The 57,671-nt window shown below is 61.3% G+C and carries 53 protein-coding genes (1 of these 53 running past the window's edge); 37 read left to right on the top strand and 16 right to left on the bottom strand.

Translation table 11 applies throughout. The features are described 5' to 3' along the window. From aceF to yacL, 4 genes are all read left to right on the top strand, one after another. A protein-coding gene (aceF, locus tag ACP39K_RS21285; RefSeq protein ID WP_004937497.1) for a pyruvate dehydrogenase complex dihydrolipoyllysine-residue acetyltransferase crosses the window boundary here: on the top strand, window positions 1–460 show its end. 1,424 nt of this gene lie to the left of the window's left edge; 460 of the gene's 1,884 nt are visible here — the last part of the coding sequence; its start codon lies beyond the left edge, outside the window; the stop codon is at window positions 458–460. Window positions 461–693: 233 nt separating this feature from the next. Beyond that, window positions 694–2,118, top strand: a complete 1,425-nt coding sequence (gene lpdA / locus ACP39K_RS21280) for a dihydrolipoyl dehydrogenase (protein ID WP_004937500.1) — start codon at window positions 694–696, stop codon at window positions 2,116–2,118. A gap of 513 nt (window positions 2,119–2,631) precedes the next feature. Further along, complete coding sequence (gene acnB, locus ACP39K_RS21275; RefSeq protein ID WP_004937504.1) at window positions 2,632–5,229, top strand: bifunctional aconitate hydratase 2/2-methylisocitrate dehydratase; 2,598 nt, start codon at window positions 2,632–2,634, stop codon at window positions 5,227–5,229. A 139-nt stretch (window positions 5,230–5,368) separates the two neighbouring features. Then, window positions 5,369–5,731 carry a protein YacL gene (yacL, locus tag ACP39K_RS21270; RefSeq protein WP_016930072.1) on the top strand — a complete coding sequence of 121 codons (363 nt, stop codon included), beginning with the start codon at window positions 5,369–5,371 and terminating at the stop codon, window positions 5,729–5,731. A gap of 32 nt (window positions 5,732–5,763) precedes the next feature. On the opposite strand, the gene speD is transcribed toward yacL, so the two are convergent. The 3 genes from speD to ACP39K_RS21255 form a co-directional block, all read right to left on the bottom strand. Next, entirely contained in the window at window positions 5,764–6,558 is a 795-nt protein-coding gene (gene speD, locus ACP39K_RS21265) for an adenosylmethionine decarboxylase (protein WP_497008816.1), read from the bottom strand. A gap of 27 nt (window positions 6,559–6,585) precedes the next feature. Beyond that, on the bottom strand, window positions 6,586–7,449 hold the full coding sequence (gene speE / locus ACP39K_RS21260; RefSeq protein ID WP_016930071.1) for a polyamine aminopropyltransferase: 864 nt from the start codon (window positions 7,447–7,449) through the stop codon (window positions 6,586–6,588). Between the two features lie 125 nt (window positions 7,450–7,574). Continuing rightward, a complete protein-coding gene (locus ACP39K_RS21255) occupies window positions 7,575–7,922 on the bottom strand; it encodes a YacC family pilotin-like protein (protein WP_033634347.1) in 348 nt (115 codons plus the stop codon). A 216-nt stretch (window positions 7,923–8,138) separates the two neighbouring features. Between ACP39K_RS21255 and cueO the strand changes: the two genes are divergently transcribed. Then, window positions 8,139–9,782, top strand: a complete 1,644-nt coding sequence (gene cueO, locus ACP39K_RS21250) for a multicopper oxidase CueO (RefSeq protein ID WP_115116490.1) — start codon at window positions 8,139–8,141, stop codon at window positions 9,780–9,782. A gap of 98 nt (window positions 9,783–9,880) precedes the next feature. Further along, window positions 9,881–10,417: a hypoxanthine phosphoribosyltransferase gene (hpt, locus tag ACP39K_RS21245; RefSeq protein WP_048234659.1), complete on the top strand. Its 537-nt coding sequence runs from the start codon at window positions 9,881–9,883 to the stop codon at window positions 10,415–10,417. A 38-nt stretch (window positions 10,418–10,455) separates the two neighbouring features. Here hpt and can read toward each other — a convergent pair whose 3' ends face one another. After that, window positions 10,456–11,112, bottom strand: coding sequence for a carbonate dehydratase (gene can, locus ACP39K_RS21240; protein ID WP_016930066.1), 657 nt, complete (start codon window positions 11,110–11,112; stop codon window positions 10,456–10,458). A 210-nt stretch (window positions 11,113–11,322) separates the two neighbouring features. Between can and ACP39K_RS21235 the strand changes: the two genes are divergently transcribed. From ACP39K_RS21235 to ACP39K_RS21225, 3 genes are all read left to right on the top strand, one after another. Then, the gene (locus ACP39K_RS21235) at window positions 11,323–12,246 is read left to right on the top strand and encodes an ABC transporter ATP-binding protein (RefSeq protein ID WP_015379030.1); all 924 of its coding nucleotides are present in this window, start codon (window positions 11,323–11,325) and stop codon (window positions 12,244–12,246) included. Beyond that, window positions 12,243–13,013 (top strand): ABC transporter permease, encoded by a 771-nt coding sequence (locus ACP39K_RS21230; protein WP_004937535.1) that lies wholly within the window; start codon window positions 12,243–12,245, stop codon window positions 13,011–13,013. Before ACP39K_RS21235 ends, ACP39K_RS21230 begins: the two co-directional genes overlap by 4 nt. Window positions 13,014–13,190: 177 nt before the next feature. Beyond that, a complete protein-coding gene (locus tag ACP39K_RS21225; RefSeq protein WP_028127378.1) occupies window positions 13,191–14,471 on the top strand; it encodes a polysaccharide deacetylase family protein in 1,281 nt (426 codons plus the stop codon). Between the two features lie 34 nt (window positions 14,472–14,505). Here ACP39K_RS21225 and panD read toward each other — a convergent pair whose 3' ends face one another. From panD to panB, 3 genes are all read right to left on the bottom strand, one after another. Next, entirely contained in the window at window positions 14,506–14,886 is a 381-nt protein-coding gene (gene panD, locus ACP39K_RS21220) for an aspartate 1-decarboxylase (protein WP_004937544.1), read from the bottom strand. A 145-nt stretch (window positions 14,887–15,031) separates the two neighbouring features. Continuing rightward, window positions 15,032–15,886, bottom strand: a complete 855-nt coding sequence (gene panC, locus ACP39K_RS21215; protein WP_033639404.1) for a pantoate--beta-alanine ligase — start codon at window positions 15,884–15,886, stop codon at window positions 15,032–15,034. Between the two features lie 23 nt (window positions 15,887–15,909). After that, a complete protein-coding gene (gene panB / locus ACP39K_RS21210) occupies window positions 15,910–16,704 on the bottom strand; it encodes a 3-methyl-2-oxobutanoate hydroxymethyltransferase (protein ID WP_004937548.1) in 795 nt (264 codons plus the stop codon). 165 nt (window positions 16,705–16,869) lie between these two features. Here panB and qseB point away from each other — a divergent pair, with 165 nt between their 5' ends. Beyond that, window positions 16,870–17,532 carry a quorum sensing response regulator transcription factor QseB gene (qseB, locus tag ACP39K_RS21205; RefSeq protein ID WP_033639407.1) on the top strand — a complete coding sequence of 221 codons (663 nt, stop codon included), beginning with the start codon at window positions 16,870–16,872 and terminating at the stop codon, window positions 17,530–17,532. After that, the gene (gene qseC, locus ACP39K_RS21200; RefSeq protein ID WP_033639409.1) at window positions 17,529–18,887 is read left to right on the top strand and encodes a quorum sensing histidine kinase QseC; all 1,359 of its coding nucleotides are present in this window, start codon (window positions 17,529–17,531) and stop codon (window positions 18,885–18,887) included. Before qseB ends, qseC begins: the two co-directional genes overlap by 4 nt. 5 nt (window positions 18,888–18,892) lie before the next feature. Here the strand turns inward: qseC and folK are convergent, their stop codons facing one another. From folK to thpR, 6 genes are all read right to left on the bottom strand, one after another. Continuing rightward, entirely contained in the window at window positions 18,893–19,393 is a 501-nt protein-coding gene (folK, locus tag ACP39K_RS21195) for a 2-amino-4-hydroxy-6-hydroxymethyldihydropteridine diphosphokinase (protein ID WP_060445100.1), read from the bottom strand. Further along, a complete protein-coding gene (gene pcnB, locus ACP39K_RS21190; RefSeq protein WP_071605354.1) occupies window positions 19,393–20,940 on the bottom strand; it encodes a polynucleotide adenylyltransferase PcnB in 1,548 nt (515 codons plus the stop codon). The genes folK and pcnB overlap by 1 nt, the downstream gene beginning before the upstream one ends. Before the next feature lie 61 nt (window positions 20,941–21,001). Continuing rightward, window positions 21,002–21,913, bottom strand: coding sequence for a tRNA glutamyl-Q(34) synthetase GluQRS (gene gluQRS, locus ACP39K_RS21185; protein ID WP_016930059.1), 912 nt, complete (start codon window positions 21,911–21,913; stop codon window positions 21,002–21,004). A 195-nt stretch (window positions 21,914–22,108) separates the two neighbouring features. Beyond that, entirely contained in the window at window positions 22,109–22,564 is a 456-nt protein-coding gene (dksA, locus tag ACP39K_RS21180; protein WP_004937569.1) for an RNA polymerase-binding protein DksA, read from the bottom strand. 183 nt (window positions 22,565–22,747) lie between these two features. Next, window positions 22,748–23,455: a DNA/RNA nuclease SfsA gene (gene sfsA / locus ACP39K_RS21175; RefSeq protein ID WP_004937572.1), complete on the bottom strand. Its 708-nt coding sequence runs from the start codon at window positions 23,453–23,455 to the stop codon at window positions 22,748–22,750. Then, a complete protein-coding gene (gene thpR, locus ACP39K_RS21170; protein WP_016930058.1) occupies window positions 23,452–23,994 on the bottom strand; it encodes an RNA 2',3'-cyclic phosphodiesterase in 543 nt (180 codons plus the stop codon). Before thpR ends, sfsA begins: the two co-directional genes overlap by 4 nt. Before the next feature lie 190 nt (window positions 23,995–24,184). Here thpR and hrpB point away from each other — a divergent pair, with 190 nt between their 5' ends. The 7 genes from hrpB (at window position 24,185) to ACP39K_RS21135 (ending at window position 35,883) form a co-directional block, all read left to right on the top strand. Next, the gene (hrpB, locus tag ACP39K_RS21165; protein WP_170913144.1) at window positions 24,185–26,623 is read left to right on the top strand and encodes an ATP-dependent helicase HrpB; all 2,439 of its coding nucleotides are present in this window, start codon (window positions 24,185–24,187) and stop codon (window positions 26,621–26,623) included. Window positions 26,624–26,741: 118 nt separating this feature from the next. Then, window positions 26,742–29,243, top strand: a complete 2,502-nt coding sequence (gene mrcB / locus ACP39K_RS21160) for a bifunctional glycosyl transferase/transpeptidase (protein ID WP_016930056.1) — start codon at window positions 26,742–26,744, stop codon at window positions 29,241–29,243. 251 nt (window positions 29,244–29,494) lie between these two features. Beyond that, a complete protein-coding gene (fhuA, locus tag ACP39K_RS21155; protein ID WP_048796843.1) occupies window positions 29,495–31,687 on the top strand; it encodes a ferrichrome porin FhuA in 2,193 nt (730 codons plus the stop codon). 47 nt (window positions 31,688–31,734) lie between these two features. Further along, on the top strand, window positions 31,735–32,532 hold the full coding sequence (gene fhuC, locus ACP39K_RS21150) for a Fe3+-hydroxamate ABC transporter ATP-binding protein FhuC (protein ID WP_016930054.1): 798 nt from the start codon (window positions 31,735–31,737) through the stop codon (window positions 32,530–32,532). Beyond that, on the top strand, window positions 32,532–33,440 hold the full coding sequence (gene fhuD / locus ACP39K_RS21145; protein WP_033639413.1) for a Fe(3+)-hydroxamate ABC transporter substrate-binding protein FhuD: 909 nt from the start codon (window positions 32,532–32,534) through the stop codon (window positions 33,438–33,440). The genes fhuC and fhuD overlap by 1 nt, the downstream gene beginning before the upstream one ends. Next, complete coding sequence (gene fhuB / locus ACP39K_RS21140; protein WP_497008815.1) at window positions 33,437–35,425, top strand: Fe(3+)-hydroxamate ABC transporter permease FhuB; 1,989 nt, start codon at window positions 33,437–33,439, stop codon at window positions 35,423–35,425. Before fhuD ends, fhuB begins: the two co-directional genes overlap by 4 nt. 305 nt (window positions 35,426–35,730) lie before the next feature. Then, window positions 35,731–35,883: a Hok/Gef family protein gene (locus ACP39K_RS21135; RefSeq protein ID WP_004937610.1), complete on the top strand. Its 153-nt coding sequence runs from the start codon at window positions 35,731–35,733 to the stop codon at window positions 35,881–35,883. A gap of 123 nt (window positions 35,884–36,006) precedes the next feature. Here the strand turns inward: ACP39K_RS21135 and metK are convergent, their stop codons facing one another. Next, window positions 36,007–37,161 (bottom strand): methionine adenosyltransferase, encoded by a 1,155-nt coding sequence (gene metK, locus ACP39K_RS21130; RefSeq protein ID WP_016926681.1) that lies wholly within the window; start codon window positions 37,159–37,161, stop codon window positions 36,007–36,009. A gap of 532 nt (window positions 37,162–37,693) precedes the next feature. Between metK and yqgG the strand changes: the two genes are divergently transcribed. From yqgG to ACP39K_RS21110, 4 genes are all read left to right on the top strand, one after another. Next, a complete protein-coding gene (yqgG, locus tag ACP39K_RS21125) occupies window positions 37,694–37,837 on the top strand; it encodes a small protein YqgG (RefSeq protein ID WP_464017219.1) in 144 nt (47 codons plus the stop codon). A 234-nt stretch (window positions 37,838–38,071) separates the two neighbouring features. Next, window positions 38,072–40,048, top strand: a complete 1,977-nt coding sequence (speA, locus tag ACP39K_RS21120) for a biosynthetic arginine decarboxylase (protein WP_028127388.1) — start codon at window positions 38,072–38,074, stop codon at window positions 40,046–40,048. Window positions 40,049–40,243: 195 nt separating this feature from the next. Next, window positions 40,244–41,164: an agmatinase gene (speB, locus tag ACP39K_RS21115; RefSeq protein WP_004937606.1), complete on the top strand. Its 921-nt coding sequence runs from the start codon at window positions 40,244–40,246 to the stop codon at window positions 41,162–41,164. A 334-nt stretch (window positions 41,165–41,498) separates the two neighbouring features. Continuing rightward, the gene (locus tag ACP39K_RS21110; RefSeq protein ID WP_004937610.1) at window positions 41,499–41,651 is read left to right on the top strand and encodes a Hok/Gef family protein; all 153 of its coding nucleotides are present in this window, start codon (window positions 41,499–41,501) and stop codon (window positions 41,649–41,651) included. A gap of 110 nt (window positions 41,652–41,761) precedes the next feature. Here the strand turns inward: ACP39K_RS21110 and ACP39K_RS21105 are convergent, their stop codons facing one another. Further along, entirely contained in the window at window positions 41,762–43,003 is a 1,242-nt protein-coding gene (locus ACP39K_RS21105) for an MFS transporter (RefSeq protein ID WP_089185016.1), read from the bottom strand. 397 nt (window positions 43,004–43,400) lie between these two features. On the opposite strand from ACP39K_RS21105, the gene ACP39K_RS21100 reads away from it, so the two are divergent. The 14 genes from ACP39K_RS21100 (at window position 43,401) to ACP39K_RS21035 (ending at window position 56,507) form a co-directional block, all read left to right on the top strand. Continuing rightward, a complete protein-coding gene (locus tag ACP39K_RS21100) occupies window positions 43,401–43,718 on the top strand; it encodes a non-heme iron oxygenase ferredoxin subunit (protein ID WP_004937614.1) in 318 nt (105 codons plus the stop codon). Window positions 43,719–43,720: 2 nt separating this feature from the next. Then, on the top strand, window positions 43,721–44,029 hold the full coding sequence (locus ACP39K_RS21095) for a recombinase-like helix-turn-helix domain-containing protein (protein WP_004937617.1): 309 nt from the start codon (window positions 43,721–43,723) through the stop codon (window positions 44,027–44,029). A gap of 20 nt (window positions 44,030–44,049) precedes the next feature. Then, window positions 44,050–45,093 carry a Rieske 2Fe-2S domain-containing protein gene (locus ACP39K_RS21090; RefSeq protein ID WP_028127706.1) on the top strand — a complete coding sequence of 348 codons (1,044 nt, stop codon included), beginning with the start codon at window positions 44,050–44,052 and terminating at the stop codon, window positions 45,091–45,093. Next, on the top strand, window positions 45,090–45,845 hold the full coding sequence (locus tag ACP39K_RS21085; RefSeq protein ID WP_048796839.1) for an SDR family oxidoreductase: 756 nt from the start codon (window positions 45,090–45,092) through the stop codon (window positions 45,843–45,845). Before ACP39K_RS21090 ends, ACP39K_RS21085 begins: the two co-directional genes overlap by 4 nt. Before the next feature lie 37 nt (window positions 45,846–45,882). After that, the gene (locus ACP39K_RS21080) at window positions 45,883–46,677 is read left to right on the top strand and encodes an IclR family transcriptional regulator (RefSeq protein WP_004937625.1); all 795 of its coding nucleotides are present in this window, start codon (window positions 45,883–45,885) and stop codon (window positions 46,675–46,677) included. Window positions 46,678–46,786: 109 nt separating this feature from the next. Next, window positions 46,787–47,728, top strand: coding sequence for a VOC family protein (locus ACP39K_RS21075; protein ID WP_033639419.1), 942 nt, complete (start codon window positions 46,787–46,789; stop codon window positions 47,726–47,728). Continuing rightward, on the top strand, window positions 47,725–48,936 hold the full coding sequence (locus ACP39K_RS21070; protein ID WP_497008814.1) for an NAD(P)/FAD-dependent oxidoreductase: 1,212 nt from the start codon (window positions 47,725–47,727) through the stop codon (window positions 48,934–48,936). The genes ACP39K_RS21075 and ACP39K_RS21070 overlap by 4 nt, the downstream gene beginning before the upstream one ends. 23 nt (window positions 48,937–48,959) lie before the next feature. Then, window positions 48,960–50,216 carry an MFS transporter gene (locus tag ACP39K_RS21065; protein WP_016930045.1) on the top strand — a complete coding sequence of 419 codons (1,257 nt, stop codon included), beginning with the start codon at window positions 48,960–48,962 and terminating at the stop codon, window positions 50,214–50,216. A 168-nt stretch (window positions 50,217–50,384) separates the two neighbouring features. Continuing rightward, the gene (locus tag ACP39K_RS21060) at window positions 50,385–50,909 is read left to right on the top strand and encodes a cupin domain-containing protein (protein WP_004937634.1); all 525 of its coding nucleotides are present in this window, start codon (window positions 50,385–50,387) and stop codon (window positions 50,907–50,909) included. Then, window positions 50,909–51,727: an alpha/beta fold hydrolase gene (locus tag ACP39K_RS21055; RefSeq protein WP_060445107.1), complete on the top strand. Its 819-nt coding sequence runs from the start codon at window positions 50,909–50,911 to the stop codon at window positions 51,725–51,727. The genes ACP39K_RS21060 and ACP39K_RS21055 overlap by 1 nt, the downstream gene beginning before the upstream one ends. Then, complete coding sequence (locus ACP39K_RS21050) at window positions 51,724–52,518, top strand: SDR family oxidoreductase (RefSeq protein WP_048325319.1); 795 nt, start codon at window positions 51,724–51,726, stop codon at window positions 52,516–52,518. Before ACP39K_RS21055 ends, ACP39K_RS21050 begins: the two co-directional genes overlap by 4 nt. 15 nt (window positions 52,519–52,533) lie before the next feature. Then, window positions 52,534–53,328, top strand: coding sequence for an aspartate dehydrogenase (locus ACP39K_RS21045; protein WP_033639423.1), 795 nt, complete (start codon window positions 52,534–52,536; stop codon window positions 53,326–53,328). Between the two features lie 16 nt (window positions 53,329–53,344). After that, entirely contained in the window at window positions 53,345–54,814 is a 1,470-nt protein-coding gene (locus ACP39K_RS21040) for an aldehyde dehydrogenase (protein WP_016930041.1), read from the top strand. Window positions 54,815–54,866: 52 nt separating this feature from the next. Then, window positions 54,867–56,507, top strand: coding sequence for a thiamine pyrophosphate-binding protein (locus ACP39K_RS21035; protein ID WP_413713145.1), 1,641 nt, complete (start codon window positions 54,867–54,869; stop codon window positions 56,505–56,507). Window positions 56,508–56,548: 41 nt separating this feature from the next. On the opposite strand, the gene loiP is transcribed toward ACP39K_RS21035, so the two are convergent. Continuing rightward, window positions 56,549–57,301, bottom strand: coding sequence for a metalloprotease LoiP (gene loiP / locus ACP39K_RS21030; RefSeq protein ID WP_016930039.1), 753 nt, complete (start codon window positions 57,299–57,301; stop codon window positions 56,549–56,551). 238 nt (window positions 57,302–57,539) lie between these two features. Here loiP and ACP39K_RS21025 point away from each other — a divergent pair. Beyond that, on the top strand, window positions 57,540–57,671 hold a 132-nt coding region (locus tag ACP39K_RS21025), incomplete at its 3' end, for a thiamine pyrophosphate-binding protein (protein WP_139159286.1).

Here is a 57,671-nt window from a genome sequence, read left to right as displayed (position 1 = left end):
CAGCTCGCTGTCCGAAGATGGCCAGAAGCTGACGCTGAAGAAATACATCAACATCGGCGTGGCGGTAGATACCCCGAACGGCCTGGTGGTTCCGGTGTTCAAGGACGTGAACAAGAAGAGCATCACCGAGTTGTCTCGCGAGCTGATGACCATCTCCAAGAAAGCGCGCGACGGCAAGCTGACCGCGGGCGAGATGCAGGGCGGCTGCTTCACCATCTCCAGCCTGGGCGGCATCGGGACGACTCACTTCGCGCCGATCGTCAACGCGCCGGAAGTGGCTATCCTGGGCGTCTCCAAGTCTGCGATGGAGCCGGTCTGGAACGGTAAAGAGTTCATGCCGCGCCTGATGATGCCGATGTCGCTGTCCTTCGACCACCGCGTTATCGACGGTGCCGATGGTGCGCGCTTCATCACCATCATCAACAACATGTTGTCCGACATTCGCCGTCTGGTGATGTAATGCAAAAGGGGCGCAGCATGCTGCGCCCCTGACGATTCTGTAGCAGTTTTGTCGGATTTTGCATAACTCGACAAAATTGTTGAGACACGGGTCACTCGAACACGCTTTGCAGATTATTAACAATTCTGTAAACTGCTCGCGGTGTAAGCGTCCCGGTGGATGAAGGGCGTTATGAGATCGATTAGCAATAAAAATGACGTCTGACCCGCCGGACAATCAATTAAGAGGTCATGATGAGTACTGAAATTAAAACTCAGGTCGTGGTACTTGGGGCGGGCCCGGCAGGTTACTCTGCAGCCTTTCGTTGCGCTGACTTAGGTCTTGAAACCGTTCTGGTTGAACGTTATTCCACTCTGGGCGGGGTTTGCCTGAACGTGGGATGTATCCCTTCCAAAGCACTGCTGCACGTTGCCAAAGTGATCGAAGAAGCCAAAGCGCTGGCCGAACACGGCATCGTTTTCGGTGAGCCGAAAACCGACATCGACAAAGTGCGCGTCTGGAAAGAAAAAGTCATCACTCAGCTGACCGGCGGTCTGGCTGGCATGGCGAAAGGCCGTAAAGTGAAAGTGGTCAACGGCCTGGGCAAGTTCACCGGCGCTAACACCCTGGTTGTGGAAGGCGAAAACGGCCCAACCACCATCAACTTCGACAACGCCATCATCGCTGCAGGCTCTCGTCCGATCCAACTGCCATTCATTCCTCATGAAGATCCACGCGTGTGGGATTCCACCGATGCGCTGGAGCTGAAAACCGTCCCAGAGCGTCTGCTGGTTATGGGCGGCGGCATCATCGGCCTGGAAATGGGCACCGTATACCATGCGCTGGGTTCACAGATCGACGTCGTTGAAATGTTCGATCAGGTTATCCCGGCGGCAGATAAAGACGTGGTGAAAGTCTTCACCAAACGTATCAGCAAGCAGTTCAACCTGATGCTGGAAACCAAAGTGACCGCGGTAGAAGCCAAAGAAGACGGCATCTACGTCACGATGGAAGGTAAAAAAGCGCCGGCAGAACCACAGCGTTACGACGCGGTGCTGGTGGCGATCGGCCGCGTGCCGAACGGCAAACTGCTGGATGCCGGCAAAGCCGGTGTGGAAGTTGACGAGCGTGGCTTCATCAACGTCGACAAACAGCTGCGCACCAACGTGCCGCACATCTTCGCCATCGGCGACATCGTCGGGCAGCCGATGCTGGCGCACAAAGGCGTGCACGAAGGCCACGTTGCCGCAGAAGTTATCGCCGGCATGAAGCACTACTTCGATCCGAAAGTGATCCCATCCATCGCTTACACCGAGCCGGAAGTGGCGTGGGTGGGTCTGACCGAGAAAGAAGCGAAAGAGAAAGGCATCAGCTACGAAACCTCCACCTTCCCGTGGGCGGCTTCCGGCCGTGCGATCGCTTCCGACTGTGCAGACGGCATGACCAAACTGATCTTCGACAAAGAAACTCACCGCATCATCGGTGGCGCGATTGTCGGCACCAACGGCGGCGAACTGCTGGGTGAAATCGGTCTGGCCATCGAGATGGGCTGCGACGCGGAAGACATCGCGCTGACCATCCACGCTCACCCGACCCTGCACGAATCCGTGGGCCTGGCGGCGGAAATCTACGAAGGCAGCATCACCGACCTGCCTAACCCGAAAGCCAAGAAGAAGTAATTCTGCTGGCTTGACCGGTTAACAAGCGGCTCCTGAGAAGGGGCCGTTTTTTTTGCCCAGATGCACAAAACGGTTTTTTGTGGCCGCTGCGCCAAATTCCGATCCTCATGCTTATATCCGTTTTAATTATGTGGATATAATGCCCTGTTTGTCCGGCAGCCGATTACGCTGCGCTCAACGATTCAGCAAAGATTTAATGTTGCTTTTATGTGAACGAATTAACAACCGTTTCAAATCCTGATATGCTGGCTGAGCGGAACCGGGCACTGTACCTTACAGTCCAGGACATCGACAGCAGTGCCCCGTCAGGATAGATGGCATCAATATCGCCGTGCGCTCTACCCATCAGTCTTTCATGCTGTAACGCTGTTTGACCGCGCTTGTTTGCCCCAATCACCGTTTCGGGGCCTTTACGGGCCGATCGCCTAGCCACAGAGTGAAACCCAAAGGGTATAAACCCGGTTTGCATATACGCCAGGCACAATAAATGACAATGAGAGCGAGGAGAACGTCGTGCTAGAAGAATACCGTAAGCACGTAGCCGAGCGTGCTGCTGAGGGCATCGCCCCTAAGCCGCTAGACGCCACCCAAATGGCCGCGCTGGTCGAACTACTGAAGAATCCGCCAAAAGGCGAAGAAGAATTCCTGTTAGACCTGCTGATTAACCGTGTTCCACCGGGCGTCGACGAAGCCGCCTACGTCAAAGCAGGTTTCCTGGCGGCCATCGCCAAAGGTGAAGCGACATCCCCCCTGGTTACCCCCGAGAAAGCCATTGAATTGTTAGGCACCATGCAGGGCGGCTATAACATTCATCCGCTGATCGAAGCGCTGGACAACGAGAAGCTGGCGCCGATCGCCGCCAAAGCGCTGTCCCACACGCTGCTGATGTTCGACAACTTCTACGACGTGGAAGAGAAGGCCAAGGCCGGCAACCCGCACGCCAAGCAGATCATGCAGTCTTGGGCCGATGCCGAATGGTATCTGTCGCGCCCTGAGCTGGCGGAAAAGATCACCGTCACCGTGTTCAAAGTCACCGGCGAAACCAACACCGACGACCTTTCTCCGGCGCCGGACGCCTGGTCGCGCCCGGACATCCCGCTGCACGCGCTGGCGATGCTGAAAAACGAACGTGAAGGCATCGTGCCGGATCAGCCGGGCAGCGTTGGCCCGATCAAACAGATCGAGCTGCTGAACAAGAAAGGCTTCCCGCTGGCCTACGTCGGCGACGTGGTCGGCACCGGTTCCTCCCGTAAATCCGCCACCAACTCGGTGCTGTGGTTCATGGGCGACGACATCCCGCACGTGCCGAACAAACGCGGCGGCGGCGTGGTGCTGGGCGGCAAAATTGCGCCTATCTTCTTCAACACCATGGAAGATGCCGGCGCCTTGCCGATCGAAGTGGACGTGTCCGAGCTGAACATGGGCGACGTGATCGACGTTTACCCGTACAAAGGTGAAGTGCGTAACCACGAAACCGGCGCGCTGATCGCCAACTTCGAGCTGAAAACCGACGTGCTGCTGGATGAAGTGCGCGCCGGCGGCCGTATCCCGCTGATCATCGGCCGCGGCCTGACCACCAAGGCGCGCGAAGCGCTGGGTCTGCCGCACAGCGACGTGTTCCGCATCGCCAAACCGGTAGCCGCCAGCAGCAAAGGCTTCTCGCTGGCGCAGAAAATGGTTGGCCGCGCCTGCGGCGTCGCCGGCATTCGCCCAGGCGAATACTGCGAACCGAAGATGACCTCCGTCGGCTCTCAGGACACCACCGGCCCGATGACCCGTGATGAGCTGAAAGACCTGGCCTGCCTCGGCTTCTCCGCCGATCTGGTCATGCAGTCGTTCTGCCACACCGCCGCGTACCCGAAACCGGTCGACGTGACCACGCACCACACGCTGCCTGACTTCATCATGAACCGCGGTGGCGTATCGCTGCGTCCGGGCGACGGCGTGATCCACTCTTGGCTGAACCGCATGCTGCTGCCTGACACCGTCGGCACCGGCGGCGATTCCCACACCCGCTTCCCGATCGGCATCTCCTTCCCGGCCGGTTCCGGCCTGGTGGCGTTTGCCGCCGCGACCGGCGTGATGCCGCTGGATATGCCTGAGTCGGTGCTGGTGCGCTTCAAAGGCAAAATGCAGCCGGGCATCACCCTGCGCGATCTGGTGCACGCCATCCCTTACTACGCGATCCAGCAAGGGCTGCTGACCGTCGAGAAGAAGGGCAAGAAAAACATCTTCTCCGGCCGCATTCTGGAGATCGAAGGCCTGCCGGACCTGAAGGTCGAGCAGGCGTTTGAGCTGACCGATGCGTCCGCCGAACGTTCCGCCGCCGGTTGTACCATCAAACTGGACAAGGCGCCGATCGAAGAGTACCTGAACTCCAACATCGTGCTGCTGAAGTGGATGATCTCCGAAGGCTACGGCGATCGCCGTACGCTGGAGCGCCGTATTCAGGGCATGGAAAAATGGCTGGCGGATCCGCAACTGCTGGAAGGCGATGCGGATGCGGAATACGCGGCGGTGATCGACATCGATCTGAACGAGATCAAAGAGCCGATCCTGTGCGCGCCGAACGATCCTGACGACGCGCGCCTGCTGTCCGACGTGGCCAACAGCAAAATCGATGAGGTATTCATCGGTTCTTGCATGACCAACATCGGCCACTTCCGTGCGGCCGGCAAACTGCTGGATCAGCACAAGGGCCAGCTGCCGACCCGTCTGTGGGTGGCGCCGCCAACCAAGATGGATGCGGCTCAGCTGACCGAAGAAGGCTATTACAGCGTCTTCGGCAAGAGCGGCGCGCGTATCGAGATCCCGGGCTGCTCGCTGTGCATGGGCAACCAGGCGCGCGTGGCGGACGGCGCGACGGTGGTTTCCACCTCAACCCGTAACTTCCCGAACCGTCTTGGCACCGGCGCCAACGTCTATCTGGCGTCTGCCGAACTGGCCGCGGTAGCGTCCCTGCTGGGCCGCCTGCCGACGCCGGACGAGTACCAGACCTATATGGCGCAGGTCGACAAGACGGCGGCGGATACCTACCGCTACCTGAACTTTGACCAGCTGGGCCAGTACACCGAAAAAGCCGACGGCGTGATCTTCCAAACCGCCGTGTAAGCCGCTATATTGCGCAACTGTTTAACGGGAGGCCTTGGCCTCCCGTTTTATTTTGCTCAGTTGCCAACTTTGCGAGCGCTCACTGAGTTAGTCAGCCATTTATGTTTACACTAAGAAAAAGGGCTCAGGAGGGCATGCTATGGATTACGAATTTCTGCGTGACGTCACCGGTCAGGTGATCGTCAGATTTTCGATGGGGCATGAAGCGATTGGCCACTGGATCAATGAAGAAGTCAAAGGCGATTTCAACCTGCTGGACCGGATTGAAGCCGGTGCGGCCGAGGTCAAAGGCAGCGAGCGTCAATGGCAGCTGGAAGGCCATGAATATACGCTGCTGATGGACGGTGAAGAAGTGATGATCCGCGCCAATCAGCTGGAGTTCGAGGGCGATGAAATGGAAGAGGGGATGAACTACTACGACGAAGAAAGCCTCTCATTCTGCGGCGTTGAGGACTTCCTGCGGGTGTTGAAGGCCTATCGTTCTTTCATGCTGAAGTACTAAGCATCAGGGCGCGGCGTGCCGCGCCCTTTCCATCACAGATGCGGAATATTGCGGCCGTAATAGATTTCCTGCATCTCTTTCCATAACAGATCGGTGATCTGCTTGCGCTCGGCGGCGCTCAACGCCTCCGGCTCCGCGTTAAACAGGTAGTGCTTCAGATCGAAATCCTTCAGCAACATCTTGGTATGGAAGATATTTTCCTGGTAAACGTTCACGTCCATCATGTGGTACAGCGCCTTGATGTCTTCCGACATAAAGTTCTGGATCGAATTGATCTCATGATCGATGTAATGTTTCACGCCGTTCACGTCGCGGGTAAAACCGCGCACGCGATAGTCCGTGGTGACGATGTCGGATTCCAGCTGGTGAATTAAGTAGTTCAGCGCCTTGAGGGGCGAAATGACGCCGCAGGTCGAGACCTCGATATCGGCGCGAAAGGTGCATAGCCCGCCTTCCGGATGGCTTTCCGGGTAGGTATGTACGCAGATATGGCTTTTGTCCAGGTGCGCGACGACCGTATTCGGCAGCGGGCCTGGGTGTTCCGACGTATCGACGTCTTTCGGATCGATCGGCTCTTCGCTGACCAGGATGGTGACGCTGGCGCCCTGCGGCTCGTAGTCCTGACGCGCGATGTTCAGAATATTGGCGCCGATGATCGAGCAGGTCTCGCTCAGGATCTCGGTCAGCCGGTTGGCGTTATATTGTTCGTCTATGTAGGCGATATAGCCATCGCGATCGTCCGCGGTTTTGGCGTAACAAATATCGTAAATACAAAAACTCAGGCTCTTGGTCAGGTTGTTGAAGCCGTGCAGTTTTAGCTTATGCAATTTGGGCCACCTCCTTTATCTTCTCGCTTAACGTGTTACGTTCAGGGCATTGAGCAAATATTGCGGCAGGGCAAAGCTGCCGACGTGAATTGCCGGGTTGTAATAACGGCAGTGTAGGCCGCTTTGGTTAAAGCGCTGTTGCAGGGTAGGCAGATCGCGCTGGCGCAGCGCCGGGTTCTGGCTCGCCCAGGCAAAGGTCATGATGCCGCCGTAATAGGTCGGGATCGCCGCCTGATAGAAGCTGACGTCGCTAAAGTAGCGGCTCAGTTTGGCGTGGCTGTTGACCGCCTCGTCCTGCTGCAGGAAGCAGACGCCGTTTTGCGCGACGAAAATGCCGCCCTCATTCAGGCAGCGGGCGCAGCCTTCATAAAACGCCGAGGTGAACAGGCTTTCGCCGGGGCCGATCGGATCGGTGCAGTCGGAGATGATCACATCGAACGTTTCGTCGGTTTGATTCACGAAGTTGACGCCGTCGTCGATCACCAACTTGAAGCGCGGATCGTCATAGGCGCCGGCGCTGTGGTTGGGCAGGTATTGGCGGCAGAACTCGACGACGCCGGCGTCGATCTCGACCATGGTGATCTGCTCCACGCCTGGGTGCCGGCTGACTTCGCGCAGCATGCCGCCGTCGCCGCCGCCGATGATCAGCACTTTCTTCGCCTGGCCATGCGCCAGCAGCGGCACGTGGGTCAGCATTTCGTGATAGATGAACTCGTCACGCTCGGTGGTTTGCACCACGCCGTCGAGCGCCATCACGCGCCCCAGCACCGGGTTCTCGAAGATCACCAGATCCTGATGATCGGTCTTCTCGCGGTACAGCACCTTCTCTACCGAGAAGTACTGGCCGAAGCCCGTATGCAGCGTTTCGTACCAAATTTCTTTCTGGGTCATGTGCGGGAAACTCCGTAATAACAGCCATGAAAAATCGGCGCAACATCATAGCTAACTCTGTCTGGCGATGCACGGTTGAATTTCAGACAGAGAGAGCGAAAGGCGGGTGGGGGAGAGGGGCGGAATTAGTTGGCGTAGGCCAGCAGGCTCAACGAGTCGCGCGCCAGCGATTTGCACTTCTTCGGCGTTGGAATGGCGATGCCGCTGAGATCGCGATAGCTGTCTTCGCCCAGCGCCTTCATGTTAAAGCTGTTGTAGTTGCTCAAATCCCAGCGGTTTTGTTGTGCGAAATAGACGATAGCGCGTTTGATTTGCACATTTGGCAAATCGTTGTAGCCGCAATCATTTTTCAAATAAATAAATACCGCCGTCAGATCGGCCAGATCTTCCGCCTCGGATTCATTCAGCGCCAGACTGGCGTTGGAGAAGCCCAGCATCGCCAGCAACAGCATCGATAACGTTGTTTTTTTCATCATGAAATAGGCCTGTTTGTCGTCTGTTGACGTTACCACACTTGCCTGTAAAGGCACCAAATTTTATTGCTGCCGGGCCGGCGTCGCGTGTGTCAGTCACACTCTCTGATTGTGAGGCATAGCTTAAAATACCGCCAGGAAAGGCTTGACCTTCCGCCTGGGGGAAGGTTTAGGCTGGCGGCATTGAGTTATGTCACTGAGAAAAGGGAGTCAGCGATGTTACGCCGTGATTTTATTAAATTAACCGCTGCGCTGGGCGCGGCGAGCGCATTGCCGTTATGGAGCCGGGCGGCCTGGGCGGCCGATCGGCCGGCCCTGCCGGTACCGCCGCTGTTGACGCCGGGCGCGCAGGGAAAGATTGCGCTGGCGCTGCAGGCGGGGGAAACCCGCTGGTTGCCCGGCGCCGCCACCAAAACCTGGGGATTCAACGGCGCGCTGCTCGGGCCGGCGGTGAAGCTGCAGCGTGGCCAGCCGGTGACGGTCGATATCAAAAACAGCCTGGCGGAGGCCAGTACCGTCCACTGGCACGGGCTGGAAATTCCCGGCGACGTCGATGGCGGCCCGCAGGCGCTGATCCACCCCGGCGCGACGCGCACGGTGAATTTCACCGTCGATCAACCGGCGGCCACCTGCTGGTTCCACCCGCACACGCACGGTAAAACCGGCAGCCAGGTGATGATGGGGCTGGCGGGGTTGGTGCTGCTGGAAGACGATGAAAGCGCCAAACTGCCGCTGCCGAAAACCTGGGGGCAGGATGATATTCCGGTGATCCTGCAGGATAAGCGGCTGGGCAAAGACGCGCAGATCGAATACCGCCTGGACGTGATGAGCGCGGCGGTGGGCTGGTTTGGCGATCGCATGTTCACCAACGGCGCGCAGTATCCGCAACATCTGGCGCCGCGCGGCTGGCTGCGTCTGCGTTTTCTCAACGGTTGCAACGCCCGCTCGTTGAATCTGGCGGCCAGTGACAACCGTCCGCTGTATGTTATCGCCAGCGACGGCGGTTTCCTGGCGGAGCCGGTGAAGCTGACCGAGCTGCCGATGCTGATGGGCGAACGCTTTGAAGTGCTGGTTGATGCCTCCGACGGGAAAGCGTTCGATATCGTGACGCTGCCGGTGAAACAGATGGGCATGACGCTGGCGCCGTTCGATCAACCGCTGCCGGTGTTGCGCATTCAGCCGTCGTTGGCACAGGGTATCAAAACCATGCCGGACAGCCTGGTGAAGCTGCCGACATTGCCTGCCACCACCGGCATCCAGGAGCGTTGGCTGCAGCTGATGATGGATCCGCAGCTGGATAGGCTCGGCATGCAGGCGCTGATGGATCGTTATGGTCACCAGGCGATGGCCGGCATGAGCATGAATCATGGCGCGACGGGCGCTGGAGACATGAAAGGCATGGAGAAGGGCGGCATGCAGGGCATGGACCACGGCAACATGAAGGGCATGGATCATGGCAAGATGGCCGGGATGGATCACGGCGGCGCGCAGAGCAAAGCCAAACCGTTCGATTTCAGCCACGGCAACATGATCAACGGCAAGGCCTTCGACATGAACAAACCGATGTTTGCCGCCAAACGGGGCCAGTATGAAAAATGGACCATTTCCGGTGAGGGCGACATGATGCTGCACCCGTTCCACATTCACGGCACCCAGTTCCGTATCCTTTCGGAAAACGGCAAACCGCCGGCGGCGCATCGCAGCGGCTGGAAGGACACGGTGCGCGTCGAAGGGTGGCGCAGCGAAGTGCTGGTGCGTTTCGATCATCCGGCAAGCAGCGAACATGCGTATATGGCCCACTGCCACCTGTTGGAGCATGAAGATACCGGCATGATGATGGGCTTTACCGTCGACGACTGATCGCGGTCCATCGCTCAGGTGGCGGTGCGCTCGCGTCGCCACCGGCGAAAGGCTATGCTAAACTCTGCGCCTTTCTTCCGGCAACTGACCTGAATACTATGAAACACACTGTAGACGTAATGATTTCCGAGCAGGAAGTTAAGACCCGTATCGCCGAACTTGGCCGCCAGATCACCGAACATTACCGCGACAGCGGCAGCGACATGGTGCTGGTCGGGCTGCTGCGCGGCTCCTTCATGTTCATGGCCGATCTCTGCCGCGCGATCGACGTGCCGCACGAAGTCGACTTTATGACCGCCTCCAGCTACGGCAGCGGCATGTCCACCACCCGCGACGTGAAGATCCTCAAGGATCTGGACGAAGACATTCGCGGCAAAGACGTGCTGATCGTGGAAGACATCATCGATTCCGGCAACACGCTGAACAAAGTGCGCGAGATTTTGGCGCTGCGCGGGCCGAAATCGCTGGCGATTTGCACCTTGCTGGACAAACCCGAGCGCCGTGAAGTGCAGGTGCCGGTCGAATATGTCGGCTTCTCGATCCCGGATGAGTTCGTGGTGGGGTATGGCATCGACTACGCTCAGCGCTACCGTCACCTGCCGTACGTCGGCAAAGTGGTGCTGCTGGACGAGTAATTGGATGTGGGGCGCGGCAAGCCGCGCCCGCGGCGGGGTTATACGCCTTTATCCTGTTTCAGTTTGGCTATCGCTTTGCGGTAGCCCATCTCCAGGCTCTCGCGGCTGGTCGCCAGCACTTCCATATCGCGCAGACGGCCGTCCTGAATGCCGTACACCCAACCGTGGATCATCACCTTCTGGCCGCGCTTCCAGGCGGACTGCATGATGGTGGAGTGGCCCAGGTTGTACACCTGTTCAATGACGTTGATCTCGCACAGCATGTCGAAACGCTGTTCCGGCGGCAGCTCGCCCAGCAGCGAGCTGTGCTTGTACCACAGATCGCGAATGTGCAGCAGCCAGTTGTCGATCAATCCCAGCTCCGGGTTTTCCACCGCCGCCTGCACGCCGCCGCAGCCCAGGTGGCCGCAGATGATGATGTGTTCGACTTCCAGCACATCTACCGCATACTGCACCACCGACAGGCAGTTAAGATCGGTGTGGATCACGAGGTTCGCCACGTTGCGATGGACGAACAGTTCACCCGGCTCGAGGCCGGTCAGGCGTTCTGCGGGAACGCGGCTGTCAGAGCAACCAATCCATAAGAAGCGGGGCTTTTGCGCCTGGGCTAAACGTTCAAAAAATTCCGGGTCTTCCTGACTGATATTGGCCGACCAGGCCTGGTTGTTGGCGATAAGCTCTTCGATTTCTTTCATGAAGGTGATTGACCCGTAACGGACAGATTGCGTTGGGGTAATATAGGGTAAGCGTCACAATTTGGAAATCGGAACAGTGGTGCAGCCGCATTTACCGCACGGATTCGACGCAGTGAAAACGCCGTCGATGCTAGGATTATTGTTAGTGTTTCAAGCCTCGCAAACAGGGGCGCGGCGGCATACTCATCGTTATAAGGTACTATTTTACATATGAATTATGCACTGGAATTAGCGCAGCTGACCAAGACTTACGCCGGTGGCGTCAAGGCGCTGCGCGGCATCGACCTGAGCGTCGAAGCGGGGGACTTTTATGCCCTGCTGGGGCCAAACGGCGCCGGAAAGTCCACCACCATCGGCATCATCAGCTCGCTGGTGAACAAAACCGCCGGCAGCGTGCGGGTGTTCGGTTACGACATCGATAAAGACATCGTCAACGCCAAGCGCCAGCTCGGCCTGGTGCCGCAGGAGTTCAACTTCAACCCGTTTGAGACCGTGTTGCAGATCGTGGTGAACCAGGCGGGTTACTACGGCGTCACGCGGCGTGAAGCGATGGCGCGCGCCGAAAAATACCTCAATCAGCTGGATCTGTGGGGCAAGCGCAACGAGCGCGCCCGCATGCTGTCCGGCGGCATGAAGCGCCGCCTGATGATCGCCCGCGCGTTGATGCATCAGCCGAAGCTGCTGATTCTCGATGAGCCGACCGCCGGGGTGGATATTGAGCTGCGTCGCTCGATGTGGGGCTTCCTGAAAGAGCTGAACGCCCAGGGCACCACCATTATCCTCACCACCCACTATCTGGAAGAGGCGGAAATGCTGTGCCGCAACATCGGCATCATCCAGAACGGGGAACTGGTGGAAAACACCTCGATGAAGGGGCTGCTGGCCAAGCTGAAGTCGGAAACCTTCATCCTCGATCTGGCGGCGAAGAGCCCGCTGCCGAAGCTGGACGGTTACCACAGCCGCCTGACGGATACCTCGACGCTGGAAGTGGAGGTGATGCGCGAGCAAGGGCTGAACGGCCTGTTCGCCCAGCTGAGCGCGCAGGGCGTGCAGGTGCTGAGCATGCGCAATAAGGCGAACCGCCTGGAAGAGCTGTTTGTCACCCTGGTTAACGGCAATGGAGAGAAAGCATGACGCGTTTGTATTGGGTGGCCTTACAGAGCATCTGGGCCAAAGAGGTAAACCGGTTCGCGCGCATCTGGATCCAGACCCTGGTGCCGCCGGTGATCACTATGACGCTGTACTTCATCATCTTCGGTAACCTGATCGGCTCGCGCATCGGCGATATGCACGGCTTCAGCTACATGCAGTTCATCGTGCCCGGCCTTATCATGATGGCGGTGATCACCAACTCCTATGCCAACGTCGCCTCGTCGTTCTTCAGCGCCAAGTTTCAGCGCAACATTGAGGAACTGCTGGTGGCGCCGGTGCCGACCCACGTGGTGATCGCCGGCTATGTCGGCGGCGGCGTGGCGCGCGGCATCTGCGTCGGCGTGCTGGTGACCATCATTTCGCTGTTCTTCGTGCCGCTGCAGGTGCATGCCTGGTGGGTGATTGCGCTGACGCTGCTGCTGACGGCGATCCTGTTCTCGCTGGCGGGGCTGATCAATGCGGTGTTCGCCACCACTTTCGACGACATCAGCCTGATCCCGACCTTCGTGCTGACGCCGCTGACTTACCTGGGCGGGGTGTTCTACTCGCTGTCGTTGCTGCCGCCATTCTGGCAGGCGGTGTCCAAGCTGAACCCCATCGTTTATATGATCAGCGGCTTCCGCTACGGTTTCCTCGGCATCAACGATGTGCCGCTGGCGTTCACCATGGCGGTGCTGGTGGCGTTTATCGCGGTGTTTTACCTGCTGTCCTGGTACCTGATCGAGCGCGGCCGCGGCCTGCGCAGCTGATCGTATCGCGCCCTCGCTTTCCCGGCGGGGGCGCTTTTCTTGATTTGGCGCAGGCGGCGCGTAAATCAATAGAATTGCTCAAATAACCGCTAGTTCCCCGCTGTTCAAATCGTGCTATGCTGGCGCTCCACATTTCCTCCACTTTTGTCATTACGCACTCGTAAGCAGAACATCATCATGCGGTCTCAATACACGTTAACGGCTGGGTTGCTCGGCATTCTGATGTCGTTGGTTTCCCCTGTGAGCCTGGCTAGTCTGCTGTCGGAAGACAGCGCGGTTAAATCTGAATACATGGAAGCGCAGCGCGATAGCGAAGTCTATGCGTTGGTGGGCGAGCATGTGATCCCGGTAGGGGAAGTGAAGCGCGGGCAACTGATCCAGGTGTTCCCGGCGGATGCGGAATACTACGAATTCAAATTTGGGCATGGTACCGGCTTTATCGATAAAGACGACGTGCGTGAATTGAAGAAGTCGCGCAAGGTGCAAGACGATTTGGGCGAGCTGAACAAACCGCTGACCAACCAGAATCTGATCACGCAAAAAACGATCGACGTATACACCGCAGCGGACAAGGACAGCGAAGTCTTGGGCACGCTGGAAGGCAACCTGCGCTATCCGATCATCGGCAAGCTGAAGGATCGCCTGAACAACACCTGGTACGAGGTCAACATCGGCGAGCGGCTGGGATTCATTAATGAGTTGGACTGCGAGATCGATAACGGCATACCGGTGCTGACTTACCACCACCTGCTGAAAAACGAAGAGAACAAACGCTTCCGCCACACCTCGACCACCACTTCAGACGTGGCGTTCAGCAACCAGATGACCTACCTGAAGCAGGCGGGCTACGACACCATTTCGCTGTACCAGCTGGAAGCCTACCTGAAAAATCAGATCAACCTGCCGGGCAAGGCGATCGTGCTGACTTTTGACGACGGCCTGAAATCGGTGTATCGCTACGCTTATCCGGTGCTGAAGGATTACGGTTTCCGCGCCACGGCGTTCATCATCTCTTCGCGCATCAAACGCCACCCGCAGAAATGGAACCCGGACTCGCTGCAGTTTATGAGCGTCTCGGAGCTCAAGCAGATTCAGGACGTGTTCGACGTGCAGTCGCATACCCATTTCCTGCACCGCACCGACGGCAATCGCCAGCCGATTTTGCTGAGCCGTTCGCTGCACAATATCGAGTTCGATTTTGAGCGCTCGCGCCGCGCGCTGTCGCAGTTCAACCCGCACGTGCTGTATCTGTCCTACCCGTTCGGCGGTTATAACCAACGGGCGATTCAGGCGGCGCAGGACGCCGGGTTCCATCTGGCGGTGACCACGGTGCAGGGCAAGGTGAAGCCGGGGGATAACCCCTATACGCTGAAGCGGCTGTATATTCTGCGCACCGACTCGATCCAGACCATGGCGGATCGGATAGCCAACAAACCGGGCACGGTGGTGGTGCAATAAGGAAGAACGGGCGCGCAAGGCGCCCGTTTTATTGTCAGGCGACCTGAACCGGCACGGCTTTCGCCTTGCGCTGCAGGTTGTTGTCACCTTCGAAATAGGCGACTTTCGGGTGGTGCTGGCGGGCGTCGGCATCGGTCATTTGCACATAGGAGCAGATGATCAGTTTGTCGCCGACGCAGGCGCAGCGCGCGGCGGCGCCGTTGACCGATATGATGCGCGAACCGCGCTCGGCGGCGATGGCGTAGGTGGAGAAGCGCTGGCCGTTATCCACGTTGTAAATATCGATCGCTTCATATTCCAGAATGCCGGCGGCCTCCAGGAAATCCTGGTCGATGGCGCAGGATCCTTCATAGTGCAAGTCAGCCTGAGTGACTTTGACGCGATGCAGCTTGCCTTGCAGCATAGTACGTATCATAGCTTTACCTAACTGAATATCGGCCTTCACAGGCGCTGGGGTTGAACATCTCTCCTGCATCCCTGCAATCTCTATCGTCACCGATTGCTTCGCCATTGTCTACCAATGGCCAGGGCTTCAGGGTGACGACAGTATAAAAAACGGCTTACAGCGTCAGGTCGACCTGCTGGTTGTCGATAAGACGCGCCTTGCCCAGCCAGGCGGCCATCAGCACCACCGCCCGCTGGCTGTCCACCGTCAGCGGCTGCAGGCTGTCGGCGTCGCGAATAAACAACTCATCCGGCGTAAAGCCGGCGGCGCGCAGCTGCTCGGCGGTCTGCTCCAGCAGCGTTTCGACCTGGCGCTCGCCATTGGCCAACTGTTGCGCCAGCGCGTTCATGATTTTGCTCAGCTGCGGCGCAACCTTGCGCTCTTCGGCGGTCAGGTAACCGTTGCGCGAGCTGAGGGCCAGGCCGTCTTTGGCGCGCACGGTCGGCACGCCGACGATATCGATGTCGTAACCCATGTCCGCCACCATTTTGCGGATCAGCGCCAGCTGTTGGTAATCCTTCTCGCCGAAACAGGCCAAATCAGGCTGCACCAGGTTGAACAGCTTGCTGACGATGGTGGAAACGCCGCGGAAGTGGCCCGGCCGACTTGCGCCTTCCAGGATGGTGGAGATGCCCGGCACATCGACGTAGGTCTGCTGCTCCAGGCCCTGCGGATAAACCGCGGCCGGGGCCGGCGCAAACACCAGATCGACGCCGCGGCGAGTCAGCTTCTCGCTGTCTTCCTGCAGCGTGCGCGGGTAGCGCGCCAGATCGTCCGGCCGATCGAACTGCATCGGGTTAACGAAGATGCTCACCACCACCACGTCGGCGCGGGCGCGCGCTTCATCGACCAGCGTCATGTGGCCGTCGTGCAGGTTGCCCATGGTCGGCACCAGCGCGATGCGTTTGCCTTCCTGGCGCCAGCGGCGGATCTGCTGACGCAGCATCGGCAGGGTTTCGATAATAATCATTGGGGGACTCCTGGAACCATCGCTTAGTTAAAAGAGTGTTCAGCCGCCGGGTAGAGGCCTTGCTCCACTTCCTGAATGTAATGCTGCACCGCCGTGCGGATATCGCCGCTCTGCGCCAGGAAGTTCTTGGCGAACTTCGGCGTGTGGCCGCCGGTGATGCCGAAGGCGTCATGCATCACCAGGATCTGGCCGTCGGTGCCGTTGCCGGCTCCGATGCCGATGACCGGAATGGACAGCGCTTCGGTGATCTGGCGCGCCAGCTCGGTCGGCACGCATTCCAGCACCAGCAGCTGAATGCCGGCCAGTTCCAGATTCTGCGCGTCCTGCAACAGCTGTTTGGCGGCCAGTTCGTCGCGCCCTTGCACCTTATAGCCGCCGAACACGTTGACCGACTGCGGCGTCAGGCCCAGGTGTCCGCACACCGGTACCGCGCGTTCAGCGAGCATTTTCACCGTGTCGCACAGCCAGCTGCCGCCTTCCAGTTTCACCATGTTGGCGCCGGCGCGCATCAGCTCGGCGGCGTTGGCGAAGGTCTGTTCCGGGGTGGCGTAACTCATGAACGGCAGATCGGCCAGCAGCAGGCAGGCCGGCGCGCCGCGGCGCACGGCGCGCGTGTGGTAGGCCACGTCGGCGACGGTGACCGGCAGCGTGGAGTCGTGGCCCTGCAGCGTCATGCCCAGCGAATCGCCCACCAACAGGACTTTGATGCCTTGCTCTTCAAACAGTTTGGCAAAGCTGGCATCGTAGGCGGTAAGGGTAGCAAACTTGCGCTGCTCCTGTTTCCACTGGCGCAAATGGGTTACGGTGGTGGGTTTCATCACAACGTCTCCTGAAAGGGCCGTGCGGCTTACGCAGGCCCAGGCTGCAAAAAAGTGCAGCCATTCTACTGTAACCCGATCGGGGTGGGTAGCGCGGATCGCCATGCTTAAGCGGTTCTTAAGAACCTTGTGGTGCAATGGCGCCAAGACTCAAAAGGGATACTCATGCGAATTCTGTTGATCGAAGATGACAAACTGATCGGTGACGGCATCAAGGCCGGGCTGACTAAACTCGGCTTCAACCTGGACTGGTTCACCGACGGCGCCGTCGGCAAAAATGCGCTGGACAGTGCGCCGTACGACGCGGTGATCCTCGATCTCAGCCTGCCGGGCCTCGACGGCCTGGATCTGCTGCGCCAATGGCGCCAGGCCGGGCAGGACGTGCCGGTGCTGATCCTCACCGCCCGCGACGCGCTGGAGCAGCGGGTCAGCGGGCTGCAAAGCGGCGCCGACGATTATCTGTGCAAGCCGTTCGCGCTGGCCGAAGTGGCGGCGCGCCTGCAGGCGCTGATCCGGCGTCGTCACGGCCAACTGATGCCGCAGCTGACGCACGGCAACGTAGTGTTCGACAGCGCCACCCGCAGCGTGAGCTGCAACGGTGAACCGGTGACGCTGACGCCGCGCGAATTGGCGGTGCTGGAGCTGTTTTTGCACAACAAGGGGCGGGTGCTGGCGCGGCCGTTGATTCAGGAGAAACTGTATAACTGGGACGACGACGTGAGCAGCAACGCGGTGGAGGTGCATATTCACCACCTGCGGCGCAAGCTGGGCAACGGCTTCATCCGCACCATCCACGGCGTGGGTTACACGCTGGGGGATGCGCCGTGAAGCGTCTCAGCCTGCGGCTGCGCCTGATCCTGATCTTCAGCCTGTTGGCGCTGCTGACCTGGAGCACCGCCAGCGTGGTGGCCTGGGTGATGTCGCGCAACACCATCAACGAAGTGTTCGACACCCAACAGATGCTGTTCGCCAAAAGGCTGGCGACCGCCAACCTCGGCGATCTGTTGGCCGATGAAAGCGCACGCAGCCTGCCGAAAACCAAGAAGCTGGTGCATCACGGCAAGCGCGGCGAGCAGGACGACGACGCGCTGGCGTTCGCCATCTTCGATCGCCAAGGCAAGATGCTGCTCAACGACGGCGAGAACGGCGCTGATTTCCTGTTTGACGGGGAGCGTGAAGGTTTTACCGACGGCGAGCGCAAAGGCGATGACGACAGCTGGCGTCTGGTATGGCTGACCAGCCCCGACGGGCGCTATCGCATTGTCGTGGGGCAGGAGTGGGATTACCGGCGCGATATGGCGCTGGGCATGGTGACGGGCCAGCTGGTGCCCTGGCTGGCGACGCTGCCGGTACTGATGCTGCTGATCGCGCTGATGGTCGGGCGCGAGCTGCGGCCGCTGCGCGCGGTGGCGGCCGGTTTGCGCCGGCGCGCGCCCGATGACGCCACGCCGCTGGATGCGCGCCAGGTGCCGACCGAGGTGCGCCCGCTGGTGGATGCGCTCAATGCGCTGTTCGCCCGCATCAACGCTTTGCTGGTGCGGGAGCGGCGCTTCACCTCCGATGCCGCGCACGAGTTGCGCAGCCCGCTGGCGGCGCTGCGGGTGCAGACTGAAGTGGTGCAGCTGGCGGGGGACGATGCGCCGATGCGTGAGCACGCGCTGGACAATCTGACGCTCGGCATCGACCGCGCCACCCGGCTGGTGGATCAACTGCTGACGCTGTCGCGGCTGGATTCGCTGTCGGATCTGGCCGAACTTGCGCCGGTCGACTGGAACGATCTGGTGACGATGACCCTGGCGGAGCAGGATCGGCAGGCCCATGCGGCGGGCGTGACGCTACGCTATGAACATCAGGGAACGCCACCGCCGCGTCAGGGAGAAACCTTGCTGCTGTCGTTGCTGTTGCGCAATCTGCTGGACAACGCGGTGCGCTATACCCCGCAGGGCGGCGTCGTCACCGTGACGTTGAGCGAACGTTCGCTGACGGTGGCGGACGACGGTCCGGGTGTCACCACGGAGCATCTGGCGCGGCTCGGAGAACGTTTCTACCGCCCGCCGGGACAGGAACAAACCGGCAGCGGTCTGGGGTTATCTATCGTGCAGCGTATCGCCGGCTTGCATGGTTTGCAGGTCAGTTTCGCCAATCGCCCGGCGGGGGGATTTGTAGCGCGGTTGGCGCTGTAGGTGGGTCAGGACTTGAGTTTTGGCTGATGCCACAGCGCCATGCCGTTTTCCGGCACGCGCTTGAGGCAGCTGGCGAGCGGTTCGCCATCGGGGAAAATCAGATCGGGGGCGATTTCCGCCAGCGGGTAGAGCATGAATTCGCGCTCTTTCAGGCCGTAATGCGGCACCGTCAGGCGCTCGGTATGGATCACCTTGTCGCCGTACAGCATGATATCCAGATCGAGCGTGCGCGGCCCCCAGCGCTCATCCTTGCGCACGCGCCCCTGATTGCGTTCTATCGCCTGGGTATGGTCGAGCAGCTGTTCGGGCGGCAACAGGGTATCCAGCGCCACCACCGCGTTGAGAAAGTCCGGCTGGTTTTGCGGCCCCAGCGGCTTGGTGCGGTAAAACGAAGAACAGATGACCAGCCGGGTGCGCGGGAGATGCTCCAGCGCCTCCAGCGCGGCGTTAACCTGTTGCAGCGGCTGCGCCAGGTTGCTGCCCAGCGCGATATAAACGCGGATCATTATGCCCCTTCTTTGCGCGGTGCCCGGCGGCGAGGGCGGCGTTGGCGCGCGCGGCGCGGCGCCGGATCGTCGCCCAGGGTGCTCAGCATGGCTTTCTGCCGCGCCGGCGTGGCGTCCTGGAACTCGCCCCACCACTCGGCCAGACGCAGCATCTCCTGATTGTCTTCCACTTCCGCACGCAGCGCCAGCAGATCATAGGCGGCGCGGAATTTCGGATGTTCCATCAGTTTGTGCGCGCGTTTGCCCTGACGGCGAGACAGGCGCAGCTGCAGCTGCCAGATATCGCGCACCAGCGTGGTGATGCGTTTCGGGATCGCCAACGAGCGGCACTGCTCGTCGAGCACATCGTTCATCGCCAGCGCGAAGGCGTCGTAGTAGGCCAGGCCGCTTTCCTGCGCCAGCTTCTGCGCGTGCTCCAGCAGCGGGTACCACAGCATGGCGGCGAACAGGAACGCCGGGTTGACGCGCATGTCGTTCTGCAGACGATGATCGGTGTTCTTCAGCACCTGCACCAGAATGCGCTCCATCGGCGTATCGTGGTTCGGCGTGAAGTTGCGGGCGATCAGCGGGAACAGCGGTTGGAACAGCTGATATTCGCACAGCTTCAGGTAGGTCTGGAAACCGTAACCCGCCTGCAGCAGCTTGAGGGATTCTTCGAACAGACGCGCCGGCGGGATCTCATGCAGCAGCGAGGCCAGGCGCGGGATCGGCTCGGCGGTCTCTTCGCTGATGCGCATGTCCAGCTTGGCGGCGAAGCGCACCGCGCGCAGCATGCGCACCGGATCTTCGCGGTAGCGGGTTTCCGGATCGCCGATCAGGCGGATCACGCCTTGTTTCAGATCGTTCAGGCCGCCGACGTAATCGCGCAGGGTGAAATCCGCCACGCCGTAGTACAGGCTGTTGATGGTGAAATCACGGCGCTGGGCGTCTTCCTCGATCGAACCGAAGATGTTGTCGCGCAGCAGCATGCCGTTTTGCGCCTGCTGGGAGGAATTCTTGTCGGATTCCTGATTCTGTTCGTGGTGACCGCGGAAGGTGGCCACTTCGATGATCTCCGGCCCAAACATCACGTGCGCCAGACGGAAGCGGCGGCCGACCAGGCGGCAGTTGCGGAACAGTTTGCGCACTTGTTCCGGCGTGGCGTTGGTGGTGATGTCGAAGTCTTTCGGCTTTTTGCCGAGCAACAGATCGCGCACCCCGCCGCCGACCAGATAAGCCTCGTAGCCGGACTTGTTCAGGCGATAAAGCACTTTCAGCGCATTTTCGCTGATGTCTTTACGGGAGATCGAGTGCTGTTCGCGCGGGATCACGGTCATCGAGTCGTTGCTCTCGGCGATAGGAAAAGGCGGACGCTTGCGCGGCGTTGAGCGGCGGGCAGGGGCGTTGCTGCCGTTATCGGCGGCGCGCGGCTGCGGCGCAGGGCGGCTTGGCGCCGCGACACGCTCTTCGCGGACTACGTTTTTATCGCCGGCCGCCGCGTCGTCGCGGGGCAGCTTGTCATCGCGGGTCAGTACCTTACGACAGAAGTTGGCTACTCGGGTAAAAATGGTACACCTCGATAGTGACTGATAAAAATGGAGCTAACAAAAAATAGCGGCTAATCATAGCTCACCATGGCTCCTTTGAGAATGCCGGCGTGTTTTCATCCAGAGGGATAGCCTCCTGACGCGGCACGTTTTCCAACCGCCAGTGTTCGATCGCCCAGCTCAATAATAATGGCAGGTCAAGATCTTGCCAGCTTTCCGGCAGCGGTTGGCGCAGAAATTTCAGCGCGGCGATCAGCACCGGCCGCGGATCGCCGGCGGGCAACGCCGGCGCATGATTTTGCTTCGACAGCTTGATGCCGTTGGCGCCCAGCGCCAGCGGCAGATGCACATAAGCGGGCACCGGCGCCTGCAGCTGGCGGTAGAGGGCAATTTGGCGCACCGTCGGTTCGATCAGATCGGCGCCGCGGACAATCTCGGTCACGCCCTGAAAATGGTCGTCGATCACCACCGCCAGGTTGTAGGCGAACAGCCCATCGCGGCGGCGAATGATAAAGTCTTCCCCCGCCAGCGCCGGATCGGCCTGCAATTCTCCCTGCAGGCGATCGTGGAACCGGTAAACGGGCGCGGTCTGGCGCAAGCGGATGGCGGCGCCCTGCGGGCCGAGCTGCAAGTCACGACAGTGGCCGTCGTACAATCCGCCGATGTGCTGGATGCGGCTGCGGGTGCAGGTGCAGTAATAGCTGAGCCCCTGGCGCTGCAACAGATCCAGCGCGGCGCGATAGGCGTCGTGACGTTGGGATTGATAGATGACCTGGCCGTCCCAGTGGAGACCATAATGTTCCAGCGCGGACAGGATGCGAGCGGCGGCGCCGGGGACTTCACGCGGCGGGTCGATATCTTCGATGCGAACCAGCCACTGCCCGCGTTGGGCGCGAGCCTGAAGGTAGCTTCCCAGAGCGGCAATCAGCGAACCGAAATGCAGATCCCCGGAAGGCGATGGGGCAAAACGCCCCACATAATGACTTTCTTGCATATCAGAGGGGAGGGGTTCCCTTTTCTCTGTGCGGCGCACGCGGGTACGCACGCCGCAGCGGTAACATACTCGTTATGCTTGAAACTGCATCTGTGTTAGCTGCGCCTGCTTACCCGAATCACTTACTTGAGTAAGCTCATCGGGATGCGCATTCTTGCCGCCTTGATGCAGCTCCAATCATTTAGAGTAGCGGTATTAGCCGGCCATCTGCTTTTCGCGGATCTCGGCCAGCGTCTTGCAGTCGATGCACAGATCGGCGGTCGGACGCGCTTCGAGGCGACGAATACCGATCTCCACGCCACAAGATTCGCAGTAGCCGAAATCATCGTCTTCCACTTTCTTCAGCGTTTTCTCGATCTTTTTGATCAGTTTGCGTTCACGGTCACGGTTACGCAGTTCAAGGCTGAACTCTTCTTCCTGAGTGGCACGGTCGGCCGGATCAGGGAAGTTGGCTGCCTCTTCTTGCATATGCGATACAGTACGGTCCACTTCGTCCCTGAGCTGGTTGCGCCACGCTTCAAGAATGCGCTTGAAATGCGACAACTGGGCGTCGTTCATGTACTCTTCGCCCGGCTTCTCTTGGTACGGCTCCACCCCAGCGATGGCGAGAATGCTCAAGGACGAGGTTTTACGGTTTTGCCCTTCTTGCATGTTGCTTCTCCTACATACACACGCACTATCGAATCCCCAATGCGGGGGAAAAACAGGCCGCTATAAATAACAGAAGGAAGGTAGGTTGGCAATTATTCCTGTCGCCCGCTTGACAATCGTGTGAAGGAGGGCGTATTTGGCGATCGTGCTGGCCGGTTGTCTATTTATAGGGACCCGACTGCGTTAATCGATAAAAAACGGCAGCTTATCGCAGAGATAAATACCGTCAGGTGATAATTTTGCCCCGTAGCAAACCACTTCCACTCCCAACTGCCGGACCTGTGCCAACAGCGCCGCATAGCGCTCATCTATATGATGTGCCGGTGCGACCTGCTCAATACCGCTGTGTAACACGGCAAAGAACAACACCGCCCGTTGCCCGCTTTCAACCACGCTGAGCAACTCACGCAGGTGCTTTTGCCCTCTGAGCGTTACCGCATCAGGAAAGTAACCACGTTGTTGTTGCAGTAATGTGACTGACTTAACTTCAATATAGCAGTTAACCCGATTTTCTGCCTGTAATAACAAATCGATACGGCTGTTTTCACCGCCGTATTTCACCTCGCCGCTGATTTTACTGTAACCGGATAATTCATTGATTAAATTGTGTTCAATCGCCTCGCGCACCAGCGCGTTGGCGCGCAGGGTATTGACGCAGATCCAGTGCCCCTGTTGGGTATGGGTCAACTCCCAGCTGTGAGCGTATTTGCGCTTGGGATTGTCCGAGGTGGAGTACCAAACGGTGTCGCCGGGCGTGGCGCAGCCGGTCATGGCGCCGGTATTGGCGCAGTGCAGCGTAAAGGTTTCCCCTTCCGGGGTGATCACGTCCGCCAGAAAGCGTTTGTAACGTTTGATCAGCGTGGCGGAACGCAGCGGTGGAGAAAAAATCATGCGGATGCCTGCTTGGCCAGCGGCCACTGTTCGAGGTGTTGATAGCGGGTGCGGCCGTTTTCGAACACCGACTCATATAAGGAAAAGGCGTCGGCGCTGAACGCCCAGCCCGGCGTCGCCGGCGGGATCGCCACCGGCTGGGTAGCGGCGCGCAGCAGCGTGACATGCGGATGGAACGGCAGCGCGCTTTGATGGCAGCCGCTGCGGGCGGCCTGCGATCGCAGCAGCTCGGCCAGCTGCAGCAGCCCGCGCGGCGCGCGGCGGGTGCCGAGCCAGACCACGCCGGGGCGCGGCCAATGGCCGAGATCGTCGAGCCGCATGCTGAACCCGGGTTGTACGATGCGGCCGGCCAGCTTGCGCAGCGCTTGCTCTTTCTGCGCGGTGACCTCGCCGAGAAACGCCAGCGTCAGATGCAAATTGGCCGCAGCCACCGGCCGGCCGGCCTCCGGCGCAAACGCCTCGGCGCGCCAGCGGATCACCTGCTGTTGCAGGGCGTCAGGCAAGGACAGGGCAAAAAACAGGCGGCGCGAATTGGACATAAGGGCTCGGCAAATGCATGACAAAACGGTCAGGAACAGCGGTAAACGTTGCTGGCAGCGGCCCCGCGAGGGGCGCGGCGCACGAATGAGCTCCGTACTATAGCTAACGACGCCGCAGTTTGAAAGGCTACGGGGACAAAGCTAATGCTACACTGTACGCCGTTTATCGTTAACCACCACGGAGAGTTCAGTGTCTTCATTGCCCGTCAGCGCGGTGCTTGATGAGTTGCTGGCTGCGTTGCAGTCCGCTCCTCAGGTGCTGTTGCACGCCCCGACCGGCGCCGGTAAATCCACCTGGCTGCCGCTGCAGCTCCTGGCGAAGGCCGGGTTGCCGGGGCGCATTATCATGCTAGAGCCGCGGCGGCTGGCGGCGAAAAACGTCGCTTACCGCCTGGCACAGCAACTGGGGGAGGAGCCCGGCCAGACCGTGGGCTACCGCATGCGCGCCGAAAGTAAAAGCGGGCCGCAGACCCGGCTGGAAGTGGTGACGGAAGGCATTCTCACCCGCATGTTGCAGCAGGATGCCGAGCTGCAGGGCGTGTCGTTGGTGATCCTCGATGAATTCCACGAACGCAGCCTGCAGGCCGATCTGGCGCTGGCGTTGCTGCTCGATGTGCAGCAAGGGCTGCGCGACGATCTGAAGCTGCTGATCATGTCGGCCACCTTGGATAACGCTCGCCTGTCGCAGTTGCTGCCGGAAGCGCCGGTAGTGGTGTCCGAGGGGAGAAGCTTCCCGGTTGAGCGTTTATATCAGCCGTTGGCCAGCCATCAGCGGCTGGAGGACGGCGTAGCGGCGGCGGTGAAGCGGTTGCTGGCCGAACAGCCGGGATCTTTGCTGCTGTTCCTGCCGGGCGTGGCGGAGATCAATCGGGTGCTGGAGCGATTGACCGGCGAGGTGGCGAGCGATACCGATCTTTGCCCGCTGTATGGCGCTTTGCCTCTGGCGCAACAGCAAAAAGCGATTCAGCCGGCGGCGCCTGGTCGCCGCAAGGTGGTGCTGGCGACCAACATCGCCGAAACCAGCCTGACGATCGAGGGCATTCGGCTGGTGGTGGACAGCGGTCTGGAGCGCGTGGCGCGTTACGACGTGCGCAACGGTTTGACGAGGCTGGCGACGCAGCGCATCAGTCAGGCCTCGATGGTGCAGCGCGCCGGGCGCGCCGGGCGCCTGGAGCCGGGCCTTTGCTGGCATCTGTTCGCCAAAGAACAGGCGGAGCGCGCGGCGGAACATGCCGAACCGGACATTTTGCAGAGCGATCTCACCGGCTTCTGGCTCGAACTGTTGCAGTGGGGTTGCCACGATCCGGCGCAACTGACCTGGCTTGATGCGCCTCCGGCGGCGGCATTGACGGCGGCCAGGGCGCTGTTGCGCCGCCTGGGGGCTACGGATGACGGCGACAAACTCACCGCGCCGGGGCGCCAGATGGCTGCGTTGGGGTGCGAGCCGCGGTTGGCGGCGATGCTGGTCGCCGGCGCGACGCTGAGCGCCGACGGGCTGGCGACGGCGGCATTGTTGGCGGCGTTGCTGGAAGAACCGCCGCGCGGCGGGCAGATGGATATCGGTTATTGGCTGAGCCGCCCGCAAGCGAACTGGCGGCAGCGCGCCGCGCAGTTGGCCAAACGCCTGCCGCAACGTGCGGGGCAAGTCGACGTCGAGCTGGCGCCGCGTCTGTTGGCACAGGCATTTACCGATCGCATCGCCCAGCGGCGTGGCCAGGACGGCCGCTACCTGCTGGCCAACGGCCTGGGCGCGGCGATGAATCAGGACGAGGCGCTGTCGCGCGCCCCCTGGCTGATCGTTCCCAGCCTGTTGCAGGGCCACAACAGCCCCGATGCGCGTATCCTGCTGGCGCTGCCGGTGGACATCGAAGCGCTGGCGGCGCAGCTGCCGGCGATGGTCATGCAGCGCACGGCGGTGGAGTGGGATGAAGAAAAGGGCACGCTGCGCGCCTGGAAACGCCAGCAGATCGGTCGTCTGACGCTGCGCGCTCAGCCGCTGGCCAAACCGGCGGACGAAGAGCTGCAGCAGGCGCTGCTCGACTGGGTGCGCGCGCAGGGGTTGGCGGTGCTCAACTGGGAGGGCGCCGCTGAACAATTGCGGGTGCGCCTGCAGTGCGCGCAAGCCTGGCTGCCGGAGGCGGAATGGCCGGCGATGGATGAAGAGCCGCTGCTGGCGGCGCTGGAGCAGTGGCTGTTGCCGTCGCTGAACGGCGTGCGCGATCTGCGCGGCTTGAAGCAGGTCAACATCGCCGAGGCGCTGTCCCGCCTGCTGGACTGGCAGCAAAAGCAGCGGCTGGATAATGCGTTACCCACTCATTACACTGTGCCGACCGGCAGCCGCCTGCCGATCCGTTATGAGGCCGGTAAACCGCCGGCGCTGGCGGTGCGCTTGCAGGAGGTTTTCGGCGAGCAGCGCAGCCCAATGTTGGCGGAGGGTCGCATCCCGGTGGTGCTTGAGTTACTCTCACCGGCGCACCGGCCGTTGCAAATCACCGGCGATCTGGCGGCCTTCTGGCAAGGCGCCTACCGCGAGGTGCAAAAAGAGATGAAGGGCCGCTACCCGAAACACGTGTGGCCGGACGATCCGGCCACGGCGGTACCGACGCGCCGAACGAAGAAATATCAGTAGGTCGCGATCATTCAAGGTTTGGAATTCAGATGTTTCTTCTGGTCAGCGCTGCGGCGTCGGCACAGATTAAGCGACTAATCATGGCCGGCAGTGTCGGCAAGCTCGGAGAACAACAGCCATGGCTGGGGATGACCGCGAGCCCATCGGGCGCAAAGGAAAACAACCAAAAAGCACCGCGTCGCGCAAGCCGCCGCGCCGTCGCCGAGACGACGATTATGACGATTACGAAGAAGACGAGTATGACGATGATGAGTATGAAGAGGAGGAGGAACGCATGCCGCGTAAGGTAAAAGCGACTCCGCCGCGTAAAAAACGCCGCTGGCTCGGCCTGATTATCAAACTGATCCTGGTGCTCGCCGTCTTGTTGGCGATCTATGGCGTCTACCTGGACTCGCAGATCCGCAGCCGCATCGACGGCAAAGTCTGGCAGCTGCCGGCGGCGGTGTACGGCCGCATGGTCAACCTGGAACCGGGGATGCCGTACAGCAAGAAGGAGATGGTCAACCTGCTGGAAGGCATGCAGTATCGCCAGGTCAGCCGCATGACGCGTCCGGGCGAGTTTACCGTGCAGGCCAACAGCATCGAGATGCTGCGTCGCCCGTTCGACTTCCCGGACGGTAAAGAAGGGCAGATCCGCGCCCGCCTCGATTTCCAGAACAACCGTTTGGCGAAGATCGAAAACCTGGACAGCGGCCGCAGCTTCGGCTTCTTCCGCCTCGATCCGCGTCTTATCACCATGCTGCAGTCGCCGAACGGTGAACAGCGCCTGTTCGTGCCGCGTTCCGGTTTCCCGGATCTGTTGGTGGACACGCTGATCGCCACGGAAGACCGCCACTTCTACGAGCATGACGGCATCAGCCCATACTCCATCGGCCGCGCGGTGCTGGCCAACCTGACCGCAGGCCGTGCGGTGCAGGGCGGCAGTACCCTGACGCAGCAGCTGGTGAAGAACCTGTTCCTGACCAACGAACGTTCGCTGTGGCGTAAGGCCAACGAAGCCTATATGGCGCTGTTGGTGGATTACCGTTACAGCAAAGACCGCATCCTGGAGCTGTATCTGAACGAGGTGTACCTCGGCCAGAGCGGCAGCGACCAGATCCGCGGTTTCCCGCTGGCCAGCCTGTATTACTTCGGCCGCCCGGTGGATGAGCTGAGCCTCGATCAGCAGGCGCTGCTGGTCGGCATGGTCAAGGGCGCGTCGCTGTATAACCCGTGGCGTAACCCGAAACTGGCGCTGGAACGCCGCAATCTGGTGCTCAAACTGCTGCAGAACCAGGGGGTGATCGACGGCGAGCTGTATGACATGCTGAGCGCGCGTCCGCTGGGCGTACAGCCGAAAGGCGGCGTCATTACGCCACAGCCGGCGTTTATGCAGATGGTGCGTCAGGAACTGCAAACCAGGCTGGGCGATAAGGTCAATGACCTGTCCGGCGTGAAGATCTTCACCACGCTGGATCCGGTGTCGCAAGACGCGGCGGAAAAAGCGGTCGAAGACGGCATCCCGGCGCTGCGCGCCGCGCGTCACCTGCAGGATCTGGAAGCGGCGATGGTGATCGTCGATCGCTTCAGCGGTGAAGTGCGCGCCATGGTCGGCGGCGCCAACCCGCAGTTCGCCGGTTTCAACCGCGCCATGCAGGCGCGACGCCTGGTCGGCTCGCTGGCCAAGCCGCCAACGTACCTGACCGCGCTGTCCGAACCGGATAAATACCGTCTCAACACCTGGCTGGCGGATGCGCCGCTGTCGCTGAAACAGCCGAACGGCGCCGTCTGGCAGCCGAACAACTACGATCGCAAATTCCGCGGTCAGGTGATGCTGGTGGATGCGTTGGCCAACTCGCTGAACGTGCCGACGGTGAACCTCGGCCTGTCGGTCGGGCTGGATCAGATCAGCGCCACGCTGCAACGCCTGGGGATCCCGAAAGCGGAGATCAATCCGGTGCCTTCGATGCTGCTGGGGGCGATCGGCCTGACGCCGATGGAAGTGGCGCAGGAATACCAGACCATCGCCAGCGGCGGTAACCGTGCGCCGCTGTCGGCGGTGCGTTCGGTGATCGCCGAAGACGGCACGGTGCTGTACCAGAGCTTCCCGCAGGCGGAGCGCATGGTGCCGGCGCAGGCCGCTTACCTGACGCTGTACGCGATGCAGCAGGGCGTGGCGCGCGGGACCTCCCGCTCGCTGTCGGTGAAGTTCCCGAACTACAACCTGGCGGCGAAAACCGGCACCACCAACGATCTGCGCGACAGCTGGTTCGCCGGCATCGACGGCAAGGAAGTGGCGATCGCCTGGGTCGGGCGCGATAACAACGGCCCGGCCAAGCTGACCGGCGCCAACGGCGCGTTGACCCTGTATCGCCGCTATCTGGAAAACCAGACGCCGCTGCCGCTGATGCTGCAGCCGCCGGAAGGCATTAACCAGATGAGCATCGACTCTGCCGGCAACTTTATCTGCGGCGGCGGCAGCTGGCGCACCATCCCGGTCTGGACCGACAATCCGCAGGGATTGTGCCAGGCCAGCCAGGCGGCGGTGCAGCAACAGCAGCAACAGCAACAACCGGCGGCGGGTGAGCAAAAAGATGGCGATGGCGTCGCCGGCTGGATCAAGGATATGTTCGGCCAGTAATCGCTACCGGGGCGTCGGCCCCGGTGAAAGTTTTTTCTTTGTTATTAAGCCCGTAACCTTGGTTGCGGGCTTTTTTATTTTTCTGCTCGTTTTATTCCCCTGCTAACCGCAAGGCTAAGCGTCTAATCCTTAACCTATTTGCCCTATGAATTCGGCTTGCAGTTTAATTTGGCTTCTGCATAAAATGCGACGCTTATAATAATTATTATCGTTTACATTCGTCATTTAATTATTCATCAGAGAAATCAACTATGCCGACCAAGCGTCTTCCATCATTCGCGGCCAAGCAGGGCCGCCTCCCCGTCAGCGCGTTAGCGATCACCGTCGCCGCGGCGCTGGGCACGCTGGCGATGCCGGCCTTTTCCGCCGACGCCAAATCGTCCGCCAAGGAAGACACGATTACCGTTGTGGGCGGCAGCAATGCCGCCCAGCAGGAAAGCGCCTGGGGGCCGGTCGGCACCTATGTCGCCAAACGCAGCGCCACCGGAACCAAAACCGATACGCCGATCGAAAAGAACCCGCAGTCCGTTTCCGTGGTGACGCGTGAAGAGATGGACATGCGCCAGCCGGATACGGTGAAGGGCGCGCTGGCCTATGCGCCGGGCGTATTCGCCAGCCGCGGCAGCTCCACGACCTATGACGCGGTGGCAATCCGCGGCTTCCCGGCTACCAACACCACCCAGTATCTGGATGGCCTGCGGTTGCTGGGCGACAACTACAGCGAAGCGTCCATCGATCCTTATTTCCTCGAACGCGCCGAGCTGCTGCGCGGCCCGGTCTCGGTGCTGTACGGTAAAAGCAACCCGGGCGGTTTGGTCTCGATGGTCAGCAAGCGGCCAACCACCGAGCCGCTGCGCGAAATCCAGTTCAAAATGGGTACCGATAACCTGTTCCAGACCGGTTTCGATTTCAGCGACGCGCTGGACGATCAGGGCATTTATTCCTATCGGCTGACCGGCCTGGCGAAAGACAGCGATACGCAGCAGAACATGAGCAAAGAGAAGCGCTATGCGATCGCGCCATCCTTTAGCTGGCGCCCGGATGACAAAACCAACTTCACGCTGCTGGCCAACATTCAAAACGATCCCTATACCGGTTATTACGGCTGGTTGCCGAAGCAGGGCACGCTGATCCCGTTGCCGGACGGCAGCAAATTGCCGACCGATTTCAACGAAGGCGAAGCCAGCAACTATATGGCGCGCAAGCAGCGGATGATCGGGTACAGTTTCGAACACGCCTTCAACGATACCTGGGCGGTGCGCCAGAACCTGCGTTATATGCAGGTGGACACCGATATGAAGAGCATCTACGGATTCGGCTTGTCATCACCGACGACGATCAATCGCGCTTACGTTCAGTCGAAAGAGCACCTGAACAATTTTGCGGTTGATACTCAGGCGCAGGCGAAGGTGAAAACCGGCGATATCGACCATACGCTGTTGTTTGGCGTAGATTATTCGCGTATGCGCAACGATATCAATTCCGACTATGGTTCCGCAGACGGCCTGAGTATGACCCAGCCGCAGTATGGCAATGATGTGGTCAATATCAACTTCCCATACAAGTACTTGAACCGTCAGGAGCAAACCGGCCTGTATGTGCAGGAGCAAGGGGAGTGGAACCAGTGGTTGCTGACGCTGGGCGGGCGCTATGACTGGGCGAAAACGTCGGCCAATAACCGCGTTCTCGGGTACACCAACGAACGCTCCGATGGGCAGTTTACCTGGCGCGGCGGATTGAATTACCTGTTCGACAACGGCGTGACGCCGTATTTCAGCTACAGCGAGTCGTTTGAACCGACCCTCGATACGTCAATCAATGGCCAGACCTTTAAGCCCTCGATCGGCAAGCAGTATGAAGCCGGTGTGAAATACGTGCCGAAGGATCGCCCAATCGTGCTGACCGGCGCGCTGTACCAGCTGACCAAGAACAACAACCTGACGCCGGATCCGGATAACGCGCAGTTCAGCGTGCAGAGCGGCGAGATCCGTTCGCGCGGTGTGGAGCTGGAAGCCAAGGCGGCATTGAATGCCAACGTCAACCTGATCGCCTCCTATACCTATACCGATGCGAAGTACACCAAGGACAATACCTATCAGGGCAAACCGACCGTCGAGGTGCCGAAACATATGGCGTCGCTGTGGGCGGATTATACCTTCCACGAAACGGCGGTGAGCGGCCTGACGCTGGGTTCCGGCGTGCGTTACGTCGGCTCCAGCTCGAGCTTCAACAGCGATAACTCCACCTTCAAGGTGCCGGACTACACGCTGGTGGACGCGACCATTAAATACGATCTGGCGCGCTTTGGCCTGCCGGGCTCGTCCGTGGGCGTCAACATCAATAACCTGTTCGACAAGACCTACGTGTCGAGCTGCTACCGCGACTACGCCTGCTACTGGGGCGCAGAACGCCAGGTGGTCGCCACCGCAACCTTCCGTTTCTAACCGGATAGCCGGGGCGGCGCCGCGTCGCCCCGGACAAAGCAGGATCTATGCAGGACAAACTTCTTAATCCCGGCGCGACCTTCGCGCTGGATAACGCCAGTTTCGCCGTCCCCGGCCGGGTGCTGCTGCAACCGCTGTCGCTCAGTTTTCCCCAGGGCAACGTCTGCGGCCTGATCGGCCATAACGGTTCCGGTAAATCCACCCTGTTGAAACTGCTCGGGCGGCACCATGCGCCCAGCGGCGGCCAGGTACTGCTCAATCGGCAGCCGTTGGCGCAGTGGGACAGCAAATCCTTCGCCCGCCAGGTGGCCTACTTGCCGCAACAGTTGCCGGCGGCGGAAGGCATGACGGTGCGCGAACTGGTGGCCGTCGGGCGCTATCCGTGGCATGGCGCGCTGGGGCGTTTTGGCGCCAACGATCGCCAATTGGTGGAAGAGGCCATTTCACTGGTGGGGCTGAAGCCGTTCGCCAACCGCCTGGTGGACAGCCTGTCCGGCGGCGAGCGCCAACGCGCCTGGCTGGCGATGATGGTGGCGCAGGACAGCCGCTGCCTGCTGCTCGACGAACCGACCTCGGCGCTGGACATCGCGCATCAGGTTGAGGTGTTGGCGCTGATCCAGCGCCTGAGCCGCGAACGCGATCTCACGGTGATCGCCGTGCTGCACGACATCAACATGGCGGCGCGCTACTGCGACCATTTGGTGGCGCTGCGCGGCGGTGAAATGATCGCCCAGGGCGGCCCGCTGGAACTGATGCAGGGGCCGGTGCTGGAGCAAATTTACGGTATTCCTATGGGCACGTTGCCGCACCCGAGCGGCGGCGCGCCGGTGAGTTTTGTCTACTGATGTCCTCTGCATTCACTTCTTCTCACGATCCGCTGCGCCGCCGTCTGTTGATGGCGCTGGCGCTGTCGCCGCTGTTGGGATCGTGGCCCGGGCGGGCGGCGGATACGCCGCCGGATATCGCGCGCGTTGCGGCGCTGGAATGGCTGCCGATCGAGCTGCTGTTGGCATTGGGCGTGACGCCGCTGGCGGTGGCCGATGTGCATAACTACAACCTGTGGGTGGCGGAGCCGAAGCTGCCGGCGACGGTGGTCGACGTCGGCCAGCGCACCGAACCTAACCTCGAACTGCTGCAGCAGCTCCAGCCTTCGCTGGTGTTGCTGTCGCAGGGCTATGGCCCGACGCCGCGCAAAATCCAACCCATCGCGCCAACCATGAGCTTCGGCTTCAACGACGGCAGCGGCAAACCGCTGACCGTCGCCCGTCAGTCGCTGCTGGCGCTGGGCCAGCGGTTGGGCATAGAAAGCCGGGCGGTAAACCACCTGGCGCAGTTCGACAGTTTTATGCAGGACGCGCGTCAGCGTCTGCAAAGCTACACCCACCAACCGTTGCTGCTGTTTTCACTGATCGACACGCGTCATGCGTTGATCATCGGCCAGAAAAGCCTGTTCCAGGAAGCGATGGACCAACTGGGCATCCGCAATGCCTGGCAGGAGCCAACCGACTTTTGGGGCACGGCGGTGGTGGGGATTGAACGGTTGGCCACGGTGCGTAACGCCCGGGTCATCTATCTCGATCACGGCAATCAAGCGATGATGGACAAGGTCAGCGCGACGCCGCTGTGGCAGTCATTGCCCTTCGTGCGGCAAAACCAGCTGCGGCAGGTGCCGGCGGTGTGGTTCTATGGCGCCACGCTGTCGACGATGCGGTTTTGCCGCCTGTTGGCGCAGGCTCAGGAGAGTGCGGCATGAATGCGGGCATCCGGAAATTGCCGCTGACGCTGATCCTGCTGTTGCTGGCGGCGGCAGGTGGCCTGACGATATACAACCTGACGCAGCAGCTGCCGCCGGCGCAATGGGCCCGGGCGCTCAGCGCGCCGGACATCGACGACGTGCGGCAAATGCTGTTCCATTACAGCCTGCTGCCGCGGTTGACGGTGTCGCTGTTGGCCGGCGCCGGCCTGGGGTTGGTCGGCGTGCTGTTCCAGCAGGTGTTGCGCAATCCGTTGGCGGAACCGTCGACGCTCGGCGTGGCCGCCGGCGCGCAGCTCGGCCTGACCATCGCCACGCTGTGGGTGCTGCCGGGGGGCGAATTCACCCGCCAGCTGGCCGCTATGGTGGGCGCGATTGTGGTGGGCGGGCTGGTGTTCGGCGTCGCCTGGGGCAAGCGCATGTCGCCGGTCACGCTGATTCTGGCCGGGCTGGTGTTGGGGCTGTACTGCGGCGCGGTCAACAGCCTGTTGGCGCTGTTTCATTACGATCAGCTGCAGGGCATGTTCCTGTGGGGCACCGGCGCGCTGAACCAACAGGATTGGAGCGCCGTACAGTTCCTCCTGCCGCGTTTGCTGGTGGCAGGCCTGCTGGCGGCGCTGTTGCTGCGCCCGCTGACGCTGCTGGGGCTGGACGACGGCGTGGCGCGCAACCTGGGGTTGGGGCTATCGATGGCGCGCTTCTGCGCCCTGGGGGTGGCCATTATCTTCAGCGCCATGCTGGTGAGTGCGGTGGGCGTTATCGGCTTTATCGGCCTGTTTGCGCCGCTGATGGCGAAGATGCTGGGCGCGCGCCGCCTGGCGCACCGCATGATGCTGGCGCCGTTGCTGGGGGCGCTGCTGCTGTGGCTGACCGATCAGGTGATGCTCGGGGTGACGCAGGTGTGGCGCGAGATCCCGACCGGCGCGGCCACTGCACTGTTCGGCGCGCCGCTGCTGTTGTGGCTGCTGCCGCGTTTGCGCAGCGCCGCTACGCCGCCGCCGATGAACCTTGGCGACAAGGTGCCTGCCGAGCGCGGGAATCTGCCCGGCTGGATCCTGCTGGGGGGCCTCGTATTGCTGATCGGCCTGACGCTGGTGCTGATGCTGGGCAAAAATGCCAGCGGTTGGCACTGGAGCCTGGGTGCGGAACTGGATTCCCTGCTGCCGTGGCGCTGGCCGCGGGTGCTGTCGGCGCTGGCGGCGGGCATGATGCTGGCGGTCGCCGGCACGCTGATCCAGAAATTGACCGGCAACCCGATGGCCAGCCCGGAAGTGTTGGGCATCAGCTCCGGCGCCGCTTTTGGCGTCGTGATGATGCTGTTTATGGTGCCGGGCGACGCCTTCGTTTGGCTGCTGCCCGCCGGCAGTTTGGGGGCGGCCGCGACGCTGCTGATCATCATGATCGCCGCAGGCCGCGGCGGTTTCTCGACTGAGCGCATGTTGCTCGCCGGTATCGCGCTCAGCACCGCCTTTACCACCGTCATCTTCCTGCTGTTGGCCAGCGGCGATCCGCGTATGGGGGGCTTACTGACCTGGCTCTCCGGTTCAACCTATTCGGTGGAGCCGGCGCAGGCGCTGCGCACCGCGCTGGTGGCCGCCGGCCTGATGGTATTGGCGCCGCTGTGCCGCCGTTGGTTGACCATCTTGCCGCTCGGCGGCGCCACCGCCCGCTCGGTGGGGATTGCGCTGACGCCGGCGCGGTTGACCATTCTGTTGCTGGCCGCCACGCTGACCGCCATGGCGACCCTGACCGTGGGGCCGCTGAGCTTTGTCGGGCTGATGGCGCCGCACATGGCGCGCATGTTGGGCTTCCGCCGCGCGCTGCCGCAGATGGTGATCGCCGCGCTGTTGGGCGGTTTGCTGATGGTGTTTGCCGACTGGTGCGGGCGGATGCTGCTGTTTCCGTATCAGATCCCTGCAGGGTTACTGGCGACCTTTATCGGCGCGCCGTACTTCGTTTATCTGCTGCGTAAGCAGACGTCGTAAGCTTCATCCCTACTTTGCTTTCTCCGCCATCAAGGGCCCAGCGTTGCTGGGCCTTTTTTCAACGCCTTGCAAGGCGTTGCGTGCCGCTGCGCAAGAAAGACATTTAACGTGAAAAGGAACGCGGGAAGAGAGGAGGAGGTGAATATACTGCGGGCGGGTGCTCTGGATCTTTGTCTCTGGAGCCCGTGCGAAAGATACAAAGAGAAAAGCCCCGAGTCGATATCCATCAACCCGAGGCCTACTCTAACGCATCACAACGTTAAGTTAGCCTCTTACCCGCCGCGAGGCAAGGAGAAGAAGGCATGATGCCGAACAAACGGAGCCTGTTAAAACTGGTGGTTATTTGTGCCACGGTAATATCACTGGCATGGATAACCCGCAGCACGCTGTGTGAGCTGCGTATCCGATCGGGCACTACGGAGGTTGCGGCCATTTTGGCTTACGAATCCGAACGGTAAGGCAACCCGGCGGCGGGGGCTTTGCCTCCGCTTGCCGGCAGTCGATGCGTTGATCCATGAGCACCCATCTGCTCAAAAAAAACGGCGAGCCCAGGCTCGCCGTTTTCATGTTGATGTCGGGGCTTATTTCAGGCCGGCGGCATCGCGCAGCAGTGCGGCTTTGTCGGTCGCTTCCCACGGGAAGTGCTCGCGGCCGAAGTGGCCGTAGGCGGCGGTTTCGCGGTAGATCGGCTGCAGAAGATCCATCATCTGGATCAGGCCGTATGGGCGCAGATCGAAGAATTCGCGCACCAGCAGCGTCAACTGTTCGGTTGGCACTTTCTCGGTACCGAAGGTTTCCACCATGATGGAGGTCGGTTCCGCTACGCCGATAGCGTAAGACACCTGAATCTCGCAGCGATCGGCCAGGCCGGCGGCGACGATGTTTTTCGCCACGTAGCGCGCCGCGTAAGCCGCGGAACGGTCAACCTTGGACGGATCCTTACCGGAGAAGGCGCCGCCGCCGTGGCGCGCCATGCCGCCGTAGGTGTCGACGATGATCTTACGGCCGGTCAGGCCGCAGTCGCCCATCGGGCCGCCGATAACGAAACGGCCGGTCGGGTTGATGTGGTATTTGGTGCCCGCCGTCAGCCATTCCGCCGGCAGTACCGGCTTGATGATCTCTTCCATCACCGCTTCTTGCAGATCTTTCAGCGAGATGTCTTCTGAGTGCTGGGTGGACAGCACCACGGCGTCGATGCCGACGATTTTGCCGTCGTCGTACTGGAAGGTCACCTGGCTCTTCGCATCCGGGCGCAGCCACGGCAGGGTGCCGTTTTTACGCACTTCGGACTGGCGCTGCACCAGACGGTGCGCGTAGGTGACAGGTGCAGGCATCAGCACGTCGGTTTCGTTGGTGGCGTAGCCAAACATCAAGCCCTGATCGCCGGCGCCTTGCTCGAGAGGATCGGTACGATCAACGCCCTGATTGATATCCGGGGATTGCTTGCCGATAGCGCTCAATACTGCACAGGAGTTGGCGTCAAAGCCCATGTCCGAATGAACGTAGCCGATCTCGCGCACGGTCTTGCGGGTGATCTCTTCGATATCGACCCAGGCGCTGGTGGTGATTTCACCGCCGACCAGGACCATGCCGGTTTTCACGTAGGTTTCGCAGGCGACGCGCGCCTTCGGATCTTGTTCCAGGATGGCGTCGAGGACGGCATCGGAGATCTGATCGGCGATTTTATCGGGATGTCCTTCGGAGACGGATTCGGACGTGAAGAGGTGTTTAGCCATTGTGTTCTTTACCTTGCATAAGACGGGTTAGAAATTACTGCACAGCGCTGGAGATCCGGCATCGAAGCGAAGGGTCTTCCGCTGATGGCGCGAGATGCATCCTGCAACGCCCCTCAGGCAAAGCCGTTAAGCAGTTTATCAGTTAACCAGTATAGATGGATTAACATCTGGACGTCTATTTTAGGTCAGGGTTTAGCCAGATTGCCAGTAATTTTTTGCGCTTTCGCTCTTTTGCGCAAACGGGTTGGCGCCATTTTCATCGCTTGAAACAGTTTTCGGCGAATTTTCATTTTGCTTTTTCACCTGCTTACCGGTATAAACTGCGCGCGCGGTTCATTTGCTGCACAGTACGGCGGTCTGGCGTGGTGGAAGGTGCGATTAACTTCCGCTTTGCATTCGCCGGCGTTGCGCTATTATCCGTCGCGGGCGTTCGCCGTAAGCGCCGCCGCTTCATCGAACGGTCACGTTCTTACACTATTTTTAGAGGCTGGGTCGTTCACTCCGAACGGCGCGCGTGGAGGTGGTTGGATTAATGATCCGTTGTCTACCGGTTGTTGGTTCTCAACAGCAGTGCCGTTCTGGCGCACATTCTTCTGCTATTTCCCGTCTTGTCTCTCTGTCACTTACCAGGTGCGATAAACACTTGGCCGCTACTCAGGATTCTCGGGCCGGCTAACGGTCGTCTGAAGAACTGAACAAGGGTAGCCTGCAGCCTTCCTGTGGGATGTTTCTTGGCCCGATTCACGAGGTTTGAACAGGGTGTCTTACAATTATATGAGTGATAAACCGATCGCTGACCGCGAACGGCAGTTCTCTTCGCTGCCGCCGGCGCGGCTTGTTGGGTTGTTCTCGCGGGTTGTAGCTGCGATAGTGGCTGACGGTTTCGTCAGTAGGGAATGTGAGGCGAACCATGTCTGATGATCTGTTGATTCACCGTCCGCCGGTTGCGGGCGAGTCTTTATCTTTGCGCTCCATGCAGGAGGTTGCCATGAATGATCGTAATGCCAGCAAGATGCTGCGTACTTATAACGTCGCCTACTGGGGCAACAATTACTATGACGTCAACGAGCTGGGCCATATCAGCGTGTGCCCGGATCCGGATGTCCCGCAGGCGCGCGTCGATCTGGCAGAACTGGTGAAAACGCGCCAGAAAGACGGCCAACGTCTGCCGGCGCTGTTCTGCTTCCCGCAGATCCTTCAGCATCGCCTGCGTTCGATCAACGCCGCGTTCAAACGCGCGCGTGAATCCTTCGGCTACCAGGGCGGTTATTTCCTGGTGTATCCGATCAAGGTGAACCAACACCGCCGCGTGATTGAATCGCTGGTGAATTCCGGCGAACCGCTGGGACTGGAAGCCGGATCCAAGGCCGAGCTGATGGCGGTGCTGGCGCATGCCGGCATGACCCGCTCGGTGATTGTCTGTAATGGTTATAAAGATCGTGAATACATTCGCCTGGCGTTGATCGGGGAAAAGCTGGGGCACAAGGTGTACCTGGTGATCGAGAAAATGTCCGAGATCAACCTGGTGCTGGAAGAGGCCGAACGGCTGAACGTCATACCGCGCCTGGGCGTGCGTGCGCGTCTGGCATCGCAAGGCTCCGGCAAATGGCAGTCGAGCGGCGGCGAAAAATCCAAGTTCGGTCTGGCGGCGGTGCAGGTGCTGAAGCTGGTGGAAACCCTGCGTGAAGCGGGCCGCCTCGACAGCCTGCAGCTGCTGCACTTCCACCTGGGTTCGCAGCTGGCCAACATTCGCGACATCGCCACCGGCGTGCGCGAATCGGCGCGCTTCTACGTTGAGCTGCACAAGCTGGGCGTCAACATTCAGTGCTTCGACGTGGGCGGCGGCTTGGGCGTCGACTACGAAGGCACCCGTTCGCAGTCCGATTGCTCGGTCAACTACGGCCTGAACGAATATGCCAACAACGTGATTTGGGGCATCGGCGACGCCTGTAACGAACACGGCCTGCCGCACCCGACGGTGATCACCGAGTCCGGCCGCGCCGTGACCGCGCACCACACGGTGCTGGTCTCCAACGTGATTGGCGTCGAGCGCAACGAATTCAGCGAACCGCAGCCGCCGGAAGCCGACGCGCCGCGCGCGCTGGAAAGCATGTGGGAAACCTGGCTGGAAATGAACGAGCCGGAGAACCGCCGCTCGCTGCGCGAATGGCTGCACGACAGCCAGATGGATCTGCACGACGTGCACACCCAATACGCGCACGGCATGCTGGACTTGACCAAGCGCGCCTGGGCCGAGCAGCTGTATCTGAACATCTGCAACAAGATCCAGCAGCAGCTCGATCCGAGCAACCGCGCACACCGCCCGATCATCGACGAGCTGCAAGAGCGCATGGCGGACAAGTTCTACGTCAACTTCTCACTGTTCCAGTCGATGCCGGATGCCTGGGGTATCGACCAGCTGTTCCCGGTGCTGCCGCTGGAAGGGCTGGATAAACCGCCGGAAGGCCGCGCTGTGCTGCTCGATATCACCTGCGACTCCGACGGTACCATCGACCATTACGTCGACGGCGACGGCGTGGCGACCACCATGCCGATGCCGCCGTACGATCCGGAGAACCCGCCGGCGCTGGGCTTCTTCATGGTCGGTGCGTATCAGGAGATCCTCGGCAACATGCACAACCTGTTCGGCGACACCGCCTCGGTTGACGTGTACGTGTTCCCGGACGGCAGCGTCGAGACCGAGCTGTCCGACGAGGGCGACACCGTGGCGGATATGCTGGAGTACGTGCAGCTCGATCCGAGCGCGCTGCTGTCCAAATTCCGCGATCAGGTCAAAGAAACCGATCTGGACAGCGAGCTGCAGGCGCAGTTCCTGGAAGAGTTTGAGGCCGGTCTGTACGGTTATACGTATCTGGAAGACGAGTAACCGCCTTCTTCATGGGGGGCGATATCGGCCCTCTTGAAGCATGGATAAAATGCGGCCATAATCTGCCGTATCGGTAGCACCGAAACACACATCGAATAAATCCCTTTCTCGTCGGGCTAACGACGCGGGAGGGATTTTTTTTTGTAACGGCCCGGCGTCTGCGCCCGGCAACTTGTTGAACTACGAGGGTTTACTATGAGCACCTTAGGCCATCAGTCCGATAATTCATTAGTGTCCAACGCCTTTGGTTTCCTGCGCTTTCCGCTGAACTTCATGCCTTACGACAGCGATGCAGAGTGGGTCATCACCGGCATTCCGTTTGACATGGCGACCTCCGGTCGCGCCGGCGGCCGTCATGGCCCGGCGGCCATCCGCCAGGTGTCCACCAACCTGGCCTGGGAAGGCAACCGTTGGCCGTGGAGCTTCGATCTGCGCGATCGTCTGAACGTGGTTGACTGCGGCGACATCGTGTTCAACTTCGGCGATGCGCAGGACATGAGCGACAAGCTGCAGGCGCATGCGGAGAAACTGCTGAAGGCCGGTAAGCGCATGCTCTCGTTCGGCGGCGATCACTTTGTCACCCTGCCGCTGCTGCGCGCGCACGCCAAGCATTTCGGCAAGCTGGCGCTGGTGCACTTCGACGCCCATACCGATACCTACGCCAACGGCAGCAAGTTCGACCACGGCACCATGTTCTATCATGCGCCGAACGAAGGCCTGATCGACCCGCATCACTCGGTGCAGATCGGCATTCGCACCGAGTTCGATCACGACAATGGCTTTACCGTACTGGACGCCGCGCAGGTGAACGATCGCAGCGTGGACGACCTGCTGACTCAGATCAAGGGCATCGTCGGCGATATGCCGGTGTACCTGACCTTCGACATCGACTGCCTGGATCCGGCGTTCGCACCGGGCACCGGCACGCCGGTGATCGGCGGCCTGACCTCCGATCGCGCGCTGAAACTGGTGCGCGGCATGCAGTCGCTGAACATCGTCGGCATGGACGTAGTGGAAGTGGCGCCGGCTTATGATCAGTCCGAGATCACCGCGCTGGCCGCGGCGACCCTGGGTCTGGAAATGCTGTACCTGCAGGCGGCCAAGAAACACGCCTGACGCTTGGCCACGCCTCGCTGAAAAAGCGGCTCTCATCGTATGGGGCCGCTTTTTTTATTTCTTTTTTCGCCATCCGTGCGGCGATTTTCAGTCTGTTGCAACGCCTTTGCGCAATTTTGCGCAGAAATGAAGCGGAGTCAGTAAAAAGGAATCGGGATAACGGGGAGGATGAATATACTGCGCGCGGGTGCTCTGGATCTTTGTATCTAGAGTCTGCGTGAAAGGTACAAAGAGAAAAGCCCCGAGTCGATATTCATCAACCCGAGGCCTACTCTAACGCCAGCAACGTTAAGTTAGCCTCTTACCCGCCGCGAGGCAAGGAGAAGAAGGCATGATGCCGAACAAACGGAGCCTGTTAAAACTGGTGGTTATTTGTGCCACGGTAATATCACTGGCATGGATAACCCGTAGCACGCTGTGCGAGCTGCGGATCCGATCGGGCACTACGGAGGTTGCGGCCATTTTGGCTTACGAATCCGAACGGTAAGGCAACCCGGCGACGGGGGATATCCCCCGTCTGCTGGTTGTTGGCGTCCAGATCCATGAGCACCCTCTCAACGCGTTCGGTTTGCCGCCGTAGAACACGGTGAAACGGATTTATGCCCGTTTCACCTGCCGCGTCAGCAACATACGGCTAAACAGCGCGCCGCCCGCCAGCAGCGTCAACAGCTGTGAGGCAATCAGCACCGCAAAGCCCGAGGACACCTTGCCCTGGCTGGCCATCACCATGCCCATCGCCATCGGCACGAACGCCGAGAACAGATTGCCGATGCCGTTGATCAGCCCATAGGCGCTGCCGACCGCCTCCTGCCGCGCATAATGCTGCAGCAGCGTGGGGATCGCCGCGCCCTGCGCACCCCAACAGGCGTTGGCCGCCAGCAGGAAGAAGGCGATCCAACCAAGCTGATGGCTGTTCATTACGCCATAGATGCACAGTGCGGTCGCCGCGCCGCCAAAGACGAAGATCAGCGGCGCCTGATAGGGGCGGATACGATCGAGCAACGCGCCGCCGAGGTATTTGGAGGCGATGCTGACGATGAACGGCAGCGCCGCCATCCAGCCCATTTGCTTGATGGAGAACCCTTTTTCATCGGTCAGGTAAGCCGGCAGCCAGGCGCTGGAGCCCCACAGGTAGCTGAGCGTGGCGATCTCGATCAGCAGGATCCAGCCGAGCATCGGCGTGCGCCAGGCCAGCGCGAAGGTGTGCCAGACGCGGCTTAGCACCGGTTGCGAATCGGCAGGGCGTGAAGATGAGGGTAAGGCGAGCGGATGAATGAACAACCGCACCAGCGCCAGGCCCAGCAGCAGGTTGAGCAGCGCCAGCAGGTGAAACGACATCGCCCACCCGAAGTGCGCCATCAGAAAACTCACCAGCGGAAAGCCGAGCACCAGCCCCAACGAGACGCCCAGCGCGCTGACCGCGTTGGGCTTGCCGCGCTCGTCGGCGGCGAAATGATCGCTGATGTACATGGTTTTCAGCGAGAACAGCGGCCCTTCGCTGACGCCAAGCAGCGCGCGCACCGCGCACAGCAACAGCAGCGATCCCGCCAGCGGCGAGGCGGCGGTGAGCAGCGCCCACAGCACCACGCTCAGCGTCAGCGCGCGGCGGTAACCCATCAGCGTTTCCAGAAACGGCGTCAGCAACATGGCGGACAGGCCGTAACCGAGTAAAAACACCGTCATCAGCGTGCCCTGGTGAGCGCGGTCACCGCCGAGTTGAAAGTGTTGCAGGAAGTCGGGATTGACCAACATCACGGCGATATTAACCCGATCCGCATAGGCGATAACGATCAGAAACAGCAGGGCGAGCACCCCAAACCAGCGTTGACGTTGTTGCACGGCGCGTTCCTCAGTGCGAGCGGTTGACGAATTCAGGCAGCAGTAAACTCACCCGAGGATGCCATTTGGCGCAAACGCGGGGATGGGGCTGATTGATGTAAATTTATTGTTATCAAATAGGGTGTGAATGACAGAGAGAAAACACTTTTACGCGCAATTCGCCGCAGAGATCAACGCGTTTTTTGCCATAAATTAGCGAGGGAGCGCACAACTGACATAGGTTTTTCATATCGGTGCATGATTTCGTGATCCTTCCCGCATTTGTCATTTTTAAACAACCTTTCATTAACATTTGCTGTTCCGCTCGCTTGACGAAAGTTTCGCCAGACTTATAGTGGCTGTATTAAATAAGAAACTGAGTTTCATATATGAAACAATCAGATAGAGGATAAAAGCAATGAGCTGGAAGAATGTGTGCGAAGTGTCTCAGGTGAAAGAAGATTTTCCTTTCTCCGGCAAAGTGGAAGGAAAAGAGATCGGGGTGTACCTGCTCGACGGTAACTACTACGCGCTGGAAGACGTCTGCCCGCATGCTTATGCCTTGCTCAGCCAGGGGTTTGTAGACGACGGCAAGGTTGAGTGCCCGCTGCACGAAGCGCTGTTTGACGTGCGTACCGGCCAGTGCCTGCGCGAGCCGGGCGGCCGAGATCTGCAAACCTATCCCACCCGGGTGGTCGACAACCAAATCCAGATCACCTTTATCGCGGAGGAGTAATCATGCAGCACATCACCGATTTCAATCCCTGGCTGCCGGACACCCAACAAGTGACGCCGGCCCGCGAAGGCGGCAACGGCCAAATCCATCAGCCGGGCCAGTTCCGCAATGTCATCTGGCAAAACCGCGCCCGGGTGCCGGACGGTTTCGAAACCGCGCTGGTGGCGGCGCTGGAAACGATCTTCGATCAGGGGGCGGAAGAGCTGGAGCAGATCGTCAGCGCGTTGAATCAGCGCCGCCTGTTCGATCGCAGCGGCCAACCGTGGAATGAGGCGACGTTCCGCGAATTCCTTCACGTTAACGGTTTCTGAGCGACACCCGGGAGAAGACAATGACAGCAAACACAACATCCTCCGAACAGAGCCTGCAGGACTATCTTGACCAGGGATTGCGCGGCATGTGGTATCCGGTGCTGGCCAGTTGGGAAGTGGGCAACAACCCGGTCGGCATCACCCGTCTCGAGCAGCAAATCGTGGTGTGGCGCGACGGTGAAGGCCAGATCCACGCGTTGGAAGATCGCTGCCCGCACCGCGGCGCGCGGCTTTCCATGGGGTGGAACCTCGGCGATCGTATTGCCTGCTGGTATCACGGGGTGGAAGTCGGCGGAGACGGGACGGTGAAAGACGTGCCGGCGGTGGATCGCTGCCCGCTGGTGGGGCAAAAATGCCTGCGGTCTTACCCGGCCAAAGAAGCCTATGGCGCGGTGTTCCTCTATTTCGGCGTGACGGCGGATGAAGCGCCGGCGGAGCTGACTTTCCCGCAAGAGCTGGCGGACGAAGCGTCGTACAGTAATTTTCTGTGCACCGCCAGCTGGAACTGCAACTACCAGTACGCCCTGGAAAACGTGATGGATCCGATGCACGGCACTTACCTGCACTCCTCTTCACACTCGATGGCGGAAGGTGATCGCAAGGCGGACATGGCGCTGGAGCCGACCGACAGCGGCTTCATCTTCAAGAAAAACGGCCAGATCGGCGTCAACTTCGACTGGGTGGAATTCGGCAACAGCGGCGCGTATTGGATGCGCCTGTCGATCCCGTACAAGAAGCGTTTCGGGCCGGGCGGTCACTTCTGGATCATCGGCATGGTGGTGCCGGAAGACAAGGATCACTGCCGGGTATTCTTCTGGCGCATTCGTAAGGTCAAAGACTGGCAGCGCGACATGTGGCGCTTCATGTACCGCAATCGCCTGGAATCGTTGCATTGGGACGTGCTCGAGCAGGATCGCATCGTGCTTGAGAACATGGCGCCTAACGCCCGCGGCCGTGAATATCTGTACCAGCACGACGTCGGTCTTTCTCGCCTGCGCCGCCTGATGCAGAAAGAGGCGCAAAAACAGCTGGCGACGCTGCGCGAGCGGGAGGCGGCGCAGTGAACGGCCTGCTGAACGGTAAACGCATCGTGGTCACCGGCGCGGCGCGCGGCCTGGGCTACAGCTTCGCCGCCGCCATCGCGGCTGCCGGCGCGCAGGTGGTGATGTGCGACATTTTGGCGGATGAGCTGGCGGCGAGCGGCGCCGCGCTGCGCGAGCAGGGCGCTCAGGTGGAAACGCAAATCATCGATCTGGCGTCACCGGATTCGATCCGTTCGGCGTTCGAGAAGATCGCCGCAGGCGGCGGGATCGACGGCCTGGTGAACAACGCAGCGCTGGCGACCGGCGTCGGCGGCAAAACCATGATGGAATACGATATCGAACTGTGGGATCGGGTGATGCAGGTCAACGTGCGCGGCACCTGGCTGGTGAGCCAGGCGGCGGTGCCGCTGCTGGCGCGCAACCCGCACGCCAAGATCGTCAACGTGGCGTCGGACACCGCGCTGTGGGGCGCGCCGCGCCTGATGGCCTATGTTGCCAGTAAAGGCGCGCTGATCGCGATGACCCGATCGATGGCGCGTGAACTGGGTCCGCAGGGGATCTGCGTCAACGCCATCGCGCCGGGCCTGACGCGGGTGGAAGCTACCGAGTATGTCCCCGCCGAACGCCACCAGCTGTACGAGCAGGGGCGCGCGCTGGCCGGGGCGCAGCACCCGGACGATGTGAACGGTACGGTGCTTTATCTGCTGTCGCCGCTGGCGAATTTCGTCACCGGTCAACTGCTGCCGGTCAACGGCGGCTTCGTATTCAACTGACGGCCCGCAGGGCAGGCGCACAGCGCAGGAGCGAGAGATGGCGGACGAGCAAGCATGTAAGTATCTGATCCCGGGGCTGGATCGCGGGTTGCAGTTGCTGCTGGCGTTTGGCGAGCAGCATAAGGAGATGACCTTCGCCGAGTTGCATCGCCTGGTCGATATGCCGAAGGCCACCGCTTATCGCGTGGTGCAGACGCTCGAACACCTGGGCTTTCTGGAGCGCAATCCGCGCACCAACACCTTTGCGCTCGGCATCAAGGTGCTGCGCCTCGGCTTCGAATATATCGCGTCGCTGGATGTGGCGCAGGCCGGCCAGCCGGTGATCGAGCAGCTGCGCGATCGCAGCCAGTGCAGCAGCCATCTGGCGATCCGCGATGGGCGCGACGTGATCTATATCGCCCGCGTCAGCGCCGCCGGTTCGCAGATCAATCAGGTCAGCGTCGGCACCCGCTTGCCGGTGCACCAAACCTCGCTCGGCCGCATGTTGTTGACCAGCGCGACTCGCAGTGAGTTCGAACAACTTTATCCAGACGCGCAACTGCCGGGCAATGCGCCGGGCACCCCGGCGGATCGTGAAACGCTGTGGCAGATGGTGCAGCAAGACAAGGCGCGCGGCTATGTGATCGGCGAATCATTCTTCCGCCACGGCATCTCCTCGATCGTCTACCCGATCTTCAACCGTGAGCAGCGGGTCGAGGCGGTGGTCAGCATCATGGTGCCGTCCGATGAGATCCCGAAAGCGGATCGCGAGCGGCTGCGCATGGAAGTGCGCGATGCGGCGGAGAAAATTTCCGGCTTCCTCGGCGCGCCGCCGCAGGCCAACGTCGGCTAACCGACAGGATCGACTCTTTCACTCAGGCAGGGATAAGGCCCACAGCAAACAGGGGCCGGGGTTCAGTCATGCCTGAAAACCGTATACAGCGAGAACGTGAGGCTGAGCAATGAGCGTAATCGGAATCGAAAAACTGGAGTTTGGCGTCGAAGATCTGCCAACCTGCGAAAAATTCATGCAAGACTTTGGCCTGCAGCCCGCCACGCAACATTGGGGCGAACCGCAGCGCGAATTCACTACCCTGAGCGGGGCGCGGGTCGTTCTGCACCCGTTGCAAAGCGCGGCGCTGCCTGCGGCGTTTGAAGGCGGTTCCACCCTGCGCCGCATGACATGGGGCGTGGCCTCGCCCGCCGAACTGGCGCGCCTGCAGCCGCGTTTGGCGTTGATGCCCGGCTTCCGTCAGGTGGGAGAAGAGTTGGAATGCCGCGATCCCAACGGCATGACGCTGCGCTTCGTCGTCAGCCGCCAGCAGGCGGTTGAGGTGCCGGTCACGCCGATCAACCAATGGGGCGACGTGCGCCGCATCGATCAACCCAGCCCGGTCTATTCGCAGGCGCAGCCGATCAACATCGGCCACGTAGTGTTCTTCGTTGACGACCTGGCGGCGACCGAGCGTTTCTATCGCGAGCTGTTGGATTTCCAGGTTTCCGATCGCTATATCGATCGCGCCGTCTTCCTGCGCACCCAGGCGCGCGGCGGCCATCATAACCTGTTCCTGCTGAAGCTGCCGAACCGCCCACGCGGCCTGAATCACGTGGCGTTCACCGTGCGCGATATCCACGAAGTGATCGGCGGCGGCATCGCCATGAACAAAGAGCAGTGGAGCACCTTTATCGGCCCCGGCCGCCACCCGATCTCCTCGGCCTATTTCTGGTACGTCAACAGCCCGACCGGCGGCGCGTTCGAGTACTACACCAACGACGATTATCTGACGGAAAACTGGCAGCCGCGCGAGCTGGAGCATTCGCTGGTCTCCTTCACTGAATGGGCGGTAGAGGGCGGCATCGATCACGACACGCGCCGCCAGCATAAAAAAGCGGAGGCGTTATGAACCGGGCTGAACAGGCGGGCATCGTCATCGTCGGTGGCGGCCAGGCCGGCGGCTGGGCGGCCAAGACGCTGCGCGACCGCGGTTACAGCGGCCGGCTGACGGTTGTCAGCGACGAACCCTACGATTTTTACGAGCGGCCGCCGCTGTCGAAAGCGGCGTTGCTGGATGCCGCGGCTCCTCTCAGCCGGCTGTTCAGCGAACAGACGGTGGCGGAGTTGAATATCGACTGGCGCCGCCCGCTGCGCGCCGAGTCCATCGACGCCGAACAGCAAATCGTTACGCTCAGCGATGGGCAACGGCTGCAGTTCGAGCAGTTGCTGATCGCCACCGGCGGGCGGCCGCGTGTGCCGGGCGCCGCCTGGGCGCAGCACCCGCGCGTGATGACGCTGCGTTCCTGGGACGATGCGGCCCGGTTGCGGCAGGGGCTGCAGGGCTGTCGTCGCCTGGCGATCGTCGGCGGCGGTTGGATCGGGCTGGAGATCGCCGCTTCCGCGCGGCGTCTCGGCGCCGAGGTGACGGTGTTTGAACGCCAGCCTGCGCTGTGCATGCGCAGCGTCGGCGCCGATGTCTCGCAGGCGTTGCTCGAACTGCATCGCCGGCAGGGCGTCACGGTGCTGTGCGGCTGCGGTGAGATCTCGCTGGAAGATCGCGACGGCGCCGCCTGGATCGGCAGCGAAGTCAGCGATCCGCAGGCCTTCGATCTGGTGGTGGTGGGGATCGGCGTCGAGCTGAATCTCGAACTGGCGCGCAGCGCCGGGCTGGCGATCGAGTCCGGCATTGTGGTCGACGGCCAGGGGCGCACCAGCCATCCGGCGATCTTCGCCGCCGGCGACGTGGCGCGTCACCCGACGCTTGGCCTGTGCCTGCAGTCCTGGGCCTACGCGCAAAATCAGGCCATCAGCACCGCCTGCGCGATGCTCGACGCCTTCGCCGCCCCGTATGACGACGTGGCCTGGCTGTGGTCGGATCAATATGACGCCAATATCCAGATCCTCGGCGTGCCGAGCGGCGGCGTGCATCATGTGGTGCGCCGCACGCCGCAGTCGCAGGTGTTCTTCACGCTGAACGCCGATCGGCAGCTGGTGCAGATGGTGGCGTTCAACGACGCGCGCACCATCAAACTCGGCAAGCGTTGGCTGGCGAGCGGCCGGGTGCTGGATCCGCAGCAACTGGCGGATGCGGAGTTTTCTTTGATGGCGTTGAAATAACGCCCGAACCTCGGGAGCGTTTTATGACTACGCAAGACATTGACGCCCGCGCTGGACGGGCGGGGGAAACCGTTGCCGAAAATCCGCAGCAGCGGGTGCGCTGGTCGGTGCCGATCGCGCTGTTCGCCTGCGTGCTGCTGGCGTTTTTCGACAAGATCAGCATCGCGGCGCTGTTTTCCGACGCCGAGTTTCAGCAGGCATTGGGCATTGGTTTTGACCCGGCGCGGCTGGGCTTGCTGATGAGCGCGTTTCTGTTCTCCTACGGCATTTCCTCAATGCTGCTCAGCGGCATCGGCGATCGGCTTAATCCGGTCAAGGTATTGATTGGCATGATGGTGGTGTGGGGCGTGCTGATGGTGTTGATGGGGCTGGTGCGTTCCTATCACGCCATGATGACGCTGCGCATCCTGCTCGGTATCGCCGAAGGGCCGTTGCTGCCGATGGCCTACGCCATTATTCGTCAGGCTTTCCCGCCGCAGCTGCAGGCGCGCGCCACCATGCTGTGGTTGCTCGGCACGCCGCTGGGGGCCGCGCTCGGCTTCCCGGTCACCCTGTACATCCTCAATACCTTCGACTGGCAGGCCACCTTCTTCTTTATGGCGTTTCTGACGTTGCCGGTGATGTTGCTGGTGCTGTTCGGCATGCGCCACCTGAACGTCTCGCGTCCGGCGGCGGCGGCCAAACCGGCGGTGTCCGAACGCAAACAGCACCGCCGCGAGCTGCTGCGCAGTCCGCACTTTTGGATGATCTGCCTGTTCAACATCGCCTTTCTGACCTACCTGTGGGGCATGAACGGCTGGTTGCCGAGCTATCTGATCAAGGGCAAAGGCATTCATCTGGAGCATGCCGGTTACCTCTCTTCGCTGCCGTTCATCGCCATGCTGCTCGGCGAAGTGCTGGGCGCCTGGCTGTCGGACAAGCTGGATCGCCGCGCGCTGGCCTGCTTCCTGTCGCTGTGCGGCGCCGGCCTCGGTCTGGCGGTGGTGCTGCACCTGCAGGGCACCTACAGCGTGATCGCCGCCATGGCCTTCAGCACCTTTATGTGGGGCGCCGGCGCGCCGAATATTTTCGCGCTGTTGGCGAAGGCCACCAGCAGCAAGGTGAGCGCCACCGCCGGCGGCATCTTCAATGGGTTGGGCAATTTTGCCGGCGCGCTGGCGCCGGTGCTGATGGGGGCGCTGATCGCCGCTACCGGCAATATGGATAACGGCCTGCTGTTCCTGGTGGTGATGGCGTTCGTTGGCTGCCTCATTCTGCTGCCGTTACTGAGAAAGTACTGAATTAACAATTACTAATCCCAATGGATTTCATGCTGTGGCTAGGCGGCAAGTTCGTGAGTCTCCAGGAGCTTACTGCGGTAAGTGACTGGTGCGAACGAATGCAGCCAACAACGCGACAGCGTGAAAGACGAAGGGGATAACCATTTGATTCAACAGAGGAGTGACAACATGTCTCAGGTTGAGAACAAAGCCGGCGTCAAGCCGCAGGATCTGTCGATGGAAAACTGGGTGGAGTCGCGCATTGCCCGTTTCGAAGGTCGCAAATATGACTGGAACGCGCTGAAATTCCAGGCCGATTTTGACCCGAAATACCGCCGCGCGCAGATGCGCTACATCGGCACCGGCGCCACCGGCGTGGCTAGCGACGCCAACACCATTCCGGCGGGCAACTTCACCTTCTCCACCATGGTGCTGCCGTCGAAGTGCGAGGGCCCGCTGCACCTGCACGACGACGTGGAAGAAGTGTTCTTCATGCTGAAAGGCAGCATCACGCTGATGATCCAGGATGGGGAAGAGTATTACGAAACCAGGCTGAAAGAGCGCGATCTGATCTCGGTGCCGGCGGGGGTGTATCGCGGCCTGTTCAACCACGGCGAGGAAGAGGCGCTGATGTGCGTGATGCTCGGCACCGCCAAGCCGGAGATCCCGACCTATCCGGCGGATCACCCGCTGTCCAAAGTGAAGCGCAACTGATGAACGGCCTGGCGCAACGCCAACGGGCGCGCTGCGGGGCGTACACCCTGAGCTGGCGCGAGGCCGGGCAGGGGCGGCCGGTGGTGTTGCTGCACGGCATCAGCTCCGGATCCGCCTCGTGGATCAAGCAGTTCAACGATAACGGCCTGACGGACGGCCACCGTCTGTTGGCGTGGGACGCGCCGGGCTACGGCGGCAGCCTGCCGTTGGCGGATCCGCAGGCCGATGCCGCCGGTTATGCGGCGGCGTTGGCGGCGCTGATTGATGAGCTGCAGCTGGTGCAGCCGCTGATCGTCGGCCATTCGCTGGGGGCGCTGATCGGTAGCGCCTATGCCGCCGGCTATCCGGATGGGCTGTGCGGGCTGGTGTTGGCGGATCCGGCGCAGGGTTATGCCACGGCGCCGGAGGAAAAACGCCGGCAGGTGTACGGCCAGCGCCAGCAGATGATAGAGACGCTGGGGCCGGTGGGCTACGGCGAGCAGCGGGCGGCGGCCTTGCTGCGTGAAGGGGCGGATCCGCAGGATATCGCCTGGGTGCGCAACGGCATGCAGCAGCTCGATCCCGACGGTTTTCTGAGTGCCGCCTGGATGTTGGCCAACGATGATATCGGCCGCTATCTGGCGCGCTATCGCGGCCCGCTGGAGGTGTGGTGCGGTGAACAGGATCGCATTACGCCACCGGAGAAGGCGGCCGAGCTGGCGCGCGAGCAGGACGCGACGCTGCGTCTGATCGCCGCCGCCGGTCATGCCTGTTACCTCGATGCGCCGGCGTGTTTCAACCGCTATCTGCGGGACTTTACGGGAGCAATCCAACGATGAATTTTCAGCTTGAGGATCGGGTGGCGGTGGTGACCGGCGGCTCGTCGGGCATCGGTTTTGAAACCCTGAAGCTGCTGCTGGCCGAAGGGGCGAAAGTGGCGTTCTGCGGCCGCGATCAGGACAAACTGGCCGGCGCAGCAGCCAGCCTGCGCGCGGACTTCCCGCAGGCGGATATCCTGGCGCTGCGCTGCGACGTGCTGGACGCGCAGCAGGTGGCGCAGTTCGCCGCTCAGGTGACGGCGCATTTCGGCGGCGTGGATCTGCTGATCAACAACGCTGGTCAGGGCTTCGTCGCCCATTTTGACCAGACGCCGCGCGAGGCCTGGCTGCATGAGGCCGAGCTGAAGCTGTTCGGCGTGATCAACCCGGTGCAGGCGTTCTTACCGGCGCTGGAACGATCGGAGATCGCGTCTATCACCTGCGTGAACTCGCTGCTGGCGCTGCAGCCGGAAGAGCACATGATCGCCACCTCGGCGGCGCGCGCCGCGCTGCTCAACATGACGCTGACGCTGTCGAAAGAGCTGGTGGGCAAAGGCATTCGGGTTAACTCGATCTTGCTGGGGATGGTGGAGTCGGGCCAGTGGCGCCGCCGTTTCGAAGAGCGCAGCGATAAAGATCAAAGTTGGGAGCAGTGGACGGCGGCCATCGCCGAACGGCGCGGCATTCCGATGAAACGCCTGGGCAAGCCGCAGGAGCCGGCGCAGGCGCTGTTGTTCCTCGCTTCGCCGCTGGCTTCCTTTACCACCGGCGCGGCGCTGGACGTTTCCGGCGGCTTTAACCGCCATGTGTAGCAGGGGCCGAGAAAGATGAAGAAGATCATGATGATTGGCTACGGCGCGATGGCGAAGGAAGTGATCGCCCGTCTGCCGGAAGGCGTGGAGGTTGGCTGGATCCTGGCGCGCGCAGCTCATCATGCGGCGATCGCCGAGGCTTTTGACGGGCGGGTGCAGGCGCTGACCCATCCGGAGCAGTGTTCGCAGCGGCCGGATCTGGTGCTGGAGTGCGCCAGCCAGCAGGCGGTGGCGGAGTTTGGCGAGGCGGTGCTGCAGCGCGGTTGGCCGCTGGCGGTGGTCTCGACCGGCGCGCTGGCGGACGCCGCATTGCAACAGCGGCTGCAGCAGGTTTGCCGCCGCCATCACGGGCAGCTGATCGTGCTGTCCGGCGCGGTGGCGGGGATGGACGGGCTGGCGTCGGCGCGTGAAGGCGGGTTGGAGAGCGTGACCTATCAGGCCAGCAAGAGCCCGGCCAGCTGGCGCGGCAGCCCGGCGGAGCAACTGATCGACCTCGATGCGGTGCGCGAGGCGCAGGTATTTTTTGAAGGCTCGGCGCGCGAAGCGGCGCGTTTGTTCCCGGCCAACGCCAACGTGGCGGCCACTATTGCGCTCAACGGTCTGGGGATGGACGCCACCCGGGTGCGCCTGCAGGTCGATCCCGCCACCCGGCGCAACACCCATCGCCTGCAGGTGTGCGGCGACTTTGGCGAGTTTCACATTGAGCTGAGCGGCAACCCGCTGGCGAGCAATCCCAAAACATCAACCCTGGCGGCGCTGAGCGCGGTACAAGCCTGCCGCCGTCTGGTGGACGGCGGTTTTATTGCCTGAACGGCAGGAGCGGAGCATGGAACGATTGAATATTTTTGTCGCCGGGCGCTGGCGTGAAGGGCGCGGCGAAGAGATGGCTTCGGTATTCCCGGCCGACGGCAGCGTCAACGCGCGGCTGCGCGCCGCTAACGTCGAAGATGTCAACGAGGCGGTAGAGGCGGCGGAAAAGGCCTGGCGCGCGCCGGAATGGCGCGGGCTGGTGCCGCACCAACGCGCCTCAATTCTCTACCGCGTGAGCAACCTGATCCTGGCGCAGCAGGAACAGCTGGCCGAGCTGCAGACTCGCGACAACGGCAAACCGCTGGCGGAAACTCGCGGCCTGGTGGCCAGCGCGGCGGCGACCGCGCGCTACTTCGCCGCCGCCTGCGAGGTGTTGGAAGGCGAGCTGCCGACCCCGCGCAGCGCCGAAGTGATGACGCTCAGTCAGTATCAACCGATGGGGGTGATCGCCGCCATTACGCCGTGGAACTCACCGATCGCCAGCGAAATGCAGAAGGTGGCGCCGGCGCTGGCGGCGGGCAACGCCGTGGTGCTCAAACCGGCCGAAGCCACGCCGCTGATGGCGCTGAAGCTGGCCGAGCTGTTCGAACAGGCGGGGCTCCCTGCCGGGCTGCTCAGCGTGCTGCCGGGCAAAGGTTCGGTGATCGGCGAGGCGTTGGCGCGCCATCCGCTGGTGAAGAAGATCGCCTTTACCGGCGGGACCGGCACCGGGCGCCATTTGGCGCACATCGCCGCTGACAAGCTGATCCCCACCTCGCTGGAGCTGGGCGGTAAATCGCCGACCATCGTGCTGGAGGACGCCGATCTGGAGCAGGCGGCGCGCGGCATCTGTTACGGCATTTTTAGCTCCGCCGGCCAGGCGTGCATCGCCGGTTCACGGCTGTTCGTGCATCGTTCGCTGTATCAGCCGCTGCTGGCGCGCTTGACCGAACTGACGGCGGGGCTGCGCATCGGCAACCCGCTGGTGCCGGGCGTGCATCTCGGCCCGCTGATCAGCGCCAAACATCGGCAAAGCGTGGCGGACTACGTGGCGTTGGCGCGGCAGGAGGGCGGCCGGGTGAGCATCGGCGGCGAAGCGCCGGCCGATCCGCAACTGGCGAGCGGCAGCTATTACCTGCCGACCATTATCGAAGGTTTGAACAACGATGCCCGCGTGTGCCAGGAGGAGATCTTCGGCCCGGTGCTGGTGGCGCTGCCGTTCGACGACGAGCAACAGCTGATCGAACAGGCCAACGACTCGGTGTACGGCCTGGCGGCCGGCATCTGGAGCCGCGATTTCCCGCGGGCGATGGCGCTGGCGGAGCGGCTGGAAACCGGCACCGTCTGGATCAACACCTACAAAACGTTCTCGATTTCCACGCCGTTCGGCGGTTTCAAGGAAAGCGGACTGGGCCGCGAAAAGGGCCTGAACGGCATCAAGGCCTACATGCAGCAGAAAAGCGTGTATCTGGCGCTGAGCCATCAGGTGAACCGCTGGAGCGACTAGGCCGACACCTCTACGCATAACCCTAATAACGATTACCCTAAGAAGGCAGATGATGAGCGATAAAATCACGGTTGGCGAGGCGATAGCCCGGACTCTGGAACAGTACGCGGTGTCGGCGATGTACGGCATCATTTCGATTCATAATCTGCCGATCGCCGATGCGGTGGGGCAGCGCGATAAAATTCGCTTCGTGCCGGCGCGCGGCGAAGCGGGCGCGGTCACCATGGCCGACGCGCACGGGCGTTTCTCCGGCCTGGGCGTGGCGTTGACCAGCACCGGCGCCGGCGCCGGCAACGCGGTGGGGGCGATGATTGAGGCGCTCAACGCCAACACGCCGCTGTTGCATATCACCGGCCAGGTGGAAAAAGCCTATCTGGACGCCGACGCCGGTTTTATTCATGAAACCCGCGATCAGCTCGGCTTCCTGCGCGCCTGCTCCAAGCGCGCTTACCGGGTCAATTCGCCGGAGCAGGCGGTGGCGGTGATCCAGCGAGCGATCCTGGATGCGCAAACCGTGCCCTACGGCCCGGTGGCGGTCGAGATCCCGATCGATATTCAAAGCAGCCTGGTGTCCCGCTCGGTGCTGGCCGAACCGTTGGCGCCGGCGCCGCTGCCGAAGGCGGACGCCGCAGCGGTGGAGCGGCTGCATCAGCGGCTGAAACAGGCCAAGCGCCCGCTGTTATGGTTGGGCGGCGGTGCGCTGGCCTGCGGCGACGCGGTGCGCAAGCTGGCGGACGCCGGCGTGGCGGTGATCTCCAGCACCCACGGGCGCGGCATTCTGCCGGACAGCCATCCGCGCAGCCTGCGGGCGTTCCACAACTCGCCGAGCATTGAAGCGATCCTGACGCAGTGCGACCTGACGCTGGTGGCCGGTTCGCGCCTGCGCAGTAATGAAACCCGCACCTGGACGCTGCCGCTGCCGCGCCCGTTGGTGCAAATTGACATCGATCCGGCGGCGGCCAACCGCAACTACCTGGCCGATGAACAGATCAATGGCGACTGTGCGGCGCTGCTGACGGCGCTGGCGGCGCGGTTGACCCCTGGCGAGAAGGTGAGCGCCGAGTGGGATGCCGAGATCGCTGGAGCGGTGCAGCAGGCTGAGAGCGCGCTGCGCCAGCAGTCCGGCGAATACGCCAAACTCAATGACGCCATCGACGCCGCGCTGCCGCAGGACGGGCTGTTGGTGCGCGATATCACCGTTTCCGGCAGCGTCTGGGGCAGCCGGCTGTTCCGGGCGATCTCGCCGCTGTGCAACATACACTCGCTGGCTGGCGCCATTGGAATGGGGCTGCCGATGGCGATCGGCACCGCAATCGCCAACCCGCAGCGCAAGGTAGTGGGGCTGGTGGGCGATGGCGGTCTGGCGCTGGGCCTGGGGGAACTGGCGACCATGGCGCAGGAACAGGTGAACATCACCCTGCTGATCATGAACGACGGCGGTTATGGCGTGATGCGTGGCATTCAGGACAAGTACTTCGCTGGGCGCCAGTATTACAACGAACTGCATACGCCGGCCTTTACTCAAATTGCCGAAGCGATGGGGTTGAAAGCCTGGAAGGTGGACGCGGCGTCGCAGTTCAACGGCGTGCTGGCCGAGGCGATCAATTACCCGGGGCCGTCGGTGGTCGAGGTGGACATGAAGCGGGTCGGGCCGCTGACCTTCGCCGGGCCGCCGCAGAAAACGCTGTATTGATACGATAAAAAACGCCCGGCGGTTGCCGGGCGTTCTCGTTGTTACTTCTCTGCTGCGATGCGATCGCGAATGTGCTGCGCGCGCGCTTGGGAAGATGGGTGATCGTCGAACATGCTGCTCTGACGGCCGGCTTCCATTTGGGCCAGTTTTTCGAAGCTGGTGGCCAGGCCGTTCGGATCGATGCCGCGTTTTTTCAGCAGATCGAACGAGTAATCATCCGCTTCGCTTTCCTGCTTCTGCGAGAACTGGGCGCTGACCAGCTTCTCGCCGATATCCGCCAGCTGCGACTGCGACAGCGAGCCGATGACGCCGCCGGCGGAGGACGCCGCGGTGCGCAGCGCCACGGTGCCGTAAGCCACCTGCATCGCTTTACGGGTGTGGCCCAGCGCCACGTGGCCCATTTCGTGGCCCAGCACGCCTTCCACTTCGTTGTCGTTCATCATGTCCATCAGGCCGCTGTAGACGCGGATACAGCCGTTGGCCATCGCCCAGGCGTTGACGTCTTTGGTCACGTAGACCTTGTAGTTGGCCGGGGTGCCGTTGATGTTGTCGCCCAGCGCCGCGGCGATTTTGTTGAGACGCTTGGCGTAGGTGCTGCCGGCCGGCGCGATTTGTGCCTTGCTGTCCATCTCGGCGCAGGATTTATCACTCAGGGCCTTAACGTCGTCGTTGCTCAGGGTCGCCGCCTGGAAAGCCTGCGCGCCGGACTGCATCAAGGTTTCGGTATTCAGGTTTTGACAGCCGGTTGCCAAGGTGGCAATGCCCAACGCAATCAAAGAGGTACGAATTTTCATAACGCCATCTTCCTGTGAAGGTAACAAGGTAAAAGAGTCATTTTGCTTTGAGGAAATCTTGTCGCAAGAGCCTAGTGTACGCCAGCTAAGGCGAGAATAGTGTTATTCCGAAAAAGCGTCCAATCGTGCTAATAAGTGGTGAACTCGCTCTCATTTGGCATTAGGGATTGCCGTTGTGATGTGGAGTCTGAGAAAATAGGGAACTTGACTGCTTTTTTTATCCGACCTGGAGTAAAACATGTCCTCTCGTAAAGAGCTTGCCAACGCCATCCGCGCACTCAGCATGGACGCCGTACAAAAAGCAAATTCCGGCCACCCGGGGGCCCCTATGGGCATGGCGGACATCGCCGAAGTCCTGTGGCGTGACTAC

Source organism: Serratia sp. EC4 (genome assembly GCF_059652115.1).
Note: the sequence above shows the minus strand (reverse complement) of the source record. Positions and strands in the feature narration are given on the sequence as shown.

Coding starts and splice junctions, on each gene's coding strand:
- ACP39K_RS21135 (WP_004937610.1), top strand. CDS start 35,731: ATGCCGAACAAACGGAGCCTGTTAAAACTGGTGGTTATTTGTGCCACG.
- yqgG (WP_464017219.1), top strand. CDS start 37,694: ATGATCCGTTGTCTACCGGTTGTTGGTTCTCAACAGCAGTGCCGTTCT.
- speB (WP_004937606.1), top strand. CDS start 40,244: ATGAGCACCTTAGGCCATCAGTCCGATAATTCATTAGTGTCCAACGCC.
- fhuA (WP_048796843.1), top strand. CDS start 29,495: ATGCCGACCAAGCGTCTTCCATCATTCGCGGCCAAGCAGGGCCGCCTC.
- ACP39K_RS21255 (WP_033634347.1), bottom strand. CDS start 7,922: ATGAAAAAAACAACGTTATCGATGCTGTTGCTGGCGATGCTGGGCTTC.
- ACP39K_RS21055 (WP_060445107.1), top strand. CDS start 50,909: ATGAACGGCCTGGCGCAACGCCAACGGGCGCGCTGCGGGGCGTACACC.
- ACP39K_RS21095 (WP_004937617.1), top strand. CDS start 43,721: ATGCAGCACATCACCGATTTCAATCCCTGGCTGCCGGACACCCAACAA.
- ACP39K_RS21225 (WP_028127378.1), top strand. CDS start 13,191: ATGCGGTCTCAATACACGTTAACGGCTGGGTTGCTCGGCATTCTGATG.
- folK (WP_060445100.1), bottom strand. CDS start 19,393: ATGATCCGCGTTTATATCGCGCTGGGCAGCAACCTGGCGCAGCCGCTG.
- gluQRS (WP_016930059.1), bottom strand. CDS start 21,913: ATGCAAGAAAGTCATTATGTGGGGCGTTTTGCCCCATCGCCTTCCGGG.
- ACP39K_RS21045 (WP_033639423.1), top strand. CDS start 52,534: ATGAAGAAGATCATGATGATTGGCTACGGCGCGATGGCGAAGGAAGTG.
- qseB (WP_033639407.1), top strand. CDS start 16,870: ATGCGAATTCTGTTGATCGAAGATGACAAACTGATCGGTGACGGCATC.
- ACP39K_RS21060 (WP_004937634.1), top strand. CDS start 50,385: ATGTCTCAGGTTGAGAACAAAGCCGGCGTCAAGCCGCAGGATCTGTCG.
- ACP39K_RS21070 (WP_497008814.1), top strand. CDS start 47,725: ATGAACCGGGCTGAACAGGCGGGCATCGTCATCGTCGGTGGCGGCCAG.
- ACP39K_RS21090 (WP_028127706.1), top strand. CDS start 44,050: ATGACAGCAAACACAACATCCTCCGAACAGAGCCTGCAGGACTATCTT.
- ACP39K_RS21050 (WP_048325319.1), top strand. CDS start 51,724: ATGAATTTTCAGCTTGAGGATCGGGTGGCGGTGGTGACCGGCGGCTCG.
- ACP39K_RS21100 (WP_004937614.1), top strand. CDS start 43,401: ATGAGCTGGAAGAATGTGTGCGAAGTGTCTCAGGTGAAAGAAGATTTT.
- ACP39K_RS21110 (WP_004937610.1), top strand. CDS start 41,499: ATGCCGAACAAACGGAGCCTGTTAAAACTGGTGGTTATTTGTGCCACG.
- speE (WP_016930071.1), bottom strand. CDS start 7,449: ATGACCCAGAAAGAAATTTGGTACGAAACGCTGCATACGGGCTTCGGC.
- fhuD (WP_033639413.1), top strand. CDS start 32,532: ATGTCCTCTGCATTCACTTCTTCTCACGATCCGCTGCGCCGCCGTCTG.
- fhuC (WP_016930054.1), top strand. CDS start 31,735: ATGCAGGACAAACTTCTTAATCCCGGCGCGACCTTCGCGCTGGATAAC.
- ACP39K_RS21230 (WP_004937535.1), top strand. CDS start 12,243: ATGACGCGTTTGTATTGGGTGGCCTTACAGAGCATCTGGGCCAAAGAG.
- hpt (WP_048234659.1), top strand. CDS start 9,881: ATGAAACACACTGTAGACGTAATGATTTCCGAGCAGGAAGTTAAGACC.
- thpR (WP_016930058.1), bottom strand. CDS start 23,994: ATGTCCAATTCGCGCCGCCTGTTTTTTGCCCTGTCCTTGCCTGACGCC.
- cueO (WP_115116490.1), top strand. CDS start 8,139: ATGTTACGCCGTGATTTTATTAAATTAACCGCTGCGCTGGGCGCGGCG.
- can (WP_016930066.1), bottom strand. CDS start 11,112: ATGAAAGAAATCGAAGAGCTTATCGCCAACAACCAGGCCTGGTCGGCC.
- metK (WP_016926681.1), bottom strand. CDS start 37,161: ATGGCTAAACACCTCTTCACGTCCGAATCCGTCTCCGAAGGACATCCC.
- ACP39K_RS21065 (WP_016930045.1), top strand. CDS start 48,960: ATGACTACGCAAGACATTGACGCCCGCGCTGGACGGGCGGGGGAAACC.
- ACP39K_RS21235 (WP_015379030.1), top strand. CDS start 11,323: ATGAATTATGCACTGGAATTAGCGCAGCTGACCAAGACTTACGCCGGT.
- lpdA (WP_004937500.1), top strand. CDS start 694: ATGAGTACTGAAATTAAAACTCAGGTCGTGGTACTTGGGGCGGGCCCG.
- ACP39K_RS21080 (WP_004937625.1), top strand. CDS start 45,883: ATGGCGGACGAGCAAGCATGTAAGTATCTGATCCCGGGGCTGGATCGC.
- panD (WP_004937544.1), bottom strand. CDS start 14,886: ATGATACGTACTATGCTGCAAGGCAAGCTGCATCGCGTCAAAGTCACT.
- mrcB (WP_016930056.1), top strand. CDS start 26,742: ATGGCTGGGGATGACCGCGAGCCCATCGGGCGCAAAGGAAAACAACCA.
- panC (WP_033639404.1), bottom strand. CDS start 15,886: ATGATTATTATCGAAACCCTGCCGATGCTGCGTCAGCAGATCCGCCGC.
- dksA (WP_004937569.1), bottom strand. CDS start 22,564: ATGCAAGAAGGGCAAAACCGTAAAACCTCGTCCTTGAGCATTCTCGCC.
- yacL (WP_016930072.1), top strand. CDS start 5,369: ATGGATTACGAATTTCTGCGTGACGTCACCGGTCAGGTGATCGTCAGA.
- speA (WP_028127388.1), top strand. CDS start 38,072: ATGTCTGATGATCTGTTGATTCACCGTCCGCCGGTTGCGGGCGAGTCT.
- ACP39K_RS21035 (WP_413713145.1), top strand. CDS start 54,867: ATGAGCGATAAAATCACGGTTGGCGAGGCGATAGCCCGGACTCTGGAA.
- loiP (WP_016930039.1), bottom strand. CDS start 57,301: ATGAAAATTCGTACCTCTTTGATTGCGTTGGGCATTGCCACCTTGGCA.
- ACP39K_RS21075 (WP_033639419.1), top strand. CDS start 46,787: ATGAGCGTAATCGGAATCGAAAAACTGGAGTTTGGCGTCGAAGATCTG.
- fhuB (WP_497008815.1), top strand. CDS start 33,437: ATGAATGCGGGCATCCGGAAATTGCCGCTGACGCTGATCCTGCTGTTG.
- sfsA (WP_004937572.1), bottom strand. CDS start 23,455: ATGATTTTTTCTCCACCGCTGCGTTCCGCCACGCTGATCAAACGTTAC.
- panB (WP_004937548.1), bottom strand. CDS start 16,704: ATGAAACCCACCACCGTAACCCATTTGCGCCAGTGGAAACAGGAGCAG.
- ACP39K_RS21040 (WP_016930041.1), top strand. CDS start 53,345: ATGGAACGATTGAATATTTTTGTCGCCGGGCGCTGGCGTGAAGGGCGC.